Origin of the sequence: Paeniglutamicibacter sp. NPDC091659 (assembly GCF_044756805.1) — a bacterium.
Taxonomy (GTDB): Bacteria; Actinomycetota; Actinomycetes; order Actinomycetales; family Micrococcaceae; genus Paeniglutamicibacter.
Map to the genome: position 1 here is coordinate 1 of NZ_JBIVTO010000015.1, position 57671 is coordinate 57671.

Here is a 57671-nt window from a genome sequence, read left to right on the forward strand (position 1 = left end):
TCCCGGGTGCGCACCCGGGTCGCCAGCAGCGACTGGTGCGCATCGCGGAAGGTGGTGTCCGTGACGGCCACCGCGGTCTGGGCGCGCAGCGCCTTTGCGAAGCCCTCCGGGCCGAGTTCCAGCAGGCGCTGGCGCCAGCCCGCGGCCGGGGCCTGCTCGGCGGAGGGGCCGTCGAACGGGCTGCGGTCCGGTTCGGAGAGCTTGTCGCCCGGGAACGCCGGCAGCTTCAGGCGCGGGTCGATGCCCTCGACACGCTTGCCGTTCGGGTGGTTCACCGTCACCCCGGCCAGGAAGGCCAGGGCCTTGGTGCCGCGGTCCTGCGACTTGTTGCCGGCCAGCAGGTCCGGGCGCTTGTCGATGAAGTCGGTGGCGACGTCCCCGGCAATGAACTGCGGGTCGGCCAGCACGTTCATCAGGAACGGGATGTTGGTGGTGACGCCGCGGACGCGGAATTCGGCCAGGGCGCGGCGCGCACGGGCCACCGCGGTCTTGTAGTCCCGTCCGCGGCAGGTGAGCTTGACCAGCATCGAGTCGAAGTGCGGGGACACCTCGGCACCGGTGTAGATGGTGCCGCCGTCCAGCCGCACCCCGGACCCGCCGGCGGAGCGGTAGACCGTGATGGTGCCGACGTCCGGGCGGAAGCCGTTGGCCGGGTCCTCGGTGGTGATGCGCGACTGCAGGGCGACGCCGCGGATCTGCAGCTCCTCCTGGAAGATGCCCAGGTCCGCCAGGGACTCGCCGGCGGCGATGCGCATCTGAGCCTGCACCAGGTCGACGTCGGTGATTTCCTCGGTGACCGTGTGCTCGACCTGGATGCGCGGGTTCATCTCGATGAACACGTGCTGGCCCGCGCGTTCGCCCACGGTGTCCACGAGGAACTCCACGGTGCCGGCGTTCTGGTAGCCCAGGGCCCTGGCGAACTTGACCGCATCCTTGTAGAGCGCCTGGCGGATGCCCTCGTCCAGGTTCGGCGCCGGGGCGATCTCGATGACCTTCTGGTGGCGGCGCTGCAGCGAGCAGTCGCGCTCGAAGAGGTGCACGATGTTGCCGTGCTCGTCGGCCAGGATCTGCACCTCGATGTGGCGCGGACGCAACACGGCCTGCTCCAGGAAGACCGTGGGATCGCCGAACGCGCTGCCGGCCTCGCGCATCGCCGCGGAAAGCGACTCGGCAAGCTGGTCGCGGGTGTCCACGCGGCGCATGCCGCGCCCGCCGCCGCCGGCCACGGCCTTGACGAAGATCGGGAAGCCGATCTTCTCGGCCTCCTTGGTCAGGTAGGCGACGTCGTCGCTGGGTTCGGAGGAGGCCAGCACGGGGATGCCCGCGGCGCGTGCGGCCTTCAGCGCGGCAACCTTGTTGCCGGCCAGTTCCAGCACGTCGGCGGAGGGGCCGATGAACTTGATGCCCTCGGCGGCCGCGGCGCGGGCCAGGTCCGGATTCTCGGAGAGGAATCCGTAGCCGGGGTAGATGGCGTCCGCGCCGGCTTCCTTGGCGACACGGATCACCTCGGCAACATCCAGGTAGGCGCGGACCGGGTGGCCCTCCTCGCCGATGCGGTAGGCCTCGTCGGACTTCTGGCGGTGGATCGAGTTGCGATCCTCGTACGGGTACACGGCGACGGTCTTTGCGCCCAGCTCGTAACCGGCCCGGAAGGCGCGAATCGCGATCTCACCGCGGTTGGCTACCAAGATCTTCGTAAACATGGCGCTCCTAATTGTACTTTTAAACGTAATTTCCACTAGAAATAACAATGATTGAAACTGGCAGGATTCAGCAATGAATTTGATTCAAAAACTGATCTGATATCTACTCGGGACTTGGCGTGCCGAATAACGAAAACCGGCTCTCTACCCCGGATTATTGGGGTTCTCTGGACCTCAAGAACCGGACAAAAGACGATGCGTCACGACCCTGCTACCGAGCTGCACCGCGAGTAAACCACAGACCCGTGGCTCCCGGCGACAGGCTGCCGCCGTTGGGTTTGTACGCCCAGGTGGCCATTGTGCCGGCACTACGAGGCAGGACAAGGCCCGGCGGATCTTGTGGGCCTCAAGCAACCCGACCGTCTCACGCTTTTACCGCCCGCCGGTGCCGGTCATCGACCAGGTACTGGCCCGCCGCGAAGCCGGGGAGCTGGTCAAAGGGGCCGAGAACCAGACGGTGCTGGCGGTCAGAACCGACGTGCAGCGCCGACCCGGATGGGCCTCCGCGGGCGGGAATCCGCGACATGAAGGGCTGCCGGCGAAAAGATCACCGGCGGCCCTTCATGCGTCAGCGGCCGGATGCTGATCCCGACCTGCTAATTGCCCATCGGCACCAAAGCCGGCACTGGACGCATTGCGTTCGACAATCGGTTTTGCGCGGAGGCTGTTGCCTGACGGACAAAGCCCTTGAGGATGTTGAGTTGTTCATCGCTTGTTTTCCAGAGAACCTCTGGATGCCATTGAACTGCGACAACGGGCTCGTTTGGCATCTCAAAAGCTTCAATTAGCCCGTCGTCGGCATAGGCGACTTCCACGGTTCCCGCCGGGAGTTTTTTGATTCCCTGATGATGCAGGCTATTGACCGATATTTTCGGCATCCCTCCGAGCCATTCGGAGAGCTGGCTGCTCCCGGCCACCGAGATGTCATGAACCGTCGTGGCCAAGGCTTCCTCCGTATATCGATGCTTTACGAGCTCTCCCCGGTCCCGGGGAAGATCCATATACAGATCCCCGCCAAGTTCAGCAGTCAGTAACTGAGCCCCACGACAGATAGCAAGAACTGGGATGCCTCGCGAACGCGCCGATCGCCACGCTCGAAGTTCGTTTTCGTCACGGTCGACGTTCACCCCACGTAGAGTCGGATCCTGGCGGTCCCCCTGATATCGCATTGGATCGATGTCGCCGCCGCCGCTCAGGACAAGCCCGTCCACTCGACCGATGATCTCATCGATTCCGAAGACTTCCGCCTGGCAATCAACCGCGAGAGGTACCGCGCCGGCTTCGACGATACCTTCAAACATTCGCCGCCAATGAGTGAACTCCTTAAGTTCCCGTGAGGAGTAAGTGATGGCAATGATTGGACGAGGCACAGATGCTCCTTATTTCATCTTTGAACAAAAATCTCATGACCTGCACGCATGTTCGACCTACCGAGCGCGCCGTGGATCCGCTCCTGCTACCGGACTCGCTGCAGATCAAATTCGAGCGCGTTGGTCTTTGCCTGTTCAATGAGCTGCAGGTACTTTTCCGGGCCATACGGCCACTGCGAAACGATTTTTCCCGTTTTTGACTGGAAGTAGTTTCGCGTTTCGCCCCACACCGTGAGACCCAACCGATCCTGCAACCAGGTGTTGTAGGACTCGAATTGCTCTCGTGAAACATCGACCGTGGTCGCACCGCGGTCGTCCAGGTCGGAAAGGACCGAAGCGATAAAGGCGGCCTGCGCCTCGTAGAAAGTCACGAGGGGTGATGCGTTGGTATTCGGTCCATACATCATGAAGAAGTTGGGGAAATCCGGGACCATCATTCCGAGGAACGCTGATGGTTCGCCCTCCCAAGCTTCATGGAGGTCCCGCCCGCCGCGGCCCCTGACGGTCATCCCGCCGAGGTAGTTTGCCGCGTCGAATCCGGTCGCAAAGACAACGACGTCGAGTTCGTGCTCCTCCCCGTTTGCGTCCCGGATTCCTCGTTCGGTGAGTTCCTGGGCTCCAAACGGCACGATCCGAACCTTTGGATCCTGGATTGCTTGGTAGTAGGAGTCGCTATTGACGGTACGGCGAGATTCGAATGGGAATTTGGGGGTGACGAGCTCAATGAGGTCCGGACGGTCAGCCAGCTCTCCGTGAAGATAGTCCAGCGCGCGCTGTTCCCGCACATGGTTCCAGTGACCATCCCGCTTAGCGTGGCTTGAGTCCCGCTGGATCTCGTCGTACCAGTCATACAGACGTTGCCGCTCTGCAAAATAGGTGTCGCTGGACGAGTACGCCTTACGTTCATCCTCGGTGAAGTCACGCGCCTCCTTCGGGATCACCCAGTTCGGTTCCAGCTGGAAGATCGTGACGCTTTGTGCAGTCTTGGTCGCTTCGGTCACGATCTGGACGCCAGAGGATCCCGTCCCAAGTACCCCCACGCGCTTGTTCTCCAGCGAAAGGCCTTCCTGCCAGCGGGAAGTGTGGCAGACCGGACCCGGGAAAGGATGGTCACCTCGAGCAAAAGGTGGAATCAATGGAATGTTCAAGAAGCCAACGCCACTGATAACGGCATCGAAGGCCCCGTAGTTGGTTCCGCTCGACAGTTCGATTGAATATGTCTGGGATTCGTCGTCCCAAATAGCCGACTCAACCTTCTCGTTCAATTGGATCCGACGCCCCAGATCCCACTTTTGGGCAACGTGGTTCAAGTAGGCGAGAATCTCGTGCCATTCAGCGTGGGTGCGGGTCCAGTCGTACTGCTCAAATGAAAATGAGTAGATGTGCGATTCGAGGTCGACCTCTGCACCTGGGTAGCGGTTGTGCCACCAAGTACCGCCAAGCCCCGGGGCCGACTCGAAAATGGTGAAGTTTTCGACACCATCCCGAATCAACGCAGTGGCGGCAGCGATTCCACTGAATCCCGCACCGATAATAGCCACCCGAGCATTTCGAGAGATTGATTGTTGAGCCATCTCGCACACCTTTCCTAGAACCTGTACATGCCGTAAGAGCGGAGCCCTCACTTAATTTGTAGTACATAAAAGTCTATTGGTCTAGTGAATAAGCCATAAAGCTTTCAGCGCACATTGCCCACAAACCGCCGCCGCTTAGTAGATTGCCTCCCTTCGCCGACCGTTAAAAATCCAAAAATGGCCGAATTTCCGCAGATTTTCCTCGTTCACTGAGAGGTGGGTTCCTTGGTTCGCATGTCCCCCGATCACCGCGGGGCGAGAGGAAGCCTGCTGCTTTGCGACTCGAAACGTAGGGCCGTCCTGCCCCTCGAGAGAAAAATTGTCATTCAGAAATTTGGGAACGTGCGCTGACAGTCGGCACTGTTCCCGCTCCGTGACGGAGGCGTGGATTTGGCGACTATCGATATCCGCCGGGAAATTCTTGACCGCAACCCATCGTCAATTCCAGGGGTCGGCCAACTGGATGCGGCATCACGCTGGCATGGCAAATGGGCGGCCCGGCGCTTCCAGGGACTCCCGCCATCTTCGGGCCACCCGAACGGGGTGCCGCGGCGCCGCACCCCGTTCGGGGATTTGCTGCTCGCTTGACACAAAAGGGCTTCGATTCGCTGCAGCAAGCCGTCGCAGGCCAGTGAAGTATCGAAGGGCCAGTGAAGTATCGAAGGGCCAGCGAAGTATCGAAGGGAAAGTGGCCAGGTGGCACGCGATCCGGGCCCGACGCCCCGGCAGTCGCTGCCGCTCAATCCGGAACAGCAGTTGCCGCGCACCGAAAATCCAGCGACCCCCGCAAGATTTTCAGGTGTTCACTCCGACCCGGCGACGCGGCTCATTCACCCAACAATGGGCGGAGATATCCAACTCGCGATCACACCCGATCCCTTGCGGGACGTTGCGTGGAACCGGCCCAAACAACTGGCAGTTGGTCCATAAATCGGCTCAGCCGTTTACCGCTTCAGCCACGACTCGATGGTCCTGCGCGTATCACGGATATGCGTTTCCATCAGTTCGGCAGCAAGAACATCGTTTTTCGCCTCGATGGCGTTCAAGATTTCATCATGCAGGTCGTTGGCGTTCTCCTCAACGCGACCAAAGAGCGACCCCACCGGGGCCCACATCTGCCGGCGGGCATGGCCAACCGCTTCAAGTAGCTGTGGATTCTGTGCAGCCGCCGCAATCCCCAAGTGAAAAGCCGAATCCAGGGCCTGGAACCGGGCCGTATGCTCGGCATTCTGGTCCGCGAGGCAGGCCTGAAGGCTTGCCTCCATGCTTTGCAGGAGTGCGCGGAGCGTGGCCACGTCCGCACCTGTCCGCCGAGTGGCCGCGAGCCCCGTCGCGGCAGACTCGACGATGGAACGGAAATCAAAGGCGTCACGGATTTCCTGCTGGTTCTTCCGCATCATCAAACGGGCAAGATCCGGATCAAGCTGCGGCGTCTGAACGACAAATCCCCCACCTCGCCCGCGCCGGACCGTCAGCAGTCCTTCACGCTCAAGGACAGTGACCGCGGCCCGGACGGTCGTGCGTGACACATCCAGCTGCTCGGCCATTTCGCGTTCCGTGGGCAGCCTGTCGCCAGGCCTAAATTGACCCGCCTCAATTGAGCGCCGAATCTGATCAAGCACCAGCTCATGGGCTGCGATTTGGCGAATGGGCTTCAAAGCACTTTCATTGCGCATGAGTGATTCCTTTCCTTCGGACCACTAGGCCCAAGTCCAGCTTGAGCATATCCGTGAGAGGACCGCTACGAGAAAAATAAATGGTCTAGATACTTGACCTATAGGCCTTTGTTGTCGGATGATGGGCGTTATGTCAGCCACATTCACAGATGGGAAAGAGAACTTGAGCTCAAAAGTTATTGTCACGGGTGGAGCCGGAGTTATTGGCCAAGCGATCTGTCTGAGGCTCAAGGCCGAGGGGTATACGCCCGTTGCCTTTGATCTTTCGCCCGCCGTGTCCTCAGGGTTCCGCGAGGGTCTGGAGGACATCCAGGCCGTGGAAGTCGATATCACTGATCAGTCCAGCGTGGACCGGGGAATTCTCGAGGCACTCGGTGACGGAGAGAAACTCGCCGGTCTCGTCAATTGCGCCGGCATCCTGCGTCAATCAAACCTTGGCGGTCTCAAGGCCAAGGATATGGAGCTTATGTTCCAGGTGAACATCGCGGGAATGGCCCGGATGACGGATGCTTGTTCCCCCCACCTGCACGACGGCCAGGCCGCCATCGTGAACATCGGCAGTTTGACAGGGCACTTCGGTCGGTTCCGCGGAGCATCAGTCTACGGGGCCACGAAAGCCGGGGTTGCGACCTATACACGCTACCTCGCCGAAGAACTGGCCGAACGAGGGATACGGGTAAACAACGTAGCACCCGGCGTTATCCGCGCCCCGATGAGCCCTTCCATGGCAGCGGTTTCCGGAGGAGAAGAAGTATCCGCCAGCTACGCAATGCTCAAGCGGATCGGAGAACCGGAGGAGGTCGCCGAGCCGGTCGTCTTCCTGCTCTCTCCCAAGGCCTCATTCATCACGGGGCAGACCCTCCTGGTGGATGGAGGCGTCGTCGCATGGTAACCACGATCATGAAGGGCACAAACGAAGAAAATCTTGCGCGTCTCGCCAACGACGAAAGTTTCGCGCGTCTGGACGCAGCCGACCCCTGGGTTATCGACGTGAAGCCCGCCGGTGAAGTCATCCCCGGCTTCCACAGTCGACTGGTACTTACCTCCGGCGCCCCCATGCCTTGGAGCGAATACACCGGAGGGCAGCGCGAAGCACTGATCGGGGGCGCACTCTTCGAGGGACTCGCAGCAGATCGGGCTGGGGCCATAGCAGGTTTCGAATCAGGCGACATCGAGCTCGGCGGCTGCCACGATTACGCCGCAGTGGGCTCGCTGGCCGGTATCTACACAGCTTCAATGCCGGTCTTCGTGGTTCAGAACCGGACACACGGCAACCTGGGGTTCTGCAACTTTTACGAAGGAAAAGAGCCACGAAGGCTGAACTACGGCTGCTATGACGAGGGCGTACATGAACGACTGCTTCATGTGAACACCGTGCTGGCCCCGGTGGTCGGCGAAGCGATCCGTCGACTCGGAGGGATCGCGCTGAAACCTCTCATTGCAAAGGCATTGCGCATGGGGGACGAAGTCCACAGCAGAAATGCCGCTGCCTCGATCCTCTTCGGCCGCGAGATCCTGCCAAGCACGCTCGACATGGTGCAGGAAGATTTCCCAGGCGTCCGGGAAACAATGCTTCATCTGGCAGAAAACGACTACTTCTTTCTACGGCTTTCAATGGCCGCGGCCAAAGCCAGCGCCGACGCAATGCACGTTCAGGGCTCCTCGCTCGTCAGCGCGATGGCCTTCAGCTGCCGCGGGTTCGCGATCAAGGTCGCTGGTCTGGAGGGCTGGTTTGAAGGTCCACCGCCGCTGCACGAGGGAAAGCTCTTTGCCGGCCACAGCGAAGAAGAAATCACCTGGATGGGCGGTGAAAGCCCGATCACCGAGACCATCGGGCTTGGCGGATTCGCCCAAGCCTGTGCTCTCTCGTTGCAGAACTACCAAGGTGGCTCTGCTGCTGCCATGATCGACCGGAACACGGAGATGTATCAGATCGTCCATGGCGAAAACGGAAGCTACAAGATTTCGCTCTTTGACTTCCGCGGAACGCCAACCGGTATCGACATCTTCAAGGTTCTTGACACGGGCATTCTGCCCGTGATGGATGTTGGTCTGGCCGGCCGCGATGGCGGACAGATCGGGGCCGGTGTGATCCGAGCTCCCCGTGAGTGCTTTGAGCTGGCTGCGGCAGCATGGACGAAAAAGTACGGCGGGTGACTGCCCTGAGCCGAGGCTTCGAACTCACCTTTCAGGGCACAACTGCCCTCGTCACAGGGGCAGCTTCCGGGATTGGGAAAGCAACGGTTGAACGTTTTCTCGATTGTGGCATTGAGGTTTTGGCCCTCGACCGAAGTGTTCCACAGGCCGTGACACGGAACGGGGTTTCCTCGTTTCCGTTTGCTGCGGATGTGCGAAACACCGACCAGTTGAAACAGGCAATAGCCGAATTCGGCCGTGCCCCGAATTATGTGGTCAATTGTGCCGGAATCCTTGATTCCACGGGGTTCAACAATGTCGACCGTGAAGCCTTCATGAAGGTGCTCGATGTAAACCTTGTCGGCGCTTACCAGGTGATTGACCTCGTACGCGATGCAGGAGCGCTCCTTTCGGTCGTCAACGTCACCTCGATCGAGGCGACTCGTGTCGTTGCTTTGTCGGACCCAGACCCCCACCCGGCCTACTCGGCGTCGAAAGCCGCACTAACCATGCTTACCAAAACTGCGGCTCGGGCACTGGCTCCTTCGGGTGCCCGTGTAAATTCCGTGGCTCCGGGTTTTGTGCTGACGCCAATGGCCCAGGAACACGGTGGGCAGGAGAACTTGCCGCCGCAGCTTGGACACCGAGTGCCACTGGGCGCGTTCGCAAGGGCCGGCCAGATTGCCGACTCGATCGCTTTCCTATCCAGCGATCAGGCCAGCTACATCACCGGATCAGAACTGGTTGTAGACGGCGGCTTCCGGCAAACCTAGACGGTTCCTGACCCCGAAGTGCCGTCTCCCGCAGCCTCTCGATTGATCGTTACGAACGCGTCTAACCATCCACCCGCAAACCCCATGGAAGGAACCGCAGTGACTAGACTCCACCCAATCGCACAGCAAATGATTGACGATACCCGCTCATCGGGCCAACTAAATGCGCATCTGCTGCCAGTGGCCGATGCTCGTCTACGGTTTGAGGCCGCTTTTGCCTCTCTCCAGAAGCCGGAGCTCGCTTCGGTTCGTGACGTAATGATTCCGACACGCGATAATCAGGCGATTCGGGGGCGCCTTTACCTCCCCGATGGGCGTACGGCACCCGGCTTGGTCCTCTACTTCCATGGAGGAGGCTGGCTACTGGGGAGCATTGACTCGCATGACGTAACGACCCGAAAGCTCGCGGAGTCCTCCGGATGCCCCGTCCTTTCCGTGGACTACCGGCGAGGCCCGGAATCTCCCTTCCCCACGGCCGTTAACGACGCCCTCGATGCGCTCGCATGGGTAAGTTCCCCGGAGAATCCCCTCACCATCGAAAACAACAACAAAGTCGTGGTGGCTGGCGATAGCGCCGGCGGCAACCTCGCTGCTGCCGTCGCCAATGAAAGTCGTCACGAGGGGACGGTCGTTCACCAGCTCCTGGTATATCCGGTGACCACGTGGGATCTGGACCTGGGGTTGGACCCCGAGTTTGATGGCATCATGGTGGAGCGCGACGAGCTCCAGTGGCACCAGGACAACTATCTCGCCTTCGAAGAAGACCGGTCTGACCGACGAGTGAATGTGCTATCTGCCGATCTTCGGGGCGTGCCTGAAGCAACGGTTATTCTGGCCGAATGCGACCCTATCCGTCCGCAGGGCGAGCTCTACGTTGAAGCCCTGCGAGCAGCCGGTGTCACTCTTGAGGTTCAACAATATGCCGGGATGATCCACGGGTTCTTCGGTCTCGACGAAGTGTTCCCAGTTGCTGCAGCAGCGATGGAATTCGCCGGTCACCGGGTTTCGGAGGCACTCCGATGAGCGACGCAGGCTCAGTCACCCTCGTCACCGGAGCAACCGGCGGCATCGGAAAAGCGATCGTCTCCGAGCTTGTGCTAGGAGGCCACCACGTCATAGCGACCGATCTCCGGGAGCCGGCCGCGAAGGACCGGGTGCAGGGTGCCCAATACGTTGCTTCAAATCTCTTGGACGACGCAGGGATTGAACGGCTGATCTCTGCGGTTCCGAGAGGGACGCTAACCGGCTTGGTCAATGCCGCAGGCGTTGCCTTTTTTGATACTGATGGTTCCGTATTCGATATCGCAGAACCGGTGTGGGCGCAGACCATCGGGGTGAATCTTGACGGGCTGCGAAAGGTTACCAAGGCCGCGCTTCCCCTCCTTCGGGCAGGAAACCAGGCATCAATCGTAAATGTCGCAAGCGTTGCGGGTCTCCGGGGCATGGACGCTCCTCTCGACGCGTACCAAGTCTCCAAAGCTGCCGTGGTTTCGCTCTCCCGGTCAATCGCGCTTCAGCTTGGTCCCGAAGGTATTCGATGCAATACCGTCTGTCCCGGGGCCATTCTTACCCCGATGATCTCGTCCCTCTATGACGAATCGCCTGAACGCCGTCAAGACATGGAGAGGCGCACGCCGCTGCGTAGGCTCGGTCTGCCGGAAGACGTCGCTTCCGCAGTCTCCTTCCTCCTATCGGACAAGGCATCATTCGTGACAGGAACGAACCTTGTCGTCGACGGTGGCTGGACCGCGCAAATCAAATAAGACGTTCGGAACCACAAACGTGTGGGTCTCGCCTAAGCGAGACCCACACGTTTGTCGTGGCTTAACCGGGTAGCGCTTGAGATCGGTTCCTGGAGCCACACCCGAAAACCAGCATATGAATTGACCTCCAACTACATGCCCGGGACCGCGCCATGACCGGCTCTGCCCGCATCGCGGATCTGGCTGGGCAAAGAACACAAATTTCGGCGGGGTTCACCGTCCTGCCCAGCCCTGACACCACGTGCACCTACGAACGCGACGAGGAACCCTTCGCCCGCGAAGCTGACCTGGACGCAATCTAGGTCGTGCGAACGAACAAGTCCCCTGGCCAACGCGAAAACAGTCTCCAAGGCCCTCAAGATCCTTGGTTGGGGCGTCCGCGCCATCCGCCACTACAGCGAGGACCGCGCCGGCTCCCGTAGCTTCCTTCTGCAGGCTCGCCGCCCACCTCGCATGGTGCCGGTGCTCCGCCCGGGCGCCGCTGAGGTTCACCGATGAAAACCGTCCCGTCCCCCGATGACCCAGTTGCCAGGGTCGCCCGTTGCGAAGCGGCCGAACCCAAAGCCGACACCATGAATTCGACGGTCGTCCACCGCCTGCAGCTGGGAACTCGCCACCCATGGATGAACCAGGCCCCGCAGCACCATCCGGATCCAGGGCGGCAGGAAGGCCCTCGAGTTGCTCATCATGCCCACCACCCGCCGGTAACGGGTCATGAGCCTCATGGGACAGAATGCCGAAGTCCGCAGAAAGTGGCCAGACACCCTGAACCCAAAAACGGCAGGATCCCCAACCGGGGATCCTGCCGTTTTTGCCATCGTAATTCTACAAACTCAGGCACTCGTTGCGGGCCTGGAGTTCACCCCTCAGTTGACCACGGCAGGTGCACCCTGGCCGAGCCGCTCCGATTTGCTCAAGGTCCGCTTTCCGAATACGAGGTTCTTGAATTGCATCAATTAGTGGTGTTCCAGATGCCGTGCACGCTCCCAGCTCGTGATGTTGGTACGAAGCCAGTGCCCATACTCTTGGATTTCCGTGCGCTGGAGCTGGTGCACTGCGTCAACAAAGATTTCGCCCAGGAGCTCCTTCGCGATCGGGGAATTCGCGAACTTTTCGGTGGCCTCGGCAAGTTCCGTTGGTAGTGGCGCTCCGGTTTTGGCGGTTTCGTCAAGGTCCAGACCGTTTTCGATTCCGTGGATGCCGCCAGCGAGCAACCCAAGAGCAGCGAAATACGGGCTGGTGTCGGCGCCAGAAATGCGATGTTCCACCCTGGCCGCACTCACGGTTGATGTCAGTGTCCGGCAGGCAACGCTTCGGTCATCGTTTCCCCAGCTGGGGCGGTTGGCCACATACATCTCCGGGTCAAATCGTTTGTAGGAGTTGATGTACGGCGCGAAAAGGGCTGTGAAGTCAGACATTGTCGCAAGCAACCCGGCGAGATAGTGTCGTGCGGTTTCGGACAGCTTGCCAGGCGCATCCGCAAAGATGTTCCGGCCACCGGCCATGAGACTTGAATGGATATGCCCGCCGGCTCCGCATTCGTCGCCAAAGGGCTTGGCCATGAACGATGCGGCAAGTCCTCGTTCTGCACAGAGTTCACGCATGTACTGTTTCGCTCGGGCAGCATTATCTGCCGCCCGAAGTGCTGGTTGCGGTGAGAGGGTGAATTCAAAGAGTCCCGGGCCAAGTTCTGAGTGGAATGCCTCTACTTCAACGCCGATGTGTTGCATACGCGCCACAAACTCTTCGATGAGATCGGCGGCGCCAGCGACCCTGCTCAAGCTGTATGCGTTTTTGACTCGGCCAAGTCCCTCGGTCTCGCCGTCTAGCCTTCCGCGGTCCTCGTCATGGAAGATCCAGAATTCAAATTCATAGCCGAGGACCGGGGTGAGTCCACGTTTCTGGTACCGTTCAACGACTCGCTGCAGTGCTCCACGCGGCGAGGCTTCGAAGGGTTCGCCATCGGGCGTGACTAGGTCAGCGATGACGGCATCGGTTGCTTCACGCCAGGGAAGTGTGACACGCGTTTCTTCATCTACACGAAGTGATGAATCTGGGTATCCGTTCGTGGCGTTGCTAAACCCGTTGTCCGTGACGCTGTCCGTCAGTGAAAGCCCGTACATGACGGTGCTGATGTTCGACAGGGAATCAGGTTGCGTCTTTTCAGACCTCAGCATTTTCCCGCGTAGCCCGAGGGCGTAATCGGGGATTTCGACGCGGGTCATTGGCACCCGGGGGGTTGAATAGGTCATTTCCGTTCCTTTAAGAAGTACTCGTTGGGATGTTTGGGCGACGGTCGGGTGTTCTTCCGACACGTGTGTAAATTTCATCTGGGATAAGTGAGGGATGTCGATAGACCCACCAGGTACAGGCCGTGGGACCATCGCCGTGGTTCCAAACGGGGGGATCGATGACCCTGGTCGGATACCCTAGCCGGTCGATGGGCATCACCTCGTTGAGCAAACAGCAGTGCACGCAATATGAACAAACGCCTGTCTTGTTCCAGGCCCAGTCGTGCGGCTCTGTGGTCACAGCAAAATCAAAGGGGTGCCCGGAGCGGGGTTGGCCGTTCGTTATGGTGGCGTCCACGGCTCTTCCTCCAGAACCGCACGGAGCAAAGCGAAAACCGATGCGGTCCTCCTCATGGATCACCTCGATGTCCCCCTGACGATCGGCTCCAGCCAAATGGGCATGAAAACCGTCAACGATACTGACCATGAGTTGGTGGGCTGAGGTTTCCCACGGCTGATGCTCAAGGCTGTATCGACGGGCATGTGCCTCATACCAGTCGGACATGAGGTGGTCCCACAACAGAACGAGGCTTTCCTCGCCAAGAAGCCTCACGGCGATATCAATCAGGCCCGAGACTCGGTCGACCGCATCATCGTGCATGGCGAGCCATGTGGATCGTGCTTCTTCAATGAGAGCCGTCGTTTCGCCGTCGGCATTCCTGCAGGCAGCAAGTGCACGCCGGACCGAGTCTTCGTAATTCGGCCAAGCAGCCTCAATCCCCCGCATGGCACGCTCTCCAAGTAGCTGGTGAAGTCGGCCTTGCTCGCGTTCGATATCGGATTCGAGCGCGCCCTGGCCACGGACCCAGCTGATGATCGCCTGCGGCCATTGCTCATAAACTTCACGCAGTTCCTGTGCTTCGAGCAGGCTCACGTCCACGAGATCCGCTGCGTCGTGCCATCGAAGTTCCTGGGCTGCGCGCGTTGCCTCTCGGAATGTCCCATGTGAAAGTTCTTCCCAGCTTCCGGTCCGCGCACGCCTGCCCAGAAACCCAATGAACGTTGTCGTCCCGGGGTTCGGGCCCTGAACTCCCGAACCGGGAAACAAATCGGTTCCAGTCATCGCTGAACCTCGGGAATCGTTTGGCCGCCGTCGACAACGATGCTTTGTCCGGTTATGAATGAGGCGTCGCGAGATCCAAGGAAACTCACCGTAGCGGCAACATCTTCTGGAAGTCCTACTCGACCGACGGGGATTCGCGAGACAACATCCTGAAGTACGCCTTCCCCCGCATAGAGGACCTTGAGGTTCTCGGTCAGGATTGTTCCGGGGGCGACCGAGTTCACGGTGATACCGGCCTGAGCCAGTTCCACGGCTGCCGTGCGCACGAGTGCTTCCAGGCCCCCTTTTGATGCCGCGTAGTGGCTCAGATCGAAAACGCCTGTCCGGGGACCTGTGATCGAACTGATCATCACCACTCGGCCGTACTCCGACCTGGTCAGGTCGGGAATCGCTTCCCGCATCAACAACATCCCGGCAGTGAGATTAAGGTTCATGACCTGGTCCCACGCATCACGAGTCATTTCGCGGAGCGGTCGCTCCGGATATATTCCTGCCGCATGACACAAGAGGTCAACATCTCCGGAGAGCTTGGAGCGAACCTGAGACAGAAGCCGGGGAATGCCTTCAAGATCCTGGAGGTCACTTTGGACGAAGAACGCCCGCCCTCCGTTTTCTTCAATAGTGCGACATGTTTCCTCACCGGCGGCCTTGTCGCGGCCTATGAGTGCAACGGATGCGCCTTCCGATGCAAACCGTCGCGCGATAGCTTGGCCAATGCCCCGCGTCGCCCCGGTAACGACAACTCGCCTGCCCTCATGCAATCCACTCATCGTCCTTCGTACTCCATTCCGGTGTCGATGGCTCCAACAGGGGCCCCCGGCAATGGCTCTTCCGTGCGAACCTCGTACACCGTGGAGCCGATTCGCTCATAGATTTCAGGCTTTGCCTTCCGCCAGTAAAGCGCTAGCAGGAGGCCCAAGAGCAAGACGGCCACGATTGACCACGGAAGCAACCGTCCCACCGTTGTCGCCGCGGCCGGTCCTGCAGCGACATCGTAGTTGGTGAGCAGCAGCCAGATGACAACCCCCATCCCGCCACCGCCGACGATCGGAGCGAGGAAGGTACGCCACCAGCTGGCCGTCTCGGGGTGATTCCCCTGAACATGGAAGTAGTTGATTGCGGCAATGCTGGTCAGCATCTGGGCCGTGAGGAATGAAATGGTTGCGAAGAAGGCGACCAGCACGAACAGCTCACCATAGGGGTCGACACCGGCGGAGAAACTGACGATCAGCAGAACCGCCGTAAAGCAGCTCTGCACCACCGACGCAATGTGCGGAGACTGGTGGACGGGGTGAGGCTTCCCGAGGACACGGGGGAGGATTCCGTCTCGACCAATGGCGTAGAGGTAGCGGGTTGCAGAATTGTGGATCGCTAGTGCGCAGGCGAATGAACCAAGGATCATGCACCATTCCATGGCACCCACACTCCAAGAACCCAGGTATGTCTCCATCGAATAGTAGATCAGATCAAAGGGGTTGGCGCTCGTGGCACGTTCGACCGCCCCCGCTGCACCATTGCCGGCCACAATGGACCACGAAATGAACGCGTAGAAGACACCGATACCGATAACAGCAATCAGAGTTGCTGCCGGAATCACACGCTTTGGGTCACGGGATTCTTCGCCATAAATGGCGGTGGATTCGAACCCAACCCAGGACCAGAACGCGAAGAGCAGCCCCACGCCGACAGAACCGCTGGCCAAGCCGTTTGTGCTGAACGCGCTGATCGGGTTCAGCGACTCCGGCATGAGACCGTCCGGGCCGCCTCCGTGAAAGAGCACGGAGAACGCCATGGCAGAGAGCAACGCAATCTCGCCGATGAGCACGCCCGAAAGAACTTTTGATGCGAGGCCAACGTCCCTGTAGGAGAGCAGGCTGATGACGATAACCACGGCAATTGCATAGACGATCCATGGCAGGTCGATGCCCAAACGATTCTTGAACGTCAGATCGCAAAACGCCGCGAAAAGCCCCACGAGGCCTGCTTCCATCACCATGTAGCTCAGCATGCTCAGAAAGCCTGCGCTAAGGCCGAATGGCTTTCCGAGCCCCCTCGAAACAAAAGTGTAGAAGGCTCCGGCGGAGGTGATGTGCTTCGCAAGGGCCGTAAAACCGAAGCTAAAGATCGTGAGCACGACGGTGGCAACGAGGAAGCCCGCTGGCGCGCCGGTCCCGTTTCCGAATCCCACCGCGACCGGTACGTTTCCAGACATTGCGCTTACTGGCGCGGAAAACGCCACCACCATAAAGACGACGCCGACCAGGCCGATCGTGTTGGGTTTGAGTTTGCCCTGCGATGCCGTGGGGCTTTCAGTTGACTTAGACAAGTGTTCTCCTAGTTGCAATTTGCAATAAGTGACGTCTGCAGAGAAAAAGTGATGCGTGCCACGGCAGACTCCGTTGAACTGCTGCCCCCAAACTACTTAGAACTATTGCCCCAGTCAATAGTCCATTTAATATTTCTCGAAAAACCTTGGGTTGAACGCCAGTTCTCTTCTTCGGGCCCACTGCCCCTGGAGGAAAGCGAAGAGAAAGGCGACGCCGCTTTTCTGGGATCACCTTTCCTCCGTGGCATGGCTTGTTCTCCGCCTGGCCGCTCATGCTGATCGGATACTGCAAAGCCGATCCCCCACCGCGACGCATCTCCTCAAAAAACCGATAGTTAGATTGTCGTTGCCTCTAAGTCGACCGCACGGAAGGGTCTCTAATGAGTAGTGACCGGCCTGAGGCTGGCTGCCAGATTGGGTCCGCGCGGCCAGGGTGTGACTCGCTAAATATCTGACCAGCCATCGACTGCGTCTTACTTCTGACTTGTCCACCCGGCCCGTGGGCACCAGGCCTGCCAAGAACAATTAGAGATAGAAGGTTGTCCGTCCCGTGGGATTCCAGGGAACGTGACTCGTTCGAGATCTGCCTCGGCGCAATCCCCTCCCGGCCGGCCCATCAGCGTCCCCTCCAGGTAAGGAAACCGTGGCCATGAACGCAGTCCGGGAGCACTACACAAACGTCGTTGGGGTGGACACCCATGCCCGAACCAACACACCTACGCGATCCTCACGGCAGCCACCGGGTACCTCGTGGACACGGCCATCTTCCCCACGAGCCCGCCAGGCCTCAAACGGGCCATTGCTCGGATCGACCGGCGCAGCGAACCCGGCAGGACCAGAAGCCGTCTGCACATCCCAGGGCTACTCCACGGTGATCCACACCTACCAGCCGGCGGACCCGGCCACCAAGGGCGGGGGGGGGGTGGAGAAGACGGCGCGCCTGGCCAAGGCCGACATGGTCCCCACCGATGCGAACCTGCTGCCCGTCCACGACACCGGCCGTGGGGACCAGCGGTACAGCGGTTGGCGCTAAGCCCTTGATGATGATCGTCTAACACGGACGATCGAGGTTGCGCGGGGTTTCGTCGGAAGACTCTCGTTCACTGGTGGGACGGCTAGTGTCAGTCTCATGCCCGTGGAATTTCTGACTGATGAGCAGGCCGAGGCCTATGGAAGCTTCGCCGAGGAACCGACGAGGCCCGAGCTGGAGCGCTTCTTCTTCCTCGACGACGAGGACCGGAACCTGATCGCGAAGCGGCGAGGTGACCACAATCGCCGGGGCTTCGTCCTGCAGATGTGCACGGTCCGGTACATCGGGCTGTTCCTGGAGGATCCCTTGGCTGTGCCGTGGCCGGTCGTTGAGCATCTGGCGGCGCAGCTGGAGATTGAGGATCCCTCCTGCCTCAAGGATTACACCGAGCGCCTGAAGACGGCGTACGAGCACGCGTGGGAGATCCGCGATGCGTACGGCTACCAGCAGTACGAGGACCCCGCCCACGGCCGGATATTCAGGGCGTTCCTGCACAAGCGGGCGTGGACGCACGCCGAGGGCCCTGTCGCGTTGTTCAACCACGCGGCGGGTTGGCTGCGTCGGCACCGGGTGCTGCTACTCGGGGTGAACGTGCTGGCCCGGCAGGTTTCCGAGGTCCGCACCATCGCCGAGAAACGGCTGCACGCCACGGTTGCCTAGACCGCCCTGCGGGCGGACCCGGCGCTGCCCGGGGACTTGGTTGCCACGCTGAAGACACCGAAGGGCACCCGGTACTCGGAACTGGAGCGGATGCGTCGACCGCCAACGCGGAGCACCGGCACCGCGATGAAGGGTGCGTTGCAGCGGGTTGAGGACATAGCCGCCTTTGGGCTGGGCCGGCTGAAGCTGGAACAGATACCGCCGAACCGGCTCTCGGTGCCCGGGGCAGCTTGAGAAGCCAAGCCGGGGCGTCGGTGCTGGTGCCGCTCAAGCGGGCTATTGGGCTACTGCAGAGGGGGAACGGCTGTTGCCTGGAAATCGAGCAACAACCAGTCGTTCCCGCAGCGGCGCCACATCGAGGTGGTGAGGGTGTTCAGGGTCCGCTCCCGAGCACCGGTGCGGATTCCCATCTCCATGGTCCCGTGCACCACGGTGATCTCCCACAGCTCGCGCACGCGATCGATTCGGTGTTCGAGCGCTAGGTATTGGGTCGCACCGGTGCGCAGCAGTGCCAACAGTGAAGCGGCCGTGTCCTGCCTTCCAGTGGAGTGGACATAGCGCAGCGCCGGATCCAGCAGTTTTGCCACGGTGTCCACATCCCCGTTCACCAAGGCGGCACAGCGCAGCGCCTCCGCTTCACGCACCTGAATCATGCGCGGGCCTTTACCGTCCGGCATGCCACGTGGTCGCGCTCGTGTTCAACCAGGCAAGTGCCTTCCGAAGCGATCACATGCAGCGACGCAGCGTTATGCCCAAAATCGGGAACTGCCCTCCCTGCTGCCGTGACTGGAGCACCCGAGCGCACAAATCCCCCAAGAACGGACCCCAACTCGGCGGCGGCCGCCGCAAAGACGCCCTCCTCGATTCCCACCAGCATCGGGGCATCGGCCCATTGCTGGCGGTTGTTGAAGAGAAAAGGCAGCTCCAGGCTGTGTGCCGCCCCCGCGTTGGGCAATTTCGAAGCGACATCAAAGCGCACCGTGGTCACGTTCTTGCCTGCGGCCACCGCCGCGTCGGCCAGTTCGGTGGCGTACAGCTCGATCTGGTGCAGGGTCATGGCCCTGGCCATCCGTGTCTTGGGCGAGGAGCCGGGCAGCTGCCGGCGCAGCTGCTCACCGGTGGCTTCGGGATTCTGGAAGTGAGCGCCAAGGAATCCCGCCAGTGCCTCTTCGCCGAAGGCGGCCTCGGGGGCCTGACCGATGAACGCGTTGGCCTCGTCCTTGGTGTACGTGAGCAGGATCTGTTCCACATGCAGCCGGTCCATGGCTGCCTTCACGTCAAAGAGGTCGGCCGGGACAAAGTCGTCAACCGATGGCATCAGCCCCAGGCCGCGGCCTGCCCAAGCCCGCGCAACAGCGCCTTGGGCAGCGAACAGCTCGGTGATCGGCACCAGTGCCGCATCCGCCCCGGCCAGCGCGTTCTCGATGATGCCCTGGCGCTCAGCCGCAGCATCCTGGCCCAGCGGCGGCTGGAAGGCCAGTGACATCAGGGCCACCCGCTGGAACAACCCCGCAGCTTCGGGCAACTGCGCCATGACGACGGCCCAGAAGGCACCGGCCGACTGCCCCACCAGACTGACGTCTCGTGGGTTGCCGCCGTGCGAGGCGATGTGCTCCCGCACCCAGCGCAGGGCAAGCAAAAGGTCGCCGGGAACCAGGTTCCCCGCGCCGACAGCACCTGCATGGGCCAGAATGCCTACTCTGTAATTCACCACGACCACAACGCAGCCCTGCTCGGCGGCAAAGGCGGTGGCGTCGTACCAGCGCACGGCACCGGCTCCGGAGACGAAGGCACCGCCCGGCAGGAACACCATGACCGGCAGGTTACTGGACCCCTCGGGGGCGAACACCGAGAGCTGGAAGGCTTCCTCGCTCTGTTCCAGCTCACCCAGTGCCGGGCCCAACAGCCAGTCCAATGACCCGGGTGTCTGCGGGAAGGCCGCGGGCGCGGCGGAAACCAAACCGTCAGGCGGTTGCAGGGAGGAAAAGCGCCCTGCGCGCAGTTTCCCGTAGCTGTAGATTTTCACCTAACGCACGTCCTGGTACTGGCTGCGGTTCACGGCGCGGGTGATGTTCCAGTAGTCGAGCATGGGATAGGGCCAGATCTGCGAGACGCGGCCCTGGGCATTCTTATACCAGGTCTTCACATCCGGGTGACCCCAGGCCTTGGCGCGGTTGGCCTCATCGAGTTCGGCCACAAAGGTTTCCAGCACGCCGGGCTTCAGGTCCAGCGCCTTGAGGTCATCGGCGAGCACGTTGCGCAGGGCATCGAGGATGTAGTTCAGGCCGTATTCGATCATGGAGAAGAGCGAACCGTTGACCACATGTCCGGTGTTGGGTCCCGAAACGATGAACAGGTTGGGGAAGCCCGGCACCGTGATGCCGGCATACGCGGTGGCGTTGCCTGCCCACTGTTCGTGCAAGTCCTTGCCCTCGCGCCCGGTGATCTTCAGCGGTTCAAGGAATTCGGAAGCGGTGAATCCTGTGGCGTAGATGACCACGTCGAGTTCGTGCAGCGTGCCTTCCCCATCGATGATGCCCTCGGCGCACATTTCTGCCAGGCCGGAGGTGACCAGCGTGGTCTGGGACTTCTTCAGGCTGGCCGACCAGACACCGTTGTCGCGCAGCATCCGCTTGCCGCCGACCACATAGTCGGGGGTGACCTTTTCTAGGAGGTCTGGGCGGTCCGCGTACTGCTTCTTCAGCAACTCCACCAGTTCGTTGCGAACCTTGGCATTGGTCGCGGAGACGGAACCGGGGGTGTTCCAATCGGGGTCCGCCGCGGTGGTGTGCTGGCGGCCCTCGACGCCCAGCCAGTGCTGCCAGAAGCGCAGCCACTGGCCGTACTGCGGCAGGTGTTCGGCCAGCCACACCACGGATTCGGGCATGTCTTCGTAGTAGAAGGGGGTGGGCAGCATCCAGGGCGAGGAGCGCTGGAAGACCTTGAGTTCGGCAACCTCGTCGACGATGGCCGGGACGATCTGGTAGGCGGAGGCGCCCGAGCCGATGACCGCCACGCGTTTGCCGCGCAAATCGATGGCCGGGTCCCACTGGGCCGAGTGCACCTGGATGCCGGCGAACTTCTCGCGGCCAGGGGTGTTGGTGAACTTGGGGCGATCGAGCTGGCCCACTGCCGAGAGCACCGCGTTGAAGTGGCGAACTTCAACCGCTCCGCCGTCGATGCTCAGTTCCACTGCCCACAGGCCCGTGGATTCATTCCAGGTGGCTCCCAGAACCTCGGCGCCGAGCTGCACGTTGGAGCTGATCCCGGCGCGTGCGGCTACTTCGCGGGTGTAGGAGAGGATCTCCGGTCCCTCGGAGAATTGCTGTGGCCAGTCATCGCGCTGGGCGAAGGAAAAGGAGTAGGCGTAGTTGGGGGTGTCCAGGCGGACGCCCGGATAGGTGTTCTTCCACCATGTGCCGCCAACTTCGTGGCCCTTTTCAAAGACGGTGTAGTCGTACCCGGCCTGCTTCAGACGGTAGGCGGCGGCCATGCCGGCAACGCCGGAGCCGATGACAGCAACGGTGAATTCTCGGGTGGGAGCCAGTTCCTTGGCATGGTGCCGCGGGGTTCCATTGTGCTGGGGCACCAGCGCCATGTCGTGCATGAGCATCGGGTGGTACTCGCGGGTGGCGCCGTTGGTCATCCAGTCAAGAATGGTTCCAGCTTGTTCGTCGGTCAGCGGGGCAACGCGCGTCAGTTTTTCGTCGCGGACACGGCACAGGGCATTAAAGGCTAGCTCGCGGGCGCGTTCCTGGGCCGCTGTGTCCAAGCCGCCGTGGGGCGTGCCCACGGTGTCGACGGGTGGCTGCGGTGGGCGCAGGTCCTCGCGGAGCATGGAATAGTCGCCGGTGACGGTTGCCAGCGCAACCATCAAGGCCGGAAGATCGGTGTTCTGCACAATCCGGAGCAGGTGGTCGTCGCCCTCCGTGATGGGCGAATATTCATCTCTCCAATACAGATCGTCGACCTTGGTCTGCGACGGGTCCTGAGTCAGGGTCTCGGTCATTGTCACTCCTTGTGCTGCTGGAACATGGCGTTTCCCTGCGCGGGAACGCTCGAAGGCTTGAGACCAGTGTCACGCACAAGTTATGCATAAGTCAACGTAAAATGCATTCTTTGTGAGGTTTGGTATGATTTACCCATGGCTAAGATGACCGATTCAGAGACCCTGTCCAAACACATCAGGGACGCCCTACGGAATGACATCCTCGAGGGCAGATGGGCTCCTGGTGCAAAACTGCAGCTCACGCACCTCTCGGCTCACTATGAAACATCAAGCACGGTCATCCGTGAGGCCCTCACGCGTTTAGTGGGCGACCAGCTAGTCACCCTGCGCCCGAACCGTGGGTTCTTTGTTCCCGAGCTGTCTTTGGCGGAACTCAGCGATATCACCGAGATGCGTTGCATCAACGAATCCCTCGCTGTGTCTCTGGCCATCGAGCGCGGACCCATCTCGTGGGAGAGCGAACTGATCGCCGCCCACCACACCCTGGAACGCACCGAACGCCGTTCGACGGAAAGGCCCGAGGTGCACACCGAGGCCTGGAACAAGGCCCATCAGGCTTTCCATGCCAAGCTGGTAGAGGCCTGCGGAGTGCCCCTGCTGATCAACCTGACTTGCACACTTTCGGACCTGACCCAGCTCTACGGTCGGTGGGCGGGTAGCGCGACCCGGGACGTGAAGCGTGACGTCGACAAGGAGCACCGCCAGATCCTGGAGGCAGCGTTGGCCCGCAATTCGGCGCTGACCAGCACCCTGCTGCGCAAGCACTACGAAACCACCCTCCTCGCGGTCAAGAAGGCCGGCGAGGTTGGCATGGCCAGTACATTGGCTGAGGCGTCAGCCTCCTAAACCAGGCAGGCAGGCGAGGAAATGGGCGGGTGCCCGGCAAAGGACGGGCACCCGCCCATTTCTCGCTTAACCGAGGGTGAGGGCTTCGGGTGCGGATGAACGGTTCTCACGGTGTCGTTCGGGCCAGACACCCTGTTTGCCCGGGGCGATGATTCCCGCCGGGTCCAAGGCGTCCTTGATCTTCTCCTGCAGCCGACGCAGGGCGTGATTATTGAAGTCGAAGCCGTCGGCAATGCGGTCCATGTAATCCACATGGCTGCGGTACGGCGCATATCCCTTGGCGCGAGCCACCTCAAGCAGTTCCGAGTACAGGGCACGAGCACGGCCCAGCATCTCTTCGTTGCCGCGCTCAAAGAAAATCATCGTCACGTGGACCATGTGACGCGGGTAGAGGTGGTACCCGATGTACAAGTCGAAACCGTGCTTGGCGTACAGCCGTTTGGCTTCCTTGTAGAAGGCATAGACCTCCTCGCCACGTGCGGGGATGATTGGGGCGGCATCAATGTGCCCACCGTTTTCCGCGGCCCAACCTACCGTCGATAATGGCTTCAGGGTCGGGACCCCCGCCAGCTGGTTGCGGTCCAGCGCGGAGATGTCCTCGTGTTGCAAGGCCAGGCCATCGGCGCCCGAGTAGAATCGGGCGGCCACACGAGCTCCGGGGATCTCCGCGATGCGCTCGTTGATGATCTCGAGCCTGCGCTCACATAATGCCCGGTCCCCGTAGAGCGCGAACTTTGCGTTCCACTGGCCCAGACCAAATTCCCGGCGCATTTCCTCCAGTCGCCAGTCCGGGATCGATCCCTCGCCGTCCCAGAAGGAGGCGCGGTTCCCGCGCATGGTCGCCGCGCGCACCACGTTTCCGCACAGGGCGTTATTCTGAATGATTTCCTCTCGGCGCAGCGTGGTGAGGATATCGATCAGCTCGGGAAGGTCTTCTTCGTTGTCAACGGCGATGTCGCCGTTGACGTAGGTATTTGGGGCCGGCTGCAGCCAGAGCCCCACCTGGGTAACTACGCCGAGGTTCGACTGGGTAAAGAGCCCATCCAGGGTGGGCCCGAATCCGCCTTGGAACAACGGGCCGAGATCGGTGCCCTCCATGGCGCCCATGCCGGTGCGCACCAGCTCGCCGTCCGGGAGCACCACGTCCATTCCACATAGTTGCTTTACGTGGTCACCATGCGGGGTCATGCCGTAGCCACGATCAAGCATATTGCCCATGACCGAACCCCAGCCCAGGGCCGGAACGCTCATCCACACCTTGAGTCCGCGTTCCTTGATGTACTCGAAAAGTTCAAAGAAGGTGACACCGGGTTCCACCACGGCATAGCAAAGCCTGTCATCAACGGCGATGATGCGCTTCATGCGACTCAAGTCCAGGGCCACCATGCCAGAATCACGCGGTTCCGGTCCCCCGTAGCCCAGGTTCTTACCGCAAGAGAAGACCCACAACGGGATCTCCAATTCACTGGCAAGCTTCACTAGCGCCTGCACCTCTTCGGTGTTGGCCGGGCGCACGCCCGGCCACGGGGTCCGCCCCGGGTTTAATGGGTAAGGGTCAAGATAGCCCTGAGAGCTGTCCAGCGACACCACGTTGTCCCCACCGATGATTTTCCCGGCCTGCTGCAGGAATTCTTCGCGACGATCCATAACTCACCCTTCTGGTTCCCGGCTTGGTGCCCGGGAGCTATCTCAATAATCAAATGTCTTGTAAAGATTCCCGGCCATCGTCAATAGGATTGATTCCATGAACCTTGAATCGAATCCCCGGCTCACGCTGCGCCAACTATGGCACTTTGTTGTCGCTGCGGAGGCAGGGACCATGGCCGAGGCCGCCCGGCGCCTGCACATGGCGCCCTCGGCTATATCGATGTCGATTGCCGAACTTGAACGCATCGTCGGTGCCGACCTGGCGATCAAGCGCCGGGCCAAGGGACTGACTCTGACGGCCACCGGAAGAACGGTGCTGGGTCAGGCCCGCATACTGCTGGAGCTGGCCGGAGAACTTGAGTCCCTGGGCCAAGGAACGCGCGCCTCGTTGCGCGGCCCGCTGACGGTGGGTTGTTTCATGAGCCTCGGGCCCACCATCATCCCCACCATGTTGCGCGCCTTTGCCGAACAGTGCCCGGAAGTGGAAGTGGACTTCGTCGAGGGTTACCATGCGGACCTGCAGCAGGCCCTGCTGGATGGTTCGATCGACGCTGCGTTCCTGTACGGGGCCGAGATCTCCCCCAGCCTCGCCAGTGCCCCTGTCACCGATTCCGAGCTCTACGTCTTGGTCTCCAATGAGCATGCCCTCAGCGGCGCGGACTCCGTTTCCCTCGCCGACATCGCCGGGGAACCGTTGGTCCTCTTTGACGCCGACCCGATTTCCCGGCGCATTCTGGGATTGTTCGAGGAGGCGGGGATCGCTCCCACCGTGCGACACCGCTCGCGCAGTTATGCCACGGTGAGGTCCCTGGTCGGTTCCGGCCGCGGAGTCGCGCTCTTGTTCCAGCAACCCGAGCTCGAGGCCCCTTATCAGGAGCTTCGTGTGGTGCTCAAGCGCTTGAATGCCCCGGGATTGCTCGGTGCCGCTCCGGTGCCGGTATCCGTGGCGTGGCCGCGCAGCACCAGGCTCAACGCCCGGGCCCAGGCCTGGGTCGAGGTTGCGTCCGAGCTGTTCGCCCACGCCACACCGCCTGCTTAGGCCAGGATGTTCGAGCGGATCGAAGCCGGACGAGCCAGGCCGAAGTTGTCACGCAGCGTGGTGCCCTCGTACTCGGTGCGGAAGTAGCCGCGTTCCTGCAACTCGGGAACGAGCTTGTCGCAAATCAGCTGGAATCCGCCCGGGTTGAACGGAGCGTTGAGGTTGAATCCGTCGCAAGCCTTGGAATCGAACCAGTCAATCATCCGGTCTGCAACTGCCGATGCGGTTCCGGCCATCCACTGGTGCCCGGTGGAACGGGCCAGATCAATGATCAGCTCGCGCAGGCTCATGCCCTGGTCCACCGACTTGCGGCGGTAGATCTGGTAGCGCGAACCCAGTGCCGGGTCATCGGAGAACCAGTCCTCGGGGATGGAATCATTGAGATCCAGCCGGGTCAGATCCATCTTCAAATCTGCTCCGACCTGAACCCGCCCGTTGTCCATGTGAATGTTGTTGGCCAGGTGCTCGGCCAATTCGTCGGCCTCGACCTGGGTGTCGCCCAGGATCGGCAGGATGCCGGGGATGATCTTGATGTCATCGGGGTTGCGCCCCTTGGCAGCGGCCATTGCCTTGAATTTGGCGTAGAACTCGATTGACGGGTCTTTCATCGGCTGGGCCGTGTAGATACCATCGGCAACCAAGGAACCCAACTCCATGCCCGGGCCCGAAGAACCTGCCTGCACCATGACCGGACGACCCTGGGGACTGCGTGGCATGTTGATGGGGCCGTCAACGGAGAAGAATTCACCGCGGTGGTTGATCGGGTGAATCTTGGACGGGTCCACATACCAGCCGCTGGCCTTGTCGTTGGTGACGGCATCGTCCTCCCACGAATCCCACAGCTGCTGAACAACCTCGACGAATTCGGTGGCTCGGCGGTAACGCGTCGCCGGGTCCGGTGCCTCGGTGATGCCGTAGTTCTGGAAGCCGTCGGAGGAGGTAACGATATTCCAGCCGGCGCGGCCGCCGGACATGTGGTCAAGACCTGCCATCTGGCGGGCCAGGTTGTACGGCTCCGAGAAGGACGTGGAAACGGTGCCGATCAGTCCAATGTTCTTGGTGCGAGCCGCCAACGCCGCGAGCACCGTCATGGGTTCGTAGAAGCCGTTCATTTTGATATCGCCGCGCATCACGGTGTTCGCGTGGACGATGTCGCCGAAGAAGATCGCGTCGAGCTTGGCGTCCTCTGCCATGCGCGCGAGGTCGTAGACGAATTCGAGGTTGGCAAGCTCTTCGGAACGGCTGCCATCCATGCGCCACGAGTCTTTGTGGTAACCGGCCGGCAACATGAAGGTCGTCAGGACCATGTGTTTGGGGTTCTTGGGTGCCATGGGATCGGCTCCTTTCGCTTGGTGCCCGGCGCAATAGCTGCTCCAGGGCAAATTCTTGTGTGGATGCTGTCTTTCATCCTGCCAACGTCCCGAAAGATCGTAAATATAGAATTTTCAGAACAATGTGTTCAATATTTCTGATGTTTGACGGCGTCCAGTGCGCAACTGGAAACGATTCATCCAACCTGGCAGGACGTAGCGCCGCTGCCGGATCCACGCTCTCGAAGATCTAGCGCAGCAGGAGCTTTTTCTTGGAGGACACCAGGGCCTGCTGAGACTGCGCCCCTTCGGGGCTCATGCGCACGGCAATCAGACCCAGGAATAGGACAGCCACCCAGAACACGCCGACCCACACGAAGCCGCCGGCCAAGGTCAATGCGGTGGCGATCATCGGGGTAAATCCGGCACCCAGGGTGGCCGCCCCCTGGTAAGACAATGATGCGCCGGTGTAGCGGACATCGGCGGGGAACAGCTCGGAGATGTAGGCGCCGATCGGACCGGCCAAGATGCCTTGAATGACGCCATTGCCCACTAGCACTGCAAGCATGAAACCCCACGCGGTTCCGTTGTGCATGAGATACAGGGCGGGGAAGGCCCAGAGCACGCCAAGCACGCCACCGAGTGTCAGGACCGAACGGCGTCCAATGCGGTCCGAGAGGCGAGCAGCCCAGAAGCAGACGGCGATGGTGAAGACGGCGGCCAAGCCCTTGATGTTCAGGACCGTCGAACGGTCGACACCTTCCGCAACCGCCACGGAAACTCCCCAGGAGGTCAGGATGCCCTGCATCGTGTAGAAACCCAGCGAGGCCACGAGGGTGATAACAACGGTGCGTGGATGGTTGCGCAGCACGCGCGTGATCGGTGAACGGCGCTCCTTTTCGACGACAACGGCCTTGGCCTCAAGCTCCTTGAATACCGGGGACTCGGCCACCTTGAGGCGGATCACCATGCCCACGACGATCAACACGGCGGAGAAGAGGAACGGAATGCGCCAACCCCAGACCAGGAACTGATCACCGGTGAGCGCCGAAACGCCCGAGACCACAAAGGTTGCCAACAGGCCACCGGCCGGGCCCCCGGCGTTGGCGAATGACGCCGCCAGTCCCCGCTTGGATGCCGGGGCATGCTCGAGCGCCATCAGGGTTGCGCCACCCCATTCGCCACCCACCGAAATACCCTGCACCATGCGCAACAGCACCAGAATGACCGGTGCCGCAATGCCAATGCTGGCAGTGGTCGGCAACAGGCCAATCGCGATGGTCGCGACACCCATCATCATCATGGAGAGCACCAACATCTGCTTGCGGCCGACGATATCCCCGAAGTGGCCGAAGATGATGCCACCCAGCGGGCGGGCCACATAGCCGACAGCTAAGGTGCCGAAGGAAGCAAAGAGCGCCAAGCCTGGTCCGAGGTTGCCAAAGAAGACCTTGTCGAAGATCAGTGCGGCAGCCGTCGCATAGAGGATGAAGTCGTAGTACTCGATAACACTGCCCAGGAGGCTGGAGCCCAGGACCCGACGCATGTCCTTGGTGTTGAGTGACTCGGTGGCGGTGTCACCAAGAGTGGTGGATGAATTGTTCATGGACTCGCAAACTTCCGTTGGAACCAAAATTGTGACCTAAGCCATAATGGCCCACCCCTCGGGCAAACGTCAATTTTTACGCATTATTGCCAAGAGAATGTTTTATTTACGACGATCCCGCATTCGCAAGGATGTGGAACTCGATGAAGGTCGCCCCGACCGGTATTGCGCAAATCACACTCAGGTATATAAACTTATACGCAGAATATATTCTTGCCTCGATAGGCAGGTCCAGTCAGCTAAGGAGAATCCCGTGAGTGCACGCAACGGAGCAACATACAAAGAAGGCCTGAAAGACTCCCGTGAAGTCTGGCTCGGCGATCAGCGCATCGACGTCACCAAACACCCCGCCTTCAAGGGTTCCATTGACGGCATGGCCGCGTACTTCGACTACCAGCACAAGTACGCCGATGACTGCCTCATGACAGACCCCGAAACCGGCGAACAGCACAACGTTTCCCTGTTGCGTCCACACAACTCCGAGGACATCGCGCTCCGTCACCGGGCCTTCGACCGCCTGGCTCGCTACTCGAACGGCATGCTTGGTCGAACCCCTGACTATGTCAATGTGGTGCTCGCCGGCCATGCCTCCCGCAAGGACATCTTCGAGCGTTCCGGCGACCCTGTGTACTTCGAACGCCTCGAGGCTTACTGGAAGCACGTACAGAAACACGACCTCGCGCTGACCCACACCATCGTGCACGCCGCCATCGACAAGTCGGTTGGCGAATTGCAGGGCATCAACGAGGAACTCACTCTGCGCGTTGTTGAACGTACTGCAGAGGGCTTGATTGTCCGCGGCGCCAAGATGTTGGCAACGCTTGGCCCCATCGCCGATGAACTCTACGTCTACCCCGCCGTGCCGATCCAGAAGGGCTACGAAGAATATGCCCTTTCCTTCGCCATCCCGGTGGCTACCAAGGGTGTTGTCTCGGTCTGCCGAGACCACTACGGTGTGGACCAGGAAGTTGTTGACAAGCCATTCTCCTCACGCTTTGACGAGCAGGATGCCGTTATCATCTTTGACGACGTCTTGGTCCCCTGGGAGCGGGTGTTCATCGACGGGCAGCTGGATGTCTACAACGCACTCAACGGCGGCACCGCCACCGGCAACACCCAGCAGCAGACCGCCATCCGCGCCTCGGTCAAGCTCGAATTCGCCTACGACCTGTGCACCCAGATGGCCAAGGTCACCGGCACCGATTCCAAGCCGGACACCGCCACGATGCTCGGCGAGATCTACTCATACCTGCGCATCGCCCGCTCGGTGATCCACTCCGCCGAAGTCAATGCCTCGGATTGGGGCGGTGGGGCCTTCTTCTGCCACGACGACATCTCCGCACTGCGCACGATGATGCCACTGTGGATGGCCCGCGTGAATGACATCATCAAGTCGATGGGCTCGCACAACCTGCTCGCCACCCCCACCGCAGCTGCCTTCAATGAACCGCGTCTGGGCCCGTTGCTGCGCAAGTACCTGCCCGGCGCCGGCGGCATCTCCCCTCAGGAGCGCGCCAAGATCTTCCGAACCGCCTGGGACTTCGCCGGTTCGGCACTGGGCAGCCGGAATGAACTGTACGAACGCTTCTACCTCGGCTCCATCGGACGCGCCCGAGCATTGGACCACAAGAAGGCCCAGGCCAAAGGCGTCGGCGGAGCCTTCGACGCCATGTTCGCCGAACTGGGCATCTACCCGGTGCTCACCGAGGCAGAGCACTTGGGCATGGACGCCGCCATCCTTCCCGCCAGCGCCTAGAAAGACCTCTCCATGGAAACCACGATTCCGCTGGTGGACAGGCTTGTTCAGCACTCGCTGGGGACCACCTTCGAGGACCTGGATCCGCAGACCGTTGAGCGGGTGAAAACCCGGCTTCTTGACACCCTGGGAGCAATGGCGGCCGGGCACGGTTCCCCGGATGCACCTGCGGTGCTTCGTGTGGCTGCGGCATGGGGAACCGGAAACGACGCCAGCGTACCAGGAACCAGCCTGCGCTTGCCTGCTGCCTCCGCAGCATTCGCCAACGCCGTGCTGGCCAGGTCCTTCGACTTCGAACCCGTCGAAGCCGACGGACCTCAAGGCTCCCGGGTAGCGGCGCACATCTCCGGGACCACCGTCCCGGTGGCCCTGGCACTGGCCGAACTCACCGGCGCCAGCGGGGCGGAGCTGCTGACCGCGCTGGCTATCGGCGATGACGTGACAGCACGTCTCGCGGTGGCCAGCGGCTTTGACGTCTATTCCGGTGCGGATAACACCGGCACCGTCAACGCCCTGGGCGCCACGCTGATGGCGGCACGCATGCTCGGCCTGGATGCTCCCACCGCCACGCATGCGCTGGGCATTGCGGCCAACCAGCTCGGGGGCACCGTGGCCAACATCTTTGATGCCGCCAGCGCCTTCAAGCTGCCGATCGCCTTTGCCGCCCGAACCGCTATCACCTCGGCACAGCTGGCTGCGGCAGGGATGACCGGCGCGAACGACCCCCTTGAAGGGAAACACGGGTACTTCCAGATGCACTGCACCGATGCGAAACCCGCACTTGCCGGAGTGGGGCTGGGGCAGGACTTCTACGGGGACACCACCATTAAGCCGTGGTCCAGCTGCCGTGCGGCTCACCCTTCGCTGGAGGCCTGCATTCGCCTGGTCACCGAGCACGGGGTGGAGGTCGAGCAGATCCAGAACGTCAACATCCACATCACCGAGCGGACGCTGAACGGATTTGTCGGAGCCCGCTTTGATCCGGCCGAACGTCGGGTGGTGGCGGGGCTATTCTCGATTCACTTCACTGCCGCCGCAGCTCTGCTGCATGGCACGGTACGGCCCGAGCATCTCACCCCCGAGGCCATGGGCGACCAGCGCATCGCCGCATTGCTCGAACGCATTACGCTTGTCGGTTCGCTCCCCAACAGCCAGCGCCTCACGGCCGAGGCCACGGCAACGCTGAAGGACGGGAGCACCCGGCACGTACGGGTGCAACACCCCTCCGGGGACTACGCCTCAACCCCGCTGGATAGCATCCAGATTCGGCAGAAGTTCAGCCTCAACATGGCCTTCGGTCGCCCAGAGCTCGCCGAACGCACAGAAATGCTGATCGAGAAGGTTTCCAGCCTGGAGCTGGCCGACTCGCTGGAAGGATTCTTCGGATCCTTGAACCCCACAGCCACCCCCACCACCCCGATTGCCTAGGAGAAGTTACGATGAACACGCAAAACACTGCCAGCGAGACCACTGTCGTCGAAGCCGGAATTTTCCGCAACGTGGTGGGCCACTTCGCCTCCGGCGTCACGGTCATCACCACAGTCGTTGACGGGGTCCTCTACGGCACCACCGCATCCGCCGTTTCCTCACTGTCGATGGAACCTCCGATGATGCTGGCCTGCCTCAACCGCTCGTCTTCCACCCACGACCGCGTGGTCTCTGCCGGTTACTTCGGCATCAACATCCTGGCCGATGACCAGAGCGATCTGGCCTTCCACTTCGGACGCAAGGGCGAGGACAAGTTCGCTTCGGTCCCGCACACCATCTCCCCCGAAGGCATCCCGCTGATCGACGGCGCGCTGGCCACCATCGTGTGCAAGGTCAATGAGACAGCAACCGGCGGCACCCACACCGTCTTCCTTGGCCTGGCCACCAGTGCCGAGGCACACGACCGCCAGCCGCTGGCCTACTACCGCGGCACCATGGGCAAGCTGGAACCGGTCAAGGAACTTTCGGCCTACACCGCCACCCGCGCCTGGGTGTTGCTGCGCAAGAGCCCGCTGGGCACCGACCTGGAGATCGAAACGATCGCAGAGGCAACCCGTTCGGAGGCAGCCCACGTGGGCAACGCCCTGGTGAAGCTTGAAAGCGAGCATTTGGTCTTCCGCACCGCTGCCGGCACCTTCCGGCCCAGCCCCATCACCGCCGAACTGACCGATTCCGTCTACGACTCTCGCGCCACCATCGAGTCGGGCATCATAGCCTCGCATCTGGACAAGCTCACCGCCGAGGTAATCGCCGAGCTGCGCCGCATCACCACCGAACTGGGCAGGTTGCGCGATGAATCGGAGGCAGACCTGGATGATTTCCTCGCCCTCAACGTCGCCTACCACGATGCGCTGGTGGGAGTTGCGGGTTCCTCGCAACTCACCGACGCCTTCCGCCGCTTGGGCATCGGAACCGTGTGGCGCCAGGCGCTGACCCGCGACGAATGGTCACGCAACCTGGACCACACTCATGTGGCAGCACTGACCGAGGCATTGGCTTCGTACGACGCAAAAGCCGCGCAGGACGCATTGGCCGCTCACACTGCGTTCGGCAAGGCGCTGGCCCGCGAGGTGGTTGCCCGCCACGGCGGCACCGTCTAACCCCAAACCCAAACCACGGCTGGACCGCCTCGCACACCAGGGAAGCGGCCCAGCCGTGGTCTTTGCCTGAGGGAAACATACTCGAACACAACACAGCTAGTGGGTCCAACCGCCGACCACATCACCACCCGAGTCAATGCACCGCCCCCCCCTCATCACGTTCTTTGGCCAGGCCGCGGTTCAGGACCCCGGTTGGTAGCCGACGAGCCAATATAGTCCGCACGATCGATGGCTTTCATCGGACGCCCGGTTTGGGGGCAACCGGGTCCGCCACGGAACCTCCCACTGCGGGGGTTGTCGAACCATTCACGGAGAATTGCGCCGATCCGCTGACCCCGCCAACGAAAGCACGACCCCATCGTTCGTGCCGCTCTCCTCTCCCGCGGGGGCGCCAGCTCCGGCGTGGGCGGCCACCCCCTCGAGCTGGCCCTGAGCGATGGCCGCACCGCAGCCCGGGTCGGTCCACGCCGCGATCGATTTTCCTCATACTCGCGAAGACCATTCAGGTATGGAGCCGCACAGATTCCGGCGGAGCCTTGGCGCTTAGCCGCGATCAACGAGACGGCGCGCTGAAGTCCTGCCGGCATGCACAGGAAAAAGCCCAACAGTATGAAGCGGGGTCGGGTCCCGCGCGTACCGTCAATGGCCAGACCTTGGACACAGGACAGGCAGCCCATTGCCCCGGGGAATGGGGGCAACGCGCTCGGTGTTCGACGTCGCCAGATGAGCATTCGCGACCCAGCAAATTCCGGCGGCCAGGATTCGTTCATGCGTCCAGATTCCACGCAGGCGGCATGATCTCCGGGGCGGTTCTCCCACCGCTCGTGCATCCTCGCGCCGGGCCTGAACGCATCTGATCCCCTCGCAAGCGCCGCGGCGGAGACGCCGGCAGCCCGGACATCGGATGCAGAATGCGCCCACCCGGTCGGTACAGCGTTTGGCTACGCCGTGCAGTCGCGTCTCCCCAGATAAGTCCTCGGGCCGGGGTGGTCCGTCCTGACGCAGTGCCTTGTGGATTCGGCCACCGTGTGTGCACGTAGCTCGCCCTATGCATCGTGCGTCCAGCACACAGAGGGGATCCACGGTGCACGCAGGGTTCGGAAGGACTTAGGCCCGATATCCACGAGGGTGAATATCGGGCGGCATCGTTCGCCGCGAGATACCAGCAGAAGCCCACCGAGCATCTTTCCGATGGTGCTAGAAGCGGATGATGCTCCTCGCAATTGCCCCGGTTTCCTGACGCTCGTAGGCCTCGTTGATTTGATCCAGCTTGATCTCCTGTGCGATGAGGTCATCGAGGTTCAGTCGACCCTGCAGGTAGAGCTCCGCGTAGTATGGGATGTCCTTGCGAATGTTCGAGGAGCCCATGTAGATGCCATGCAAGGAGCGCTGCTTCACCAGCAAGTCCATCATCACATTCAGTTCCAGCGGCTTTCCCTGCGGGATGCCTATGAAGTAGACGGCACCTCCGGTGCGGGTCACCTCGATGGCCTGACGTTGGGTGGCTCCCAGCCCGATGGCCTCAAAGGAATGATGTACGCCGCGGCCGGTGATTTCCTGCACGCGCGCCGCCACATCCTCCTCGGCGCCGTTGATCACGTGGGTGGCACCGAAGTTGCGGGCGAGCTCCAGCTTTTCGGGTTGCAGATCGATCCCGATGATGGTGCGGGCACCGGCAAGCCTGGCACCCGCCACCAGGTTCAGGCCAATGCCGCCCAGACCCACCACGGCAACACTTTGCCCCGGGGCAACCTTGGCCGAGTTCAGGACCGCACCCACACCGGTGGCCGTTGCACAGCCAAGCACGGCAGCCTGGGCAAACGGGATCTCGGCAGGGATCCTTACGAGCTTGTTCTGGTGCAGCACGGTGTATTCGGCAAAGCCCGCAACGCCGAACGCCTCGACGCGATCACCATTGCGGGTCAACCGTGCGGGTTCCTGCGCCGAGCGCATGACCGCGCCTGGATTCAGGCAGCGGAAGGTGGCACCGCTGACGCACTCCTCACAGGCTCCACAGAAGCTGATCTCGCTGCCGATGACGTGATCGCCGATCTCGAAGTCGGTGGCTTCGGGGCCAAGGCCAACCACAATGCCAGCCATTTCGTGGCCCACGACCATCGGCAATGGGCGCCCGCGGTCAACGGAGGCAACAATCATGTCCGAGTGGCAAAGACCCGCGGCCTCGACCTTGACCAAGATCTCTGCACCGCGCGGCTCGTCGTGTTCCAGATCCTGGATCTCGAACCCTGCTCCGATCGCGCTGATAACTGCTGCCCGCATGTTGCTCCTTTTTATACAGAGACCTACAAAGAATGCATAATTTCAACTAGTATATTTTAAAAGGTGGCCCGCGTCACCCTCAGCGACCAATAAGTCTTGAAGGGATTTCCATGAAAGCCGCAGTAGTCTCCGAGGTCAAAGGCGCTTTTGAAGTGCTCGAAATATCCATTGGCAACCCGGCGCCACAGGAGGTGCTTATCAACGTGCGCGCCAGTGGCCTCTGCCACTCAGACCTGCACGTAGCCAGTAACGACGTGGGATTCCCGATGCCCGCGGTACTTGGCCACGAGGTGGCAGGCGTCGTGGCAGCAGTGGGCTCCGCAGTGACGCAGCTCAAGGTGGGTGACCACGTTGTCACTTCGCCGGTCCACAGCTGCGGCACCTGCATCGGCTGCCGCACCGGCCGCCCATACCAGTGTCGCGTTCCCTCCCATACTTCTCGCGCACCGGGTGCCAAGCCGAGGCTGAGCCTGGATGGCGCCCCGCTGACCCAGTTCATCGGGGTCGGCGGATTCGCTGAACAAGTACTGGTCCATCAGAACACCGTGGTGCCCGTCCCGCGCGAAATCCCCTTCGACCGTGCGGCACTGCTGGGTTGCGGTGTGGTCACCGGAGCCGGCGCGGCAGTAAACACCGCCCGCATCCGCCCCGGGGACACCGTGGCCGTCATTGGCGCCGGCGGCGTGGGCCTGAACGTCATCCAAGGTGCCCGGCTGGCAGGTGCCACCCGTATCATTGCCGTTGATCTGTCTCCTGCCAAGTTGGAGCTGGCTACTCTCTTCGGTGCCACCGACGTGATCAACGGGGCTGACACGGATTCGGTAGCCGAGGTGCTGAAAATGACCGGCGGCGGGGTTACCCACTCCTTTGAGGTCATCGGCCTGAAATCGACGTCCGAGCAAGCAGTGGCCATGCTGGAGGTCGGCGGCACTGCCTACCTGATTGGCGTGCACCAGCCCGGATCGACCATCCAGGTCACACCGTTCGGCGACCTCATGGGCAAGCAGAAGGGAATCCGCGGCGTGGCCATGGGCTCAAGCAACATCGCCGTTGACATCCCCATGTATGCGAACCTCTACCTGCAGGGACGTTTCAAGCTCGACGAATTGGTCTCCGCCCATATCTCCCTGGACCAGATCGAAGCGGGCTACAACTCGCTGCGTGGCGGCGCCGTGGCCCGAAACGTGATCACCAGCTTTTAGGCCCCGAGCACCACAAACAGTCAAAGGAGCGGATCCTTTCGGGATTCCGCTCCTTTGACTGTTTGGCTTGCCTAGAACGAGGTGATGACCCCGCGGGCGACTCCTCCGCCGGAAGCCATGGCCGCGAAGCCGTCGTTGATCTGATCCAGGGACAGCTCGTTGGCCACCAGGGCGTCTAGATCCAAGGCCCCGGACAGGTACTGGTCAACATAGCGCGGCACATCGCGCCGAGGTGCCGACGAGCCCATGTATAGCCCGTGCAGCACGCGCTGCGGGCCAATGACATCGGCCATCACATCAAGCTCAAGCATGCTGCCTGGCCGATGTAGCCCAATGAGATAGGCATGCCCGCCGGTGCGCGTCATACGCAGCGCCTGCAGGCTGGTGGCGGGGAATCCGATCATCTCAAAGGCATGCTGCACTCCCCCACCGCTGATCTCTCGGACAGCTTCCACCGGGTCCTGATCGGATGCATTAACTGTGTGTGTGGCGCCAAAGCGGCGTGCCAGCCGAAGCTTGTCTTCTGCCAGGTCGACGGCGATGATGCGGTTGGCCCCGGCGATGCGGGCGGCGTTGATGGCGTTGAGTCCCACACCTCCGGCACCCAGGATCACCACATTTTCACCCGGAGCCACCTTTGCGCAGTTGAAGACGGCGCCGGCGCCGGTAAGCGTCGAACAGGCCATCACGGCTGCCTGGGCGAACGGAATTTCCCGAGGAATCTTCACGACCTGATTCTCATGGACCAGCACCAGCTCCGCGAATCCTCCCAGGCCAAACATCTGCGTCACGGCAGACCCGTCCTGCTCGATACGTGCGGCTGCACCCGCGGCACGGAGCGTCTGGGCGCCTTCCTTGCAACGGTGGCCGGCACCGGAGAGGCAATCGGCGCAGCGACCACAGTATTGGATCAGCGTCGCCAACACGTGGTCGCCCACCGTGAGGTCGGAGACCCTGTCTCCCACCTCACGCACGACACCGGAGATCTCGTGGCCCAGCAGCACCGGGGCCGGTATGCCCATGTTGGTGGAGGCCAGGTGTAGGTCCGAATGGCAGAGGCCGGCGGCGCGCACCTCCACGAGAACCTCCGCACCCAGCGGGGAATCCACCTCGATCTCCTCGATGGCAAAGGTTCCGTCAAAGTCGCGCACCATGGCCGCGCGCACGTTGTGCCGTCCCACGCCCCTAGTCCTTGCGCAGTCGGTGCATGATGCGGGCTCGGGCATCGGCGAAGCGCGGGTCTGCCTTGGTGGCCAGCTGGTCGCGTTCCTCGCCGAAACCGGTGATGATCTCATCCACGACGGTTGCCGGCTTTTCGGCGATCACCACTACCTTGTCTGCCAGGTAGAGTGCCTCATCGATGTCGTGGGTAACCAAAAGGATGGTCACACCCAGCTCCCGTTTCAGCTTGATGACCAGGTCCTCAAGGTCGAATCGGGTCTGTGCATCAACGGAGGCGAATGGCTCATCCATCAGCAAAACCTTGGCGTTGTAGGCCAGCGCACGGGCGATGGCCACGCGCTGCTGCATGCCTCCTGACATTTCCCAGGGGTACTTGTCACCCTGGCCTTTCAGGCCCACCGCGGCAAGGTTCTCATCTGCCACGCGATTGCGCTCGGCCCTGCCCATGCCCTTGCCCTGCAGCGGGAAGGCCACATTGTCTCGGGTGGTCATCCAGGGCATCAGCGAACGGCTGTAGTCCTGGAAGACCACCGCCAAGTCTGGGTGGGGCCCGTTGATCACGGTGCCGCCCACCTCGATGGTCCCCGCTTTGGGGCGCAGCAGCCCGGAGAGGCAGCGCAACAGCGTGGTTTTGCCAACACCCGAGGGGCCGACGATTGAAATGAATTCGCCGGCGGCAACGTCCAGGTTCAGGTTTTCAAGGATCTTGTTTTCCGTGGCCCCCGAGCCGTAGCTCATGGACATGCCGCGCACCTTCATCAGCTGCGTGCCGGCTTCCGGCTGTGCCTCGGCTTCAATTTGCATGGTCATGGCGTCTCCTTGGTCGTGTGGGGGTTCGAACGTTCTCATGGCCGGGCTCCCTACTGGGATCCGGAGGCGTGGTACCAGCGCAGCAGGCGGCGTTCGGCCAGTACAAAGAGCAGCGAAATGACATAGCCGATGACTCCGACCAACAGAGCGCCGGCCCAGGTCTCGGGAACCTTGAACGTTGCCGAGGAATTCAGGATGTAGAAGCCCAGACCCTCGATCGAGGCGAACATTTCGGAGACCACCATGACGGTGATGCCGATGGGCAGTGCAACCCGTACACCTGCAACAATCTGCGGCAGCGCTGCGGGCAGCACCACTCGCCTAAAGTGCAGGGAGCGCGGAATGCGGTAGACCTTGGAGAACTTGCGGATGGTGGGTTCAACCCCCAAAACACCGTCAATGGTGTTCAGCAGGATCGGCCACATGCAGGCGAAGGCGATGGTTCCCATTTTTGGGCCCTGGCCCATGCCAAAGACGCCGATGATCATCGGGACGAGTGCAGCTTGGGGAACCGAGCGGAAGAAGTGGATGATCGGATCAACGATGCGGCGCAGCCATCCGAGCTCGCCCAGCAGCAGACCAATTCCAATACCCAGCACGGTGGCAATGAGCAGGCCAACAAAGAGGTTGGTCAGCGAATAGACGGCGCCGGCGATGATCACGCCGTTAGCCAGGTCTCGGGCCAATGTGGTGAGGATTTGCTCGAGGGAAGGGATGAAGAAATTGGTGCTGTTGGCGGAGAGGAACCACCAGGCCACCAGCACCACAACGATCAGCCAAGTGGAGGTCAGCAGGCTGCGGCCAAAGCCGTCCCTGCTTCGGGGCCGAGCCTTGCGCACGGTTCCCCGTCGGGTGTCGAGGGTGATGGTACTAGTCATTTTCTAGTCTCTTCCAAATCAGCAGGCGGTTCTCGACTTGTTGCAGAACTACGGCCAGGCTCCAGCCGACCAAGCCAGTGAAGATCAAGTAAGCGAAGGCCAGATCCCAGCGTTGAGCTTGCTGCATCAAGGTAATCTGACGCCCGATTCCCGGGGCCTGACTGATGACTTCAACACCGACGGCAACCAACAGGGCAATCGATGCCGAGATGCGAACACCCGTGGCAATGAACGGCATAGCAGAGGGAAGCAACACCCTGCGGAATCGCAGCAGCGGCGGGATCCTGAACACGGCGACGGTATCTGCCACTGCTGCTTCCTGGCGTCGTGCCCCATAAATGGTCTGGACCAGCACCGGCCACAGGCAGCTCAACGCGACAACCACGATCTCCATGCGGGCGTTGGAGCCCAACAGCATGATGACCACCGGCATCAGAGCCAGCACCGGGAAGGAACGCCCGAAGTCGATCAGAATGGACGTTGAGCGGTCAAGGAACTTGATCGACCCGACGAACAGGCCAAAAAGCACCCCGATAGTCGATGCCAGAACCCACCCCGCCAGTGCGGAGAGCAGGGTTCTTCCCAGGGCCGCCCAGAAGACGGAGCTTGTAAGGGCCTCACCGATTCCGCTGAAGATTTGCGCTACGCCGGGAAGCATCGAAGGCATGGTGCCGCTGGCAATCAACAGCGACCACAGGGCTAACAGGATCGCGATGGCCGCGACCCGCTGGACCAATAGCCACCCCGGGGCGGTCGTGGTCTCTTTCATGGTCTACCTCAAGTTTGTTGTGGGCACCGTGCGCCGGCGCTGAAGAGGATCACCCTCATCATCGCCGGCCCTAGCGGCCTGAGCTGGATCAGCAGTTACTTAGCCGCTGCCGAGTCGCGGCGCGGCGCCTTTTCCCAGAGGACTTCTTCAACGGTGACGGGCTTGGCCAGCAGGCCGAAGTGCACCATGGCATCGATGCCGCTCTGGGCTTCCTTGACGTTGAAGGTCACATCTGCCGGGACAAATTCCTTCGGCGCCTTGGCAATGTCGATCTGGTTGGCGGTGGCGTTGATTTTCTGGATGGAGGCGAGGTTCGCTGGATCTTCATAGAAGCTCACTGCGTCGGTCATGGCGGCAATGAATTTCTCGGCGGTGGCGCCGTCCTTTGCAAGCCAGTCCTTCTTGGCCGTCCAGACCGTCACGGGCATGTTGCCCTGGTATTCGCGCACCGGGTTGGAAATGGAGACGAAGCCGGCGTCGACCATCTGGTGGTAGAAGGAGTCGGCCGGAACCACTGCATCCACGGTGCCCTGTTCGAGGGCGGCCTGCATGCCTGCGTACGGGATCGCGACCTCCTTGACTTCGTCAATCTTGATGCCTGCACCTTCCAGAGCCTGAAGGACGGGGATATCGCCGCCGGACTTCACTCCGACAACTCCGATGGTTTTGCCCTTGAGTCCTGGAAGATCGGTGATTCCCGATTCCTTGGTCACGAGCACGCCGGAGTTCTCTGCCTCGGCATCCACCATGCCGTTGCCGCCGATGACGCTGACGGGAACACCCTGGGCCACGGAAGTTGCCACATTGATCCATGATCCGATGGCGACGTCGACGTCTCCTGAGACCACCTGGGCCAGCAGGGCTGCCGGGTCGGCGCCGTTGACGATTTCAACGTCAAGGCCTTGCTTCTCGAACATGCCCTGTTCCTTGGCAACGTGGGCGGTTTCAAACTGGATCGGAGCTACCGCCACGCGCAGCTTCGTCATCCCGCCCTCGGAAGTTTTCGCTGCCCCTGCGGCGTCGCTGCCGCCGCAGGCGGTGAGGCTGGCAACGGCCATTGATGCGACGGCCAGACCGGAAGCGGCACGGGTGATGAGAGTACGTCGATTGATGCCCACAGTGGGTCTCCTGAATGAGATCTTGGCCTTGGATGGCCGGCGAGTGTATTTGCCCCGTCGAACCCTTGGGGCGGTGGGATGGCCCCACGATGACAGGATACAAAAAATGCATTCCTTGAGAGACAATATATCTTCACTATGATTATGTGGCAAGGCTCACAATGCATCAAGTTGCAATCGAGGATCCAGGGCCACCCTCGACCCGGCGCCCGCGGATTCCGATCGCACCCCGCCCGCGGACACGCGGCACCCGATTTGGCCGCCCATTGAGCGAACGACGCAAAACGCGACCCTGTTGCCCGGTTGCCCGCGGAACGTCACCGGGATGCCCCCTCGGGGCCAGCGGGCAAGGTTGAGCATTGCCACGAAACTCTCGCGGGCGCTTGTTGGCAAAAGGTGGCCGCGCCGAAATCGCGGGGCGCCAGAGCCGCGCAAGCACTTTACTTAAAATACATTCCTTGCATGGCAATATATTTTCAGTATGATTGCGTGACGGGGCGCACATTGAACGACAAGTAGCCGCGCGCCCCAACCAACGCCCGGGCCACCCACGAAGCAAGGAACGCACGAGAATGACGCTCACCGACACACATGCCAATCCGATCGCGACCCGGTTGCGCGAGCAGCTTTCCAGCACAGTGCTCCCGCTCATCATCGACGGAGAGCAGGTGCCCGGAGGCGGAGAGCCACTGACTGTCACCGATCCGTCGAGTGGCCAAACGCTCACCACCAGCGCCTCGGCCACCGCAGGAGATGTCAATGCCGCAGTGGCAGCGGCACGCGCCGCCTTCGAAACCGGTCCGTGGTCGACGTTGTCCCCCTCACGGCGCCAACACCTGCTCCACAAGCTCGCCGACGCACTCGAAGAGAACCTGGACGAACTGGCAACCCTCGAATCCCTGAACTGCGGCAAGCCTTATGCCGTGGCCCGGAACTTCGAACTTCCCACCGGCATCGACATCCTGCGTTACCACGCGGGCTGGGCCACCAAGCTCAACGGCGAAACTCGCGACATCTCGCTTCCCGGCCAATGGCATGCTTACACCCTGCGTCAGCCACTGGGCGTTGCCGGCCTGATTGTTCCTTGGAACGTGCCATTCACCATCGCCCTGTCGAAGATCGCTCCTGCGCTGGCTTCGGGGTGCACCGTGGTGCTCAAGCCCGCCGAGCTCACCCCGCTGACGGCGGTTCGAGTCGCACAGATCGCCCTGGAGGTGGGCATACCTGCCGGTGTACTCAACGTGGTCCAGGGCTTGGGACAGGTTGCAGGTCAGGCGTTGGCGGACCACCCGGATGTGGACAAGGTGTCGTTCACCGGCTCAACGGCGGTAGGCAAGCGCCTGTTGGCTTCGGCCGCCGGGAACCTCAAGAAGCTCAGCCTGGAGCTCGGCGGCAAGTCACCGGTGGTTATTTACCCGGATGCCGATATGGCCAAGGCCATTCCCGGCGCGGCCATGAGCATCTTCGCCAACGCCGGCCAGGTCTGTGCAGCCGGCTCGCGACTCTATGTCCACGAGGACGTTGCCGACGAGGTCATTGCCGGCATTGCCAAATTCGCCGAGTCAATGAACGTCGGTGCCGGCCTGGACCCGTCCACCCAGCTCGGTCCCTTGATCTCCGAAGTCCAGCGTGAACGAGTGCTCGGCTACATCGAAGCGGGAATCGCCGACGGTGCTGAGCTCGTTACCGGTGGCGCCAAGGCTGCCGGGGACGGATTCTTCGTCACACCGACAGTCCTGCGCAACGTCACTGCGGAAATGTCGATCGCGCATGAAGAGATCTTCGGGCCGGTGCTGTCGGTGAGCACCTTCAGCAACGAGGATTCGCTCGCCGAAGTCCTGCGCCGCGCCAACGACAGCGACTACGGGCTAAACTCCATCATCTTCACCCAGGACATCTCGCGAGCACTGCTCTTTGCCAAGCGCATCCAAGCAGGCAATGTCCGCGTCAATACCGGCGCCGGAATGGACGCCAACATGCCCTTCGGTGGCTTCAAGCAATCGGGGTGGGGCCATGAAAACGGCCGCGAAGGAATCGAGGCCTACACATCCATCAAGAGCGTCACCGTCAAGCTCGATTAGACCGCGATAGGCACACCGGCCAGCCCGGCACCCCACTTCCATTGCCGGACGCACGGCAACCGTGCACCCACTCCGGTGGCACCGAGTATTGCCCTGCCGGCTCGACGCCGTGGCCGGTCCCATCGCGGACCGGGGTCCATCGACCACCGGACAGGGGCGCTTGGGGCGCCTCCGAAAGCGCCACGCGGGTTCATATGGCGAGACGACCAGCCCCCAGCCGGCCCGGGGATCCATGGCGAACCGCTCCCCTCGGGCGCGGGACGACTTATTCGGCGCAACATCAGGAGGCGGTTCGTGGCCCCGCCCCAGCTTTCCGCAGGGCCGGGGCCACCGTCAGTCGCCGCCGAATCTGCTCACCGGAACGACCGCCCGGCTCAACAGCCGCCCTTCCACACCGGCACCGCACGGGACTGCGGGTCACATCCCATAAATAATCCAAAAACAGCTAGATAATATACTTTTGTAGTGATAATGTTTTTTTAGTTACCCGCGCGGAGAGGATATTCCATGGCCTGGGGTTTGATTAGAGAGATGGGCCACGTGTCCATCCAGACCAACAACATTGAGGGCTCGATCTTTGACGCCACCCAACTCCTGGGCTTGCGCGTCACCGAGCGCACCGAGAACGAGGTGTACCTCGCGGCCAACGCCGTCCACCACGAGCTGGTCTACGTAGAATCGGAAGTCAACGGAATACAGTCCATCGGCCTGATCGCCCGCAACGGCGACGCCCTGCGGGAAATCCGCCGCCGCGTCGAGAGCGAGAACTTCAAGTTCATCTCGCACACCGCCGTCAGCGCCGGCGTGCAGGACGGCTTCAGTTTCATCGGCCCCGAGGGCTGGATCTTCGAGATCTACACCGGCATGCAGGCCAGCGACCCGGGACTGCAGGGCTTCGGACCCGACAGGTACGGCCACATCAACTTCCATCCGCGCGAACCGCGTTCCATGATGGAATTCCTGCGCCGGATCTTCGATTTCCGCCTCTCCGATGTCATCGGGGACGACTACGCCTACTTCATGCGCTGCAACCCCGACCACCACGGCATTGCCCTGATCGCCGGCCGAGGGACCTTCCACCACCACGCCTGGCAGGTCCCGTCCATTGCCGACCTGGCCAAGCTGGGCGACCGCCTGGGATGCGCAAGTCGCGAACTGATCTGGGGACCGGTCCGCCACGGAGCCGGACACAACATCGCCGCCTACTACGTGGAAACCTCCGGCGCCGTCGTGGAGCTCTACACCGACCTCGAGCAGATCTACGATGACGACCGCGAACCGGTGATCTGGGCCGAGGACGAGAACTGGTGGAACATGTGGTCCAACCGCCGCACCGACGACTTCCGCACCTTCGGCATCCCCACGGTCACCGAGCTGAAGACCTTTCGCTAACCCCCGGCGGGCCGATGCCCGGTCGCCTTGCGCAGCGCCTCACCATAAAATCCTGAAAAACACAGAGCTGAAAGGCTGAAAATCCATGCAGTATGCTTCCTTCCTTGCCACCGACGGTTCCGAGACCTGGGGGCTGGTCATCGACGAGACCACCCACGACCTGGGCCCCACCGGCCTGAACCTCGCCGCCACCATCCGCGAGTCGATCGAAAAGGGCATCTTCGGCACCGACATCGACATCACCGGAGCCCCGACCCGACCCGAGGACGAAGTCACGTTCCTCCCCTCGCTCACCAACCCCGGCAAAATCATCTGCATCGGTGTGAACTACCGCGCACACCAGGAGGAATCCGGGAAGACCGGACAGACCGCCCCGACCGTGTTCACCCGCTTCGCAGACACCCAGATGGGGCACCTGGCCCCGGCCGTGAAGCCGGCCACCACCGCCAAGTTCGACTACGAGGGCGAAATGGCCCTGGTCATCGGCAAGGAAGCCTGGCACGTCTCGGAGGAAGATTCCTGGGACCACATCGCCGGCTACGCCGCCTACAACGACTTCTCCGCGCGCGACTGGCAGAAGGCTGCCAGCCAGTGGATCCCGGGCAAGAACTTCCCGTCCACCGGCGGCTTCGGCCCGTACCTGGTCCCGGCGGCCGATCTCGGCGACGTCAACAACCTCACCCTGGAAACCCGCGTCAACGGTGAGACCCGCCAGAAGGCCTCGGTCGCCGACCTCTACTTCACCATCCCGCAGCTGATGGCCTATGTCACCGGCTTCACCAAGCTGAACCCGGGCGACGTCATCGTCACCGGCACCCCCGGCGGCGTGGGTCTCTTCTGGGGCGAGGGTGGCCTGCTCAACGCCGGCGACGTGGTCGAGGTCGAAATCACCGGCCTCGGAACCCTGCGCAACACGGTCGTCGACGAAGCCAACTAGGCACCGGAAAAGTCCGGGCAAAGGAGCACAGCATGGCGGAGCGCATCGAAGCCGACGTATTGGTCATCGGGGCAGGCCCCACCGGTCTGACGGCGGCGAACCTCCTGGCGGACCATGGAATGCGCGTGGCGTTGATCGAGAAGCACTGGGGCTCCGGCGACGAGCCGCGGGCCATCAGCGCCACCGATGAGACGCTGCGGGTGATGCAGCAAATCGGCATCATGCCTCGCCTTGCCCCGGAAATGCTCATGGACACCGGGGCCAGGTACTACGGGCGCGGCGGCAGGCTCCTTGCCGACGTGCGCCCCGGCAACCCGCGCCTGGGCCAGCCCGGAAAATCCCAGTTCGACCAGCCCGTCATGGAAGGCCTGCTGTTCGGGGCGGCCTCCGAACGCGCCGGAATCGAGCTGCACTTCAATACCGAGGCCACCGCGATCGCCCAACACCCCGACGGGGTAACGGTGACCGCGGTGCGTCGCGGGGAGCGAAACCGAGGTTTCTCCGGCGTCGCGGCCGGGGACACCGGCACCGATCACGCGCCTGCCCCCGGCGCACCGGAAACCGAGCTGGTCATCAACGCTTCCTGGGTCATCGCCTGCGATGGGGGACGAAGCTTCGTCCGACGCGAATTGGGCATCGGGCTCAGTGGTTCCACCCAGGTGGAAAAATGGATCGTCGTCGACCTGCTGGATGTTCCCGGCGACCCCGAACCGTTCGCGTCCTTTCACTGCAACGGCGCACGGCCCACCGTCGTGGTGCCGGGCGTGCACGGCAGGCGCCGCTACGAATTCATGCTCTTCGAGGGCGAGGACGAGCAGGAGATGATCGCCCCGTCCTCCATCGCCGAGCTGGTGGCACCCTACCAAGACGTTTCGCGGGTGACCGTGCGCCGTGCTGTCGTCTACACCGCCCACCAGCGCATCGCCGAAAGGTACCGCGTCGGCAGGGTCCTGCTGGCAGGAGACGCCGCACACCTGATGCCGCCCTTCGCCGGACAAGGGCTCAACGCCGGCATCCGCGATGCAGCATCCGCCGCCTGGCGCATCGCCGCCCACATCCACGGCGAAGGCACCGAAGCGCTCATTGACGACTACGCCGCCGAGCGCAGACCCCACGCCGCCGAGATGGTCAAGCTCTCCAAGCGCATCGGCTGGGTCGTGATGAACACCAACCCGATCATCACCCGCATCCGCGACGCAGTGGTCATCGGCACCCGCGCCGTCCCTCCACTGAACGTCTGGCTCACCCGGATGAAGTTCCTCAAGCAGCCCCACTACCGGCAGGGCACCGTCGTTGCCCCGCCGAACGGGATTTCCGCGGCGGGCGCAAGCCTCGTGGGACGCTCGCTGCCCCAACCGATGGTGTTGGACGCCGACCACAACCGGGTTCCGCTCGATGAGATGCTCTCCGACGGGTGGAGCCTCATCGAAGTCGGCCCAGACAATCAACTGGTGTTTGAGGACATCGAGGGAGCCCTCACCATGGCCACCGATTCCAGCGGTATCTTCTCGCCTGTCGCAGGTATGGTCCTTCTGGTGCGCCCCGACCGCTACGTCGCTGGCGTGGCGCCGGCCGCCGAGCGGGCTTCGCTGATTGGCGCGTTGGCGGCAAAGATCACCGGATTGTCCGGTTTCGCCCTCTCCGTTGAACGCCGGTGAGCGGGCGCCATGAATAGGGACCACCCTCACCGAGACTTTTCACTAGTCCGGGAAGCGAGGTAGAAATCGTGGCAAAAGCGTCGGCCATGTCGGTTGAGGGAATCCGCCGAACCATTCTCCAGGGGGCGTGGTCCCCTGGCGAGCGTTTGCAGCCCGCGACCCTGGCGACCCATTTCGACACGAGTTCCACCGTCATCCGGGAATCGCTGACCCGGCTGGCTGGGGAGGGACTGGTGCTTCTTCGACCCAACCGCGGATTCTTCGTCGCGGAGCTCAAGCTCCGCGAGTTGGCCGACATCACCGAACTGCGCTGCGTCACCGAGGCACTGGCCGCCCGCCTCTCGGTGGAACGCGGAGACCTGGCTTGGGAGTCCGCCCTGATTGCCGCGCATCACCAGCTGGTGCGCACGCCGCGGCGATGCGTGGATGACCCCGACCAAGTGAACGCGGAATGGGCACGCGCGCACCGCGACTTCCATCTCAAGTTACTCGAGGCAAGCGATTGCCAACCCATGATCAGGCTGGCTTCCAACCTGGCTGATTCGACCGAGCTCTACCGCCGTTGGGCCGCGCCATCCCCGGCGGCCGCCGGGCGCAGCGTGGAGCGGGAACACGAACTTCTGCTGGAAGCTGCACTGGCGCGAGATGCCGGCGCCCTGGCCCGCCGGCTGCGCGAACACTACGAAGCAACTGTCCAGGTGGTCATGGATGCGGGCCTGGCCGAGGCTGCGGCCGCAGGCTAGAAACCATGGACCGCTCGCTCCCCGCCCGCCAAAAAGGGGTGGAACGACCCGTATCCCCGGCCACCCGGCCGCGGTTAGCTCGGGTCCACCACTATGGCGCTCGACAGAGAGCTGTTTCGATGACAGTTCTACATGGCAGGAGTGCGGTGCTTAGCGAGTCCGGGGCCGATATCAAGGTCGTTGACCTCGAATTCGATCCGCCGGGTGCCGGCGAGGTGCTCGTGCACATCGTGGCCAGCGGAATGTGCCACACGGACCGGGGAGTGCAGAACCACGACATGCCGTTCACGCTGCCAGGCATCGTCGGGCACGAGGGCGGCGGCATCGTCAAGAGCGTCGGCACCGGCGTGACCGAGGTGGCACCGGGTGACAAGGTGCTGCTCAGCTTCACGTTCTGCGGGGAATGCGCCTTGTGCCGCGGCAACCACACCACATACTGCGAGACCTGGTTTGCCCGGAACTTGCTGGGCATGTTCCGCGAAAACGACTCGGCCGTCGCCGATGCGCGCTCGGTGGTGAAGGTCGCCCCGGACGCCGACCTCGTGACGCTCGCGCCGCTGGGCTGCGGAATCATCACAGGCGTGGGCTCGATGTGGAACGTCGTCGACCCGGACGAAACCTCGACGGTATGCCGTCTACGGAACCGGCGCGGTGGGCCTGTCGGCGGTGTGGGCCGGCGCCCGGCGGCGTCCCACGATGCTCATCGCGATCGACCGAGTTGCCTCGCGCCTCGAGATCGCCCTGGAATTCGGCGCGACGCACACTATCGATGCCTCGAAGGAGGACGTCGATTCAGTCTTGTTCAAAATGACCGACGCGGTGGGGGTCACCCACACCTTCGACACGGCAGCGAGCCCCGTCGTCGGCTCCGGCGCGATCGAATCCTCGGCGAAGCGCGGAAAGGTCGTCATCTGCGGCGTGGCCTCCCCCTGAACGGAGCTCCGGGTCAGCATGACGCCGTTGCTGTCGAGACGCAAGGTCGAGGGCGTGACCTATGGCGATGCGGCCCCCGGCGAGCTCGTCCCGCGCCTGGCCGCACTGCACGCCGAAGGCGTCTTCCCGCTGGAACGGATCGAACGCGCTTATCCCCTGGCCGACATCCAGCAGGCCGCCAACGACATGCGCAGCGGCGTGACGGTGAAACCCGTGATCTTCTTCTAGACCGGACAACCAAAACGGGGAGGCACCTGATTCCACGACTATCAATAAAAGATGAGGAGTGAAATGCAGTCGTTCACCACAGCCGTCCTTGCCAAGGCATCAGTTGGTTCAGATCGCTTGGAAAGCCCGAGGAGACACGGTGCCCCGTCACGCTGACGTCGACTACCAAGTGCCGGGGATCTGCATTAACGCCCAATGCCATCTGGAAACTGAGCCGGCTCGACACCAAATGCGATCGCAGTCCACGGTTCGACATGACCGCACCCGCCTAGTGGGCCTGAGCCGGCGAAATTATTGGCCGGTTGGAGGGACGTCATCAGGCGGATTTCTATCCTATGTCGCAGACATGAGGGTGTTCAGCTAGATTTGGAGAGCAAGCTCCTGGACGGGAAGTAAAAGTGCCTCTGACTAAGACGGAAGTTGAGCGTTGGCTCAATTCGGTCGCGCCCGGGGTCGGATTGACGGTGCTGTCAAAGAAAGCCGGCTTCTCCCGAATCCGCATCATCCAGCAGCTCACGGGCGACCGGGTCCAAGAGGAAACGATCATCAAGGTCTCCCGCGTTTTGGACATAGACCCCCTCGAACAACTGCGTTCGTTCAAGGGCTACGAGCATCTCGAGCCTTCCCGACCCGACCGGCGCGAAGTGGACGCCTTCATCCGGTGGGAGCACCTGCTGCGCGCGTGTGCCGCGATCGAATTCGCCGAACCCGTCACCGAAACATCACTGGGTCCGACCCATTTCGGGGAAACCAGCCGACAGTGGATCGACAGCATCGACCCCGACGGCAGGTTGCGCAAATACCTGCAAACGGCCGGCCCGATCAGCAACCCGGGGCTGTCAAAAATGTTGAACGGGGCCCTGCGTTTTGACCTGGCGTTGCTTGCTGCGCAGTACGCGAATGTTCCGAAGGTTTCGGCGCTGGTGGCGTCCCACCTGCTGACTCCTGAGGAGGCAGGGTGGGTGGTTGATGAACGCGTGCAGTGGCTCCGGGGGCTGGGAAAGGTGGAACGCCTGCAACTGGTGGAGACACGGATTCATGCCGCACTTGTGCGGGAACAACGAAGTCAGGACTTTATCAATCATCTGGGGTGATGAATATGGGTAACTGGATCGCAGGTGCGCTGGCCGTGGTCTTTTGCGTCTTGGTCATGGCGAGGGCTCCCGGCGCATTGCGCGACCGGGCCAAGGTCCGGGTGTGGCTGGCACACCTGGTGATGGCTCTGGTGTTGTGGCTCAGTGTCACCCCCGTCTACATGGCGGCCGACGCCCTGCTGGGCGGACGGAACATCGCCAATCTGGTGTCGCACTTCGGCTTTTACCTGATGTTCTGGCTGGGCGGGTCCGAGGTCGCCTTGGGCATCGGGCGCCACGACCTCAACCGGCTGCTTCACGGACCCGTCGGGGCAGTGGTTCTTGGCGGCGGCGCCGCGGCCATGACGGCCGCGTTCATCCTGGCCGCACCGGAATACTCGGTCATGGGCCTGAACCCCTTCAGGGATGACCCGATGATCGTCCTCTACAAGGCCCTGAGCTACCTGTACCCCGCGTTCGTCGCGGCCGTCCTGGCCAGACCCCTGCTGCGGGCGTCTCTGGAGTGCACCGGGCTGTCGGGATCCGCGATGCGGTTGATGGCGGTCGGCTTCATGCTTGTGCCCGTGGTTCCCGTGGCGCACCTGGGCGAGTTGCTTGCCCCCGGTTACGCGGTGGTCGTTGACCTGGTCTTGTATCCCTCGATTGTCCTGGTCGCGACCGGCACCACCCTGGCATTCATTGCCCGCATCCGGTGCAACAGAGGCGCCTCACCAGTGCGCGGGTACCAGAGCGAACACGCCGACTAGGGCGCCGACGACGGCCCCGGCGAAGACCTGGTTGGTGGTGTGGTGGCGCAGCTGGATCCGCGACCAGCTGGTCACGGCCACCATCGCCACGGCCAGGTGGGGTCCGAAGGCGAGGTTTTCGAAGGCATGGAGGAAGACGAAGGCGGCAACCGCCACGTGAATGGAAATCTTCCACGCCATGGTGATGCCGCCGGTGACCAGCAGGCCGAGCAGGATCAGCAGGACCTCGCGGAGCAGTACAGGTTCGGCGTGCGTCATGACCAGAAGCGCCAGGCCCAGCAGGATCGAGGCCAGTGCGGTGAGCAGCAGCGGCCAGCGTTGTTCGCGTCGGGTCACATGGACATCGCTGACCTTCCCGGTGGTTCGGGCCCAGCCGAGGGCCGCCCACGGGATGAGGGTGGTGAAGGTCGTGGCCAGGAGCGCCTGTCCCCACGAGACCTGGGGAAACCTGAGCGGGGTCAAGAGCAGCAGCGCGGTGACGAGTACCGTCGGGGCAAAGACATGGGAAACCGCCCGTGCCAGTCGAGGCGTTGCCGGGGATCTCGTCGGTGCTGTCATGGTTCGTGGCTTCCTGTGATGGGGGGCGCTCGTTTCGGAGCATGGCGGCTCTGAACCCATTCTGGTCTGGTTTCTGCTGCTGCGCCGGATTCGTTACTCGGTGTTCCCCGCATCGGCGGGGTCCGCGCCCTGCCGGGGGTATTCCTCGTAGGTGTAGTCGCTGATTTTCCATCCTGCGGGAGTGCTTGCCATCGCAAGGCTGTAGAGACGGATTGAGGCGCCGGGCGTGGCGTGGCCTGCTTGATTGGCCCATTCCCAGGTGACTTCGTAGGCCCAGGTTCCCGGGGCGATCGAATCGGTTGCCTCCAGCGCGATGACATGCGGTACAGACACGCTGCGGGGGTGGGCGAACCATTCTCCGCTGGCGCCGTTGCGCGCCGGGGCGGTGATCGAGCCGGCCAGTTCCTCGGTGAAGTAGGGGCGGGCGCGCAGGTCCGCCGCCGTCTGGGTGGTGTCCGAATCGGTGTGCCAGGTCGCCATGACCTTCAAGGCCTCGAGCGCGACCTGTTCCCGGGCGGAATCCGGCGGACCGGACGACCCGGGGGCCGGGGATCCGAGGACCGGGTCGAGCGTCGATGGCTGGGGTGATGTTGCGGGCCCGGAGGCGCAGCCGGCCAAAAGGACGAGTGCCGGGGTGCCGAGCAGTGCGCGGCGTGTGAGGATCATACGATGCCCTTTTCGATGAGTATCGGGGTCGGGTCGATGGTGTCTGCATGGATCATGTGCTGCTCGTTTGATTCGGGTTTGATGACCTGGAAGTGCAGGTGTGCCGCCGTCGAGTTGCCGGTGTTTCCCTCGATGCCCAGCGGCGTTCCGGCTTCCACGTCTTGTCCCGGGCGAACTTTCATGGATCCGACGGCGAAGTGGTGGAAGTCGAAGATGTAGCCGGGCTCCCACAGACACCTGGCCATGATGCGCGACCCGTATCCCGGGGCGAGTTCCTGGACCAGGGTGATGCGCAGCGGGGTCGGCGCGATGACCGTGGCGCCCCGACCCGTGGTTCGCCCGCGCCCGGTGGAAAAGTCCAGCCCGAAGTGAAAGGTCGTCCAGCGGTTGCAGCTCGCCCCCGTCGGGCACGGCCTGGGCCCGAATCCGCTGGTGAGCCGGCCCTGCGGCAGGGGATGGATCCACGTCCCCGCCCCCGGCCGCAACTCCGGGGGGCCGCTGCCGGCGCAGTCGGCACTGTAGATGCGTTGGGCCAGATCAAAGATCTTGGCCACATAGCTTCGGGTCTCGCGAAACGGCGGGATTCCCGCGTACTTGAGCACATTCCCCGGGCCGGCGTTGTAGGCGGCGAACACCAACCGCCGAGGGTCCTCGCCCTTGACCTCGGCGACGGCGCCTTGCAGGTCGTGCAGGTAGCGGCCTTGGGCCTCGATGGCCGCGAGGGGGTCAAAGGGATCTGCGCCGCGCCCGTAGTGTTCCCAGGTGCCGGGCATGAACTGGGTCAAGCCCTTGGCACCGGCAGGGCTCACCGCCTGGGGGTTCCACCCGGATTCGGCCTCGATCTGGGCTGCCAGGAACTGTGCCGGGATGCCCGCTTCGAGTGCTGCTGTCTGCAACGCCGGAACCCACTCCTGACGTGCCACGGCCTGGACCCGCAAGCCTTCCCCGGTGGGCGTGCACACGGGGCCGATACCTCCAGTGTCCTGGCCGTTGTCCCGTGCCGGGCCCAGGAGGAGCGGGATTGCCAGGCCTCCGAGGATTAGCCCCGAGCCCCCGCCGATGAGTGTTCTGCGACTGACCATTGCGCCACAAGCCTTCACAAAAAAGTTTCATCTCGTTGACCTAGAGACTATCTCTAAGTGGAATGTTACTCTAGGGCCACGAGGCATAAGGAGGTCATCATGACCGTGGAACCTGACTGGCCGGGATCGGCTCGACGACGCACTGCAGCCGTGACCGCACTCAAACCCCTCACGGAACCGCCGGAAAAACCACCTGACCAGAACATCCAGCCAAACGACCAGACACCACCCCAACCGCCCGCCGGATTGGTCCGGGGTCGCAGGAGTGCCGCCGTCCTCAAGGAAGAAAACGTGGACCAGCAGCTGCCGGCCGGCGACGGATGGCAACGATGGGCCAGGACCCTCACCGCGGGGCTCTGGAATCCCCCGGCCGGCCACGCCGAACTTGAACGCCGCAACGACATTTCCACGATTCAACGGGTGTTCCCGCGCCCCATGACCGTGTTCGTCACCCAACCGCTGGGCGGGGCCGGCAAGACGATGACCAGTGTGGGCATCGGCTCCACGTTCGGCATCCACAGCACCCTGGACACCCTGGTCTGGGACAACAACGAAACCATGGGGACCCTGGGCATCAGGACCAACTCCAATGGTTCACGCACCACCATCTGCGATCTCCTGGACGAGCTGCCCAAGCTGCAGGCGGAGCACACCCGCAAGGGCGACCTGTCCTTCTACACCCGCCACCAGGGAAACAACAGGTTCTCGGCCCTGATCTCCGATGAGGATCCCGAGCGGATGAAAATGATCGGGAACACCGAATTCAATGCCATCCGCGCGGTGGTGGAACGCTTCTACAACATCGTGGTCGTGGACTCGGGGAACAACACCCGCGCCGCAAACTGGCTCGCCTGCCTGGATGAAACGGACCAGCTGGTCATCCCCGTGACGCTGAAGCAAAACTCCGTCGCGTCCATGCTGCGGATGATCGAGCAACTCGAGTCCATGAGCGATCTCGAAGGCGTGGCCCGTTACGAGGAATTGTGCCGCCGCGCGGTCGTCGTGGTCACCCCGGGTTCCCAGCGCACCCAGGCAAGCCCGAAGGAACGCGGCCGCCTGCGGGAGCTCATCGGCGAGGCGATCGGGGACCGCGGACACATCGTGGACATCCCCTTCGATCCGGCCCTGGACACCGGGGCCATCATCGATTGGCAATTGGTCAGCGACGAGACCCGCAGGGCCTTTGAACGCGTCTGTGCTCGCATTGCCGAGGGGCTCTATGCCTGGGCGGTGGACGAGAAGAAGAACCCGGCCTTGAAAGGAACACGGAGCTGATGATCACGCACCCGAGTCTCACATCGCTGCTGGCCCTCGGTCTCACGGCCGCCGGCCCCAACCCCCTGGACGGGGTCTCCCCCAACCTGGAGCTGTTGGGCGTGAAGTTCTCCAACATGGTCACCCTGGTTCTGGGTGCCATCTGGGCCCTCGCATTGGCGGCCATTGCCGCGGCGTTCCTCTGGAACCTGGCCAAGTGGGGCATGGCCGGGCAGCGCGGAAACATCGACGACGTCGAGGACGGCTCATCGGGGGCCAAGCGTTCGGCCATCGCGTTCTTTGGCACGGCGATCGCCGGGATCATTCTCGGTGCCCTGCTGGCCGTGGCGGGAATGCTGTAGCCATGACGCGGAAGCGCGCGCTGCTCATCACCGTCTTGGTGCTGCTGGTCGCCTCCGTCGTCACGGCCAGCATCATGCTGTCAGGCAAACGCGCCACCGAACCGAGCCCCGGTGCATCGCTTGGCACCAACGCCGAAGGCTTCGAGATATCACCGGTGAAAGCCGGCGAAGGTGGAACCAAGATGGGTCCCGACGGCGTGACACCCATCGGGTATCCACCGACGTGTGAAGGCGCCTATGCAGCAGCCATCAATTACCGCAAGACTGAACAAACCGCTGATAGAAACTGGCAGGAAACGCAACAAACCCTTGAGTTCATCTACACCGTCCCTATAGCTGCCGATTCTCTGGAAAAACTCATGCAGGAAAATGGCGTCAACGATTATCTATCGTCTGATGTCAGAACACTCGGTATCTTCAAGCCACTGAATTGCGAAGCAGGTAAGCACGCAGAGGTTGTGGTCTCGGATGTAACTGTGTTCAAAAATTTTCCTGACACAGAGCCTTACGTTCTTGTTCAGGCAGGGCCAGCAGAACTCCTTTGGACCAATGGGGACTGGAAACGCGTTCCCTCGTACACCGGTGATGCGACTGAAACTCTTAGCCTGCAATTGCAGATGGATACTGCTCCTGCAATTACCAAGGAGATCATTGATGCGCTATTTACTGCCGACGACGGTCACTCGATCAGTCGTGAAGGGTGGAAGGTGGTGAACAATGCGACACGGTAGATCCTTCAAAATACTGTTTCTGCTGTTTTTCGCTGTCTTTGCGTTCCAGTTGACGACCGCACCAAGTGCCGTTGCTGCCGACGAGGTTCCGGCAAGCATGACTCCAGACCAGTGGAAGAGGTTCCAAAATCTGGACCCCGCGCAGAAGCTGGAGATTCGTGATTCACTCATCAACGAAAATGCCAAGGAACGATGCGGAGATGCCCTCTTTTACACATTGCTTCTCAAAGGTAAGCGATGTGAAGAAATTGTCAGGGAAGCCTTTACCTTGGTGTGGCCCACAGCGGAACATGCGCTTGGAATTGAGAAAATTCCCGTTGGTATCTGCCCTGCGCTTCGACAAGTCGGCATGAACGTTGCTGCCTACACGCAATGCACTGCAAACAGCATCATCACAGCACTAAACGTCGCCGGTGGCCCAATGGTGAAAATCGCTTTGCAACAATCGCCCAATGGGCGTGTGGTCCTCGGGCTTACCGAGGGTGGTATCGCCGTTGCGAAGTTCATTGCCGATCCGCAGTCCGAGCTTGAAAAAATGGCCAACACCGCCAAGGTCGAAAGCGTGAGCTCCACCCAGAAGGTCCTCGAGCAGATCACCACCGTGTCTTCCTTCGATGCCGGGGACCAAGGATTCCGGAGCATGTGGGCGACCTTCGCCGGCGTCGGGCTGGTGCTCATGGGACTAATGATCTTCGCACTCCATCATTCCTACAGCCGCGGGGAAATGTCCGACGATGCCTACCAAAACGCCCTGATGTACTACGCTCCCGGCGGTGCCATCCTGGCCATCTGGGGTCCACCCTTGATGCACCAACTCGGCGAGTGGTCCTCGGGTCTGGCGGCAGGGACCGGGGCGTTCGCGGGGTCCCAGGTCACCGACTTCATCGTCGTCATCGCGCGCTTCGGGGCCCTGGAATCCACCGAATGGTTCGGCCCCCTGATCGCCCTGCTCTTCTTCGGCCTGTTGCTGATTGGCTCGTGGGGCGTGTTGATCTACTTGGCCATGGTGCCGTTCCTGCAGGCCTCGGCAGCGCTGGCGCTGGCGCTGCTGGTCGGCATGTTCATCCACCCCCGCACCAAGCCGTACGCCCTCAAGGTCGGCACCACGGTGCTGGGGCTGATGTTCCTGAAGCCGGTGCTGTATCTGCTCTTGGGCGGGATCTTCTGGATCCTTGCGCACCAGGAAGTGCTCACGTCGGAGGCGAACGGTGTCCTGTCCACGGCGGTCAGCCTTGCCGTGACGGCCATGGTGCTGATCGCCGTGCTGTTTGCCCCGGCGGCGATCTTCCGGTTGATGCCCGCGATGCCGGCCAATGATTTCCAGTTCGGGGGCGGACCCAATGTGGCCGGCGCAGCGGTTGCTGCCGGTGCCGGGGCTGCGGTGTCGCGATCGATCTCCTCCAAACGCGGCGGCGCATCGTCCACCGGCCTGGCAGGAAACCCCGGTAATTGGGGTTCCCGAGGCGGATCGGGCGGTGCTGGCCCAGCTGATTCCGGCGGCTTCGGGGGAAGTCCCGGCCCGGGTTCGGGCGGAGGCCCTGCTAGGCCCGGCGGGCCGGCGTTGTCTCATGCCGGCCGCTCCGCTGCGGGTAACGATAGTGATCATCGAACGGGCACCACGAAGTCCAGCGAACGTGCCGGAGTTGGCAGGAACAAGGGTGGTTCACAACCCGAGCCCGGTTCGCCGCGGCAAGACAGCTCCGGGGACCCAGGAAACAAGTCAACAGCCCCGCACCCGAGCCAGCCAGCACACGGGACACCGGGCGTTCCCGCCTCCGGGGTCCCGGCGTCCGTCGCCGAT

50 protein-coding genes and 1 pseudogene (1 of these 51 running past the window's edge) are annotated in these 57671 nt (G+C 62.2%); 27 read left to right on the forward strand and 24 right to left on the reverse strand.

The features are described from left to right. From ACIQLF_RS20015 to ACIQLF_RS20030, 4 genes are all read right to left on the reverse strand, one after another. Positions 1-1703 (reverse strand): biotin carboxylase N-terminal domain-containing protein (locus ACIQLF_RS20015; RefSeq protein WP_400302451.1); only part of this gene is annotated, 1703 nt, incomplete at its 3' end. Between the two features lie 596 nt (positions 1704-2299). After that, a complete protein-coding gene (locus tag ACIQLF_RS20020) occupies positions 2300-3004 on the reverse strand; it encodes a gamma-glutamyl-gamma-aminobutyrate hydrolase family protein (RefSeq protein ID WP_400302453.1) in 705 nt (234 codons plus the stop codon). 155 nt (positions 3005-3159) lie between these two features. Beyond that, positions 3160-4647 (reverse strand): flavin-containing monooxygenase, encoded by a 1488-nt coding sequence (locus ACIQLF_RS20025; RefSeq protein ID WP_400302456.1) that lies wholly within the window; start codon positions 4645-4647, stop codon positions 3160-3162. A 944-nt stretch (positions 4648-5591) separates the two neighbouring features. Beyond that, a complete protein-coding gene (locus ACIQLF_RS20030) occupies positions 5592-6323 on the reverse strand; it encodes a FadR/GntR family transcriptional regulator (protein ID WP_400302459.1) in 732 nt (243 codons plus the stop codon). A gap of 130 nt (positions 6324-6453) precedes the next feature. On the opposite strand from ACIQLF_RS20030, the gene ACIQLF_RS20035 reads away from it, so the two are divergent. From ACIQLF_RS20035 to ACIQLF_RS20060, 6 genes are all read left to right on the forward strand, one after another. Continuing rightward, positions 6454-7215 carry an SDR family NAD(P)-dependent oxidoreductase gene (locus ACIQLF_RS20035; protein ID WP_400302461.1) on the forward strand — a complete coding sequence of 254 codons (762 nt, stop codon included), beginning with the start codon at positions 6454-6456 and terminating at the stop codon, positions 7213-7215. Beyond that, complete coding sequence (locus ACIQLF_RS20040; protein ID WP_400302463.1) at positions 7209-8480, forward strand: DUF1116 domain-containing protein; 1272 nt, start codon at positions 7209-7211, stop codon at positions 8478-8480. The genes ACIQLF_RS20035 and ACIQLF_RS20040 overlap by 7 nt, the downstream gene beginning before the upstream one ends. After that, positions 8456-9232 (forward strand): SDR family NAD(P)-dependent oxidoreductase, encoded by a 777-nt coding sequence (locus ACIQLF_RS20045; RefSeq protein WP_400302465.1) that lies wholly within the window; start codon positions 8456-8458, stop codon positions 9230-9232. Before ACIQLF_RS20040 ends, ACIQLF_RS20045 begins: the two co-directional genes overlap by 25 nt. Positions 9233-9361: 129 nt before the next feature. After that, the gene (locus tag ACIQLF_RS20050; protein ID WP_400302467.1) at positions 9362-10255 is read left to right on the forward strand and encodes an alpha/beta hydrolase; all 894 of its coding nucleotides are present in this window, start codon (positions 9362-9364) and stop codon (positions 10253-10255) included. After that, entirely contained in the window at positions 10252-10995 is a 744-nt protein-coding gene (locus ACIQLF_RS20055) for an SDR family NAD(P)-dependent oxidoreductase (protein WP_400302469.1), read from the forward strand. Before ACIQLF_RS20050 ends, ACIQLF_RS20055 begins: the two co-directional genes overlap by 4 nt. Before the next feature lie 152 nt (positions 10996-11147). Further along, the gene (locus tag ACIQLF_RS20060; RefSeq protein ID WP_400302472.1) at positions 11148-11297 is read left to right on the forward strand and encodes a hypothetical protein; all 150 of its coding nucleotides are present in this window, start codon (positions 11148-11150) and stop codon (positions 11295-11297) included. Positions 11298-11951: 654 nt separating this feature from the next. Here ACIQLF_RS20060 and ACIQLF_RS20065 read toward each other — a convergent pair. The 4 genes from ACIQLF_RS20065 to ACIQLF_RS20080 form a co-directional block, all read right to left on the reverse strand. Continuing rightward, a complete protein-coding gene (locus tag ACIQLF_RS20065) occupies positions 11952-13247 on the reverse strand; it encodes a glutamine synthetase family protein (protein ID WP_400302474.1) in 1296 nt (431 codons plus the stop codon). Positions 13248-13257: 10 nt separating this feature from the next. Continuing rightward, positions 13258-14160 carry a hypothetical protein gene (locus ACIQLF_RS20070; protein ID WP_400302476.1) on the reverse strand — a complete coding sequence of 301 codons (903 nt, stop codon included), beginning with the start codon at positions 14158-14160 and terminating at the stop codon, positions 13258-13260. A 185-nt stretch (positions 14161-14345) separates the two neighbouring features. Then, positions 14346-15119 carry an SDR family NAD(P)-dependent oxidoreductase gene (locus ACIQLF_RS20075; RefSeq protein WP_400302478.1) on the reverse strand — a complete coding sequence of 258 codons (774 nt, stop codon included), beginning with the start codon at positions 15117-15119 and terminating at the stop codon, positions 14346-14348. After that, on the reverse strand, positions 15116-16675 hold the full coding sequence (locus ACIQLF_RS20080) for an APC family permease (protein WP_400302480.1): 1560 nt from the start codon (positions 16673-16675) through the stop codon (positions 15116-15118). Before ACIQLF_RS20080 ends, ACIQLF_RS20075 begins: the two co-directional genes overlap by 4 nt. A 1135-nt stretch (positions 16676-17810) precedes the next feature. On the opposite strand from ACIQLF_RS20080, the gene ACIQLF_RS20085 reads away from it, so the two are divergent. Continuing rightward, positions 17811-18365 carry a DUF4158 domain-containing protein gene (locus ACIQLF_RS20085; protein ID WP_400302482.1) on the forward strand — a complete coding sequence of 185 codons (555 nt, stop codon included), beginning with the start codon at positions 17811-17813 and terminating at the stop codon, positions 18363-18365. Here ACIQLF_RS20085 and ACIQLF_RS20090 read toward each other — a convergent pair. The 4 genes from ACIQLF_RS20090 to ACIQLF_RS20105 form a co-directional block, all read right to left on the reverse strand. Continuing rightward, positions 18362-18523 (reverse strand): hypothetical protein, encoded by a 162-nt coding sequence (locus tag ACIQLF_RS20090; RefSeq protein WP_400302485.1) that lies wholly within the window; start codon positions 18521-18523, stop codon positions 18362-18364. The genes ACIQLF_RS20085 and ACIQLF_RS20090 overlap by 4 nt on opposite strands. A gap of 126 nt (positions 18524-18649) precedes the next feature. Continuing rightward, positions 18650-19018: a nuclear transport factor 2 family protein gene (locus ACIQLF_RS20095; protein ID WP_400302487.1), complete on the reverse strand. Its 369-nt coding sequence runs from the start codon at positions 19016-19018 to the stop codon at positions 18650-18652. Next, positions 19015-20391, reverse strand: a complete 1377-nt coding sequence (locus ACIQLF_RS20100; protein ID WP_400302490.1) for a carboxylesterase family protein — start codon at positions 20389-20391, stop codon at positions 19015-19017. Before ACIQLF_RS20100 ends, ACIQLF_RS20095 begins: the two co-directional genes overlap by 4 nt. Beyond that, positions 20392-22374 (reverse strand): flavin-containing monooxygenase, encoded by a 1983-nt coding sequence (locus ACIQLF_RS20105; RefSeq protein ID WP_400302492.1) that lies wholly within the window; start codon positions 22372-22374, stop codon positions 20392-20394. 135 nt (positions 22375-22509) lie between these two features. Between ACIQLF_RS20105 and ACIQLF_RS20110 the strand changes: the two genes are divergently transcribed. After that, positions 22510-23220, forward strand: a complete 711-nt coding sequence (locus ACIQLF_RS20110) for a GntR family transcriptional regulator (RefSeq protein ID WP_400302495.1) — start codon at positions 22510-22512, stop codon at positions 23218-23220. Positions 23221-23286: 66 nt separating this feature from the next. Here the strand turns inward: ACIQLF_RS20110 and ACIQLF_RS20115 are convergent, their stop codons facing one another. After that, complete coding sequence (locus ACIQLF_RS20115; RefSeq protein ID WP_400302498.1) at positions 23287-24867, reverse strand: FAD-binding oxidoreductase; 1581 nt, start codon at positions 24865-24867, stop codon at positions 23287-23289. Between the two features lie 97 nt (positions 24868-24964). Between ACIQLF_RS20115 and ACIQLF_RS20120 the strand changes: the two genes are divergently transcribed. Continuing rightward, complete coding sequence (locus ACIQLF_RS20120) at positions 24965-25906, forward strand: LysR family transcriptional regulator (RefSeq protein ID WP_400302500.1); 942 nt, start codon at positions 24965-24967, stop codon at positions 25904-25906. Here the strand turns inward: ACIQLF_RS20120 and ACIQLF_RS20125 are convergent. Both ACIQLF_RS20125 and ACIQLF_RS20130 read right to left on the reverse strand, forming a co-directional pair. Further along, on the reverse strand, positions 25903-27237 hold the full coding sequence (locus tag ACIQLF_RS20125) for an LLM class flavin-dependent oxidoreductase (RefSeq protein ID WP_400302502.1): 1335 nt from the start codon (positions 27235-27237) through the stop codon (positions 25903-25905). The genes ACIQLF_RS20120 and ACIQLF_RS20125 overlap by 4 nt on opposite strands. 229 nt (positions 27238-27466) lie before the next feature. Beyond that, entirely contained in the window at positions 27467-28822 is a 1356-nt protein-coding gene (locus ACIQLF_RS20130) for an MFS transporter (RefSeq protein ID WP_400302504.1), read from the reverse strand. Positions 28823-29075: 253 nt separating this feature from the next. Here ACIQLF_RS20130 and ACIQLF_RS20135 point away from each other — a divergent pair, with 253 nt between their 5' ends. The 3 genes from ACIQLF_RS20135 to ACIQLF_RS20145 are packed head-to-tail and all read left to right on the forward strand — an operon-like array spanning position 29076 to position 33166. Continuing rightward, complete coding sequence (locus ACIQLF_RS20135; RefSeq protein WP_400302506.1) at positions 29076-30578, forward strand: 4-hydroxyphenylacetate 3-hydroxylase N-terminal domain-containing protein; 1503 nt, start codon at positions 29076-29078, stop codon at positions 30576-30578. 12 nt (positions 30579-30590) lie between these two features. Then, complete coding sequence (locus ACIQLF_RS20140; RefSeq protein WP_400302509.1) at positions 30591-32006, forward strand: MmgE/PrpD family protein; 1416 nt, start codon at positions 30591-30593, stop codon at positions 32004-32006. An 11-nt stretch (positions 32007-32017) separates the two neighbouring features. Further along, the gene (locus tag ACIQLF_RS20145; protein ID WP_400302512.1) at positions 32018-33166 is read left to right on the forward strand and encodes a flavin reductase; all 1149 of its coding nucleotides are present in this window, start codon (positions 32018-32020) and stop codon (positions 33164-33166) included. A gap of 1197 nt (positions 33167-34363) precedes the next feature. Here the strand turns inward: ACIQLF_RS20145 and ACIQLF_RS20150 are convergent. Next, complete coding sequence (locus ACIQLF_RS20150) at positions 34364-35446, reverse strand: zinc-binding dehydrogenase (RefSeq protein WP_400302515.1); 1083 nt, start codon at positions 35444-35446, stop codon at positions 34364-34366. Between the two features lie 110 nt (positions 35447-35556). Between ACIQLF_RS20150 and ACIQLF_RS20155 the strand changes: the two genes are divergently transcribed. Continuing rightward, positions 35557-36648: a Zn-dependent alcohol dehydrogenase gene (locus ACIQLF_RS20155; RefSeq protein WP_400302518.1), complete on the forward strand. Its 1092-nt coding sequence runs from the start codon at positions 35557-35559 to the stop codon at positions 36646-36648. 71 nt (positions 36649-36719) lie between these two features. Here ACIQLF_RS20155 and ACIQLF_RS20160 read toward each other — a convergent pair whose 3' ends face one another. From ACIQLF_RS20160 to ACIQLF_RS20180, 5 genes are all read right to left on the reverse strand, one after another. Next, positions 36720-37829 carry an alcohol dehydrogenase catalytic domain-containing protein gene (locus ACIQLF_RS20160; RefSeq protein WP_400302520.1) on the reverse strand — a complete coding sequence of 370 codons (1110 nt, stop codon included), beginning with the start codon at positions 37827-37829 and terminating at the stop codon, positions 36720-36722. A 4-nt stretch (positions 37830-37833) separates the two neighbouring features. Continuing rightward, positions 37834-38640 carry an ABC transporter ATP-binding protein gene (locus ACIQLF_RS20165; RefSeq protein WP_400302523.1) on the reverse strand — a complete coding sequence of 269 codons (807 nt, stop codon included), beginning with the start codon at positions 38638-38640 and terminating at the stop codon, positions 37834-37836. A 50-nt stretch (positions 38641-38690) separates the two neighbouring features. Continuing rightward, on the reverse strand, positions 38691-39518 hold the full coding sequence (locus tag ACIQLF_RS20170; protein ID WP_400302526.1) for an ABC transporter permease: 828 nt from the start codon (positions 39516-39518) through the stop codon (positions 38691-38693). Continuing rightward, complete coding sequence (locus ACIQLF_RS20175; RefSeq protein ID WP_400302528.1) at positions 39511-40287, reverse strand: ABC transporter permease; 777 nt, start codon at positions 40285-40287, stop codon at positions 39511-39513. The genes ACIQLF_RS20170 and ACIQLF_RS20175 overlap by 8 nt, the downstream gene beginning before the upstream one ends. A 95-nt stretch (positions 40288-40382) precedes the next feature. After that, the gene (locus ACIQLF_RS20180) at positions 40383-41405 is read right to left on the reverse strand and encodes an ABC transporter substrate-binding protein (RefSeq protein WP_400302531.1); all 1023 of its coding nucleotides are present in this window, start codon (positions 41403-41405) and stop codon (positions 40383-40385) included. 572 nt (positions 41406-41977) lie between these two features. On the opposite strand from ACIQLF_RS20180, the gene ACIQLF_RS20185 reads away from it, so the two are divergent. From ACIQLF_RS20185 to ACIQLF_RS20230, 10 genes and pseudogenes are all read left to right on the forward strand, one after another. Beyond that, complete coding sequence (locus tag ACIQLF_RS20185) at positions 41978-43486, forward strand: aldehyde dehydrogenase family protein (RefSeq protein ID WP_400302533.1); 1509 nt, start codon at positions 41978-41980, stop codon at positions 43484-43486. 531 nt (positions 43487-44017) lie between these two features. Beyond that, positions 44018-44878, forward strand: coding sequence for a VOC family protein (locus ACIQLF_RS20190; protein ID WP_400302535.1), 861 nt, complete (start codon positions 44018-44020; stop codon positions 44876-44878). A gap of 85 nt (positions 44879-44963) precedes the next feature. After that, on the forward strand, positions 44964-45815 hold the full coding sequence (locus tag ACIQLF_RS20195; RefSeq protein ID WP_400302538.1) for a fumarylacetoacetate hydrolase family protein: 852 nt from the start codon (positions 44964-44966) through the stop codon (positions 45813-45815). After that, complete coding sequence (locus tag ACIQLF_RS20200) at positions 45716-47473, forward strand: FAD-dependent monooxygenase (protein WP_400302628.1); 1758 nt, start codon at positions 45716-45718, stop codon at positions 47471-47473. The genes ACIQLF_RS20195 and ACIQLF_RS20200 overlap by 100 nt, the downstream gene beginning before the upstream one ends. Positions 47474-47541: 68 nt before the next feature. Continuing rightward, complete coding sequence (locus tag ACIQLF_RS20205; protein ID WP_400302539.1) at positions 47542-48216, forward strand: GntR family transcriptional regulator; 675 nt, start codon at positions 47542-47544, stop codon at positions 48214-48216. 242 nt (positions 48217-48458) lie between these two features. Further along, positions 48459-48680: pseudogene (locus ACIQLF_RS20210) on the forward strand (alcohol dehydrogenase catalytic domain-containing protein); the annotation flags it as partial. A gap of 187 nt (positions 48681-48867) precedes the next feature. Beyond that, positions 48868-49149 carry a zinc-binding dehydrogenase gene (locus ACIQLF_RS20215; protein WP_400302542.1) on the forward strand — a complete coding sequence of 94 codons (282 nt, stop codon included), beginning with the start codon at positions 48868-48870 and terminating at the stop codon, positions 49147-49149. 27 nt (positions 49150-49176) lie between these two features. Then, entirely contained in the window at positions 49177-49377 is a 201-nt protein-coding gene (locus ACIQLF_RS20220; RefSeq protein ID WP_400302544.1) for a hypothetical protein, read from the forward strand. Between the two features lie 398 nt (positions 49378-49775). Further along, complete coding sequence (locus ACIQLF_RS20225; RefSeq protein WP_400302547.1) at positions 49776-50471, forward strand: hypothetical protein; 696 nt, start codon at positions 49776-49778, stop codon at positions 50469-50471. Between the two features lie 5 nt (positions 50472-50476). Then, a complete protein-coding gene (locus ACIQLF_RS20230; protein WP_400302549.1) occupies positions 50477-51217 on the forward strand; it encodes a hypothetical protein in 741 nt (246 codons plus the stop codon). On the opposite strand, the gene ACIQLF_RS20235 is transcribed toward ACIQLF_RS20230, so the two are convergent. The 3 genes from ACIQLF_RS20235 to ACIQLF_RS20245 form a co-directional block, all read right to left on the reverse strand. Then, entirely contained in the window at positions 51179-51775 is a 597-nt protein-coding gene (locus tag ACIQLF_RS20235; protein WP_400302552.1) for a hypothetical protein, read from the reverse strand. The two genes, ACIQLF_RS20230 and ACIQLF_RS20235, sit on opposite strands and share 39 nt — an antisense overlap. Before the next feature lie 93 nt (positions 51776-51868). Next, positions 51869-52441 carry a hypothetical protein gene (locus ACIQLF_RS20240; RefSeq protein WP_400302554.1) on the reverse strand — a complete coding sequence of 191 codons (573 nt, stop codon included), beginning with the start codon at positions 52439-52441 and terminating at the stop codon, positions 51869-51871. Further along, positions 52438-53523, reverse strand: coding sequence for a transglycosylase SLT domain-containing protein (locus tag ACIQLF_RS20245; RefSeq protein WP_400302556.1), 1086 nt, complete (start codon positions 53521-53523; stop codon positions 52438-52440). The genes ACIQLF_RS20240 and ACIQLF_RS20245 overlap by 4 nt, the downstream gene beginning before the upstream one ends. A 99-nt stretch (positions 53524-53622) precedes the next feature. Here ACIQLF_RS20245 and ACIQLF_RS20250 point away from each other — a divergent pair, with 99 nt between their 5' ends. The 4 genes from ACIQLF_RS20250 to ACIQLF_RS20265 form a co-directional block, all read left to right on the forward strand. Further along, a complete protein-coding gene (locus ACIQLF_RS20250) occupies positions 53623-54798 on the forward strand; it encodes a MinD/ParA family protein (protein WP_400302559.1) in 1176 nt (391 codons plus the stop codon). After that, positions 54798-55139: a hypothetical protein gene (locus ACIQLF_RS20255; protein ID WP_400302561.1), complete on the forward strand. Its 342-nt coding sequence runs from the start codon at positions 54798-54800 to the stop codon at positions 55137-55139. Before ACIQLF_RS20250 ends, ACIQLF_RS20255 begins: the two co-directional genes overlap by 1 nt. 2 nt (positions 55140-55141) lie before the next feature. Continuing rightward, entirely contained in the window at positions 55142-55870 is a 729-nt protein-coding gene (locus tag ACIQLF_RS20260) for a hypothetical protein (RefSeq protein ID WP_400302564.1), read from the forward strand. Positions 55871-56330: 460 nt separating this feature from the next. Next, positions 56331-57671, forward strand: the 5' portion of a protein-coding gene (locus ACIQLF_RS20265) for a hypothetical protein (protein WP_400302566.1). The gene runs 234 nt beyond the window's last position; the window shows 1341 of its 1575 coding nt (coding positions 1-1341); it begins with the start codon at positions 56331-56333; its stop codon lies beyond the right edge, outside the window.

What these genes read in the sequence shown, in the direction of transcription:
- ACIQLF_RS20020 (WP_400302453.1), bottom strand. Translation starts at nt 3,004, where the DNA reads ATGTTTGAAGGTATCGTCGAAGCCGGCGCGGTACCTCTCGCGGTTGAT.
- ACIQLF_RS20025 (WP_400302456.1), bottom strand. Translation starts at nt 4,647, where the DNA reads ATGGCTCAACAATCAATCTCTCGAAATGCTCGGGTGGCTATTATCGGT.
- ACIQLF_RS20030 (WP_400302459.1), bottom strand. Translation starts at nt 6,323, where the DNA reads ATGCGCAATGAAAGTGCTTTGAAGCCCATTCGCCAAATCGCAGCCCAT.
- ACIQLF_RS20035 (WP_400302461.1), top strand. Translation starts at nt 6,454, where the DNA reads ATGTCAGCCACATTCACAGATGGGAAAGAGAACTTGAGCTCAAAAGTT.
- ACIQLF_RS20040 (WP_400302463.1), top strand. Translation starts at nt 7,209, where the DNA reads ATGGTAACCACGATCATGAAGGGCACAAACGAAGAAAATCTTGCGCGT.
- ACIQLF_RS20045 (WP_400302465.1), top strand. Translation starts at nt 8,456, where the DNA reads ATGGACGAAAAAGTACGGCGGGTGACTGCCCTGAGCCGAGGCTTCGAA.
- ACIQLF_RS20050 (WP_400302467.1), top strand. Translation starts at nt 9,362, where the DNA reads ATGATTGACGATACCCGCTCATCGGGCCAACTAAATGCGCATCTGCTG.
- ACIQLF_RS20055 (WP_400302469.1), top strand. Translation starts at nt 10,252, where the DNA reads ATGAGCGACGCAGGCTCAGTCACCCTCGTCACCGGAGCAACCGGCGGC.
- ACIQLF_RS20060 (WP_400302472.1), top strand. Translation starts at nt 11,148, where the DNA reads ATGACCGGCTCTGCCCGCATCGCGGATCTGGCTGGGCAAAGAACACAA.
- ACIQLF_RS20065 (WP_400302474.1), bottom strand. Translation starts at nt 13,247, where the DNA reads ATGACCTATTCAACCCCCCGGGTGCCAATGACCCGCGTCGAAATCCCC.
- ACIQLF_RS20075 (WP_400302478.1), bottom strand. Translation starts at nt 15,119, where the DNA reads ATGAGTGGATTGCATGAGGGCAGGCGAGTTGTCGTTACCGGGGCGACG.
- ACIQLF_RS20090 (WP_400302485.1), bottom strand. Translation starts at nt 18,523, where the DNA reads ATGTCCTCAACCCGCTGCAACGCACCCTTCATCGCGGTGCCGGTGCTC.
- ACIQLF_RS20095 (WP_400302487.1), bottom strand. Translation starts at nt 19,018, where the DNA reads ATGATTCAGGTGCGTGAAGCGGAGGCGCTGCGCTGTGCCGCCTTGGTG.
- ACIQLF_RS20105 (WP_400302492.1), bottom strand. Translation starts at nt 22,374, where the DNA reads ATGACCGAGACCCTGACTCAGGACCCGTCGCAGACCAAGGTCGACGAT.
- ACIQLF_RS20110 (WP_400302495.1), top strand. Translation starts at nt 22,510, where the DNA reads ATGGCTAAGATGACCGATTCAGAGACCCTGTCCAAACACATCAGGGAC.
- ACIQLF_RS20115 (WP_400302498.1), bottom strand. Translation starts at nt 24,867, where the DNA reads ATGGATCGTCGCGAAGAATTCCTGCAGCAGGCCGGGAAAATCATCGGT.
- ACIQLF_RS20120 (WP_400302500.1), top strand. Translation starts at nt 24,965, where the DNA reads ATGAACCTTGAATCGAATCCCCGGCTCACGCTGCGCCAACTATGGCAC.
- ACIQLF_RS20125 (WP_400302502.1), bottom strand. Translation starts at nt 27,237, where the DNA reads ATGGCACCCAAGAACCCCAAACACATGGTCCTGACGACCTTCATGTTG.
- ACIQLF_RS20130 (WP_400302504.1), bottom strand. Translation starts at nt 28,822, where the DNA reads ATGAACAATTCATCCACCACTCTTGGTGACACCGCCACCGAGTCACTC.
- ACIQLF_RS20140 (WP_400302509.1), top strand. Translation starts at nt 30,591, where the DNA reads ATGGAAACCACGATTCCGCTGGTGGACAGGCTTGTTCAGCACTCGCTG.
- ACIQLF_RS20145 (WP_400302512.1), top strand. Translation starts at nt 32,018, where the DNA reads ATGAACACGCAAAACACTGCCAGCGAGACCACTGTCGTCGAAGCCGGA.
- ACIQLF_RS20150 (WP_400302515.1), bottom strand. Translation starts at nt 35,446, where the DNA reads ATGCGGGCAGCAGTTATCAGCGCGATCGGAGCAGGGTTCGAGATCCAG.
- ACIQLF_RS20155 (WP_400302518.1), top strand. Translation starts at nt 35,557, where the DNA reads ATGAAAGCCGCAGTAGTCTCCGAGGTCAAAGGCGCTTTTGAAGTGCTC.
- ACIQLF_RS20165 (WP_400302523.1), bottom strand. Translation starts at nt 38,640, where the DNA reads ATGACCATGCAAATTGAAGCCGAGGCACAGCCGGAAGCCGGCACGCAG.
- ACIQLF_RS20170 (WP_400302526.1), bottom strand. Translation starts at nt 39,518, where the DNA reads ATGACTAGTACCATCACCCTCGACACCCGACGGGGAACCGTGCGCAAG.
- ACIQLF_RS20175 (WP_400302528.1), bottom strand. Translation starts at nt 40,287, where the DNA reads ATGAAAGAGACCACGACCGCCCCGGGGTGGCTATTGGTCCAGCGGGTC.
- ACIQLF_RS20185 (WP_400302533.1), top strand. Translation starts at nt 41,978, where the DNA reads ATGACGCTCACCGACACACATGCCAATCCGATCGCGACCCGGTTGCGC.
- ACIQLF_RS20190 (WP_400302535.1), top strand. Translation starts at nt 44,018, where the DNA reads ATGGGCCACGTGTCCATCCAGACCAACAACATTGAGGGCTCGATCTTT.
- ACIQLF_RS20195 (WP_400302538.1), top strand. Translation starts at nt 44,964, where the DNA reads ATGCAGTATGCTTCCTTCCTTGCCACCGACGGTTCCGAGACCTGGGGG.
- ACIQLF_RS20230 (WP_400302549.1), top strand. Translation starts at nt 50,477, where the DNA reads ATGGGTAACTGGATCGCAGGTGCGCTGGCCGTGGTCTTTTGCGTCTTG.
- ACIQLF_RS20235 (WP_400302552.1), bottom strand. Translation starts at nt 51,775, where the DNA reads ATGACAGCACCGACGAGATCCCCGGCAACGCCTCGACTGGCACGGGCG.
- ACIQLF_RS20240 (WP_400302554.1), bottom strand. Translation starts at nt 52,441, where the DNA reads ATGATCCTCACACGCCGCGCACTGCTCGGCACCCCGGCACTCGTCCTT.
- ACIQLF_RS20245 (WP_400302556.1), bottom strand. Translation starts at nt 53,523, where the DNA reads ATGGTCAGTCGCAGAACACTCATCGGCGGGGGCTCGGGGCTAATCCTC.
- ACIQLF_RS20250 (WP_400302559.1), top strand. Translation starts at nt 53,623, where the DNA reads ATGACCGTGGAACCTGACTGGCCGGGATCGGCTCGACGACGCACTGCA.
- ACIQLF_RS20255 (WP_400302561.1), top strand. Translation starts at nt 54,798, where the DNA reads ATGATCACGCACCCGAGTCTCACATCGCTGCTGGCCCTCGGTCTCACG.
- ACIQLF_RS20260 (WP_400302564.1), top strand. Translation starts at nt 55,142, where the DNA reads ATGACGCGGAAGCGCGCGCTGCTCATCACCGTCTTGGTGCTGCTGGTC.